The sequence below is a fragment of the Planktothrix sp. PCC 11201 genome (assembly GCF_900009135.1).
Classification (GTDB): domain Bacteria; phylum Cyanobacteriota; class Cyanobacteriia; order Cyanobacteriales; family Microcoleaceae; genus Planktothrix.
Map to the genome: position 1 here is coordinate 98,166 of NZ_LT797703.1, position 57,671 is coordinate 155,836.

Annotated in this window: 56 protein-coding genes and 1 tRNA gene (1 of these 57 only partly in view); 29 read left to right on the plus strand and 28 right to left on the minus strand. The window is 40.3% G+C overall.

Annotated features, from left to right (window positions below):
- Positions 1-27: 27 nt before the first annotated feature.
- Entirely contained in the window at positions 28-819 is a 792-nt protein-coding gene (locus PL11201_RS14720) for a cyclic nucleotide-binding domain-containing protein (RefSeq protein ID WP_079679700.1), read from the minus strand.
- 325 nt (positions 820-1,144) lie between these two features.
- Here PL11201_RS14720 and PL11201_RS14725 point away from each other — a divergent pair, with 325 nt between their 5' ends.
- The 7 genes from PL11201_RS14725 to PL11201_RS14755 all read left to right on the plus strand — a co-directional run bounded on the left by PL11201_RS14725 (position 1,145) and on the right by PL11201_RS14755 (position 6,506).
- A complete protein-coding gene (locus PL11201_RS14725) occupies positions 1,145-2,260 on the plus strand; it encodes a sulfate ABC transporter substrate-binding protein (protein WP_079679701.1) in 1,116 nt (371 codons plus the stop codon).
- A 49-nt stretch (positions 2,261-2,309) separates the two neighbouring features.
- Positions 2,310-2,636 (plus strand): NIL domain-containing protein, encoded by a 327-nt coding sequence (locus PL11201_RS14730; RefSeq protein ID WP_079679702.1) that lies wholly within the window; start codon positions 2,310-2,312, stop codon positions 2,634-2,636.
- A 43-nt stretch (positions 2,637-2,679) separates the two neighbouring features.
- Positions 2,680-3,552: a sulfate ABC transporter permease subunit CysT gene (cysT, locus tag PL11201_RS14735; RefSeq protein WP_079679703.1), complete on the plus strand. Its 873-nt coding sequence runs from the start codon at positions 2,680-2,682 to the stop codon at positions 3,550-3,552.
- A 30-nt stretch (positions 3,553-3,582) separates the two neighbouring features.
- Positions 3,583-4,419 (plus strand): sulfate ABC transporter permease subunit CysW, encoded by an 837-nt coding sequence (gene cysW, locus PL11201_RS14740; RefSeq protein ID WP_079679704.1) that lies wholly within the window; start codon positions 3,583-3,585, stop codon positions 4,417-4,419.
- 46 nt (positions 4,420-4,465) lie between these two features.
- Complete coding sequence (locus PL11201_RS14745) at positions 4,466-5,512, plus strand: sulfate/molybdate ABC transporter ATP-binding protein (RefSeq protein WP_079679705.1); 1,047 nt, start codon at positions 4,466-4,468, stop codon at positions 5,510-5,512.
- A 323-nt stretch (positions 5,513-5,835) separates the two neighbouring features.
- Positions 5,836-6,156: a hypothetical protein gene (locus PL11201_RS14750; protein WP_079679706.1), complete on the plus strand. Its 321-nt coding sequence runs from the start codon at positions 5,836-5,838 to the stop codon at positions 6,154-6,156.
- Positions 6,157-6,302: 146 nt separating this feature from the next.
- Positions 6,303-6,506 carry a hypothetical protein gene (locus tag PL11201_RS14755; RefSeq protein WP_079679707.1) on the plus strand — a complete coding sequence of 68 codons (204 nt, stop codon included), beginning with the start codon at positions 6,303-6,305 and terminating at the stop codon, positions 6,504-6,506.
- 647 nt (positions 6,507-7,153) lie between these two features.
- Here the strand turns inward: PL11201_RS14755 and PL11201_RS14760 are convergent.
- A complete protein-coding gene (locus PL11201_RS14760) occupies positions 7,154-7,837 on the minus strand; it encodes a matrixin family metalloprotease (RefSeq protein ID WP_079679708.1) in 684 nt (227 codons plus the stop codon).
- A 383-nt stretch (positions 7,838-8,220) separates the two neighbouring features.
- On the opposite strand from PL11201_RS14760, the gene PL11201_RS14765 reads away from it, so the two are divergent.
- The gene (locus tag PL11201_RS14765; protein WP_079679709.1) at positions 8,221-10,170 is read left to right on the plus strand and encodes a diguanylate cyclase domain-containing protein; all 1,950 of its coding nucleotides are present in this window, start codon (positions 8,221-8,223) and stop codon (positions 10,168-10,170) included.
- A 60-nt stretch (positions 10,171-10,230) separates the two neighbouring features.
- Here PL11201_RS14765 and PL11201_RS14770 read toward each other — a convergent pair whose 3' ends face one another.
- Entirely contained in the window at positions 10,231-10,833 is a 603-nt protein-coding gene (locus PL11201_RS14770) for a class II aldolase/adducin family protein (RefSeq protein WP_079679710.1), read from the minus strand.
- A 504-nt stretch (positions 10,834-11,337) separates the two neighbouring features.
- Between PL11201_RS14770 and PL11201_RS14775 the strand changes: the two genes are divergently transcribed.
- Complete coding sequence (locus tag PL11201_RS14775) at positions 11,338-12,546, plus strand: WecB/TagA/CpsF family glycosyltransferase (RefSeq protein ID WP_079679711.1); 1,209 nt, start codon at positions 11,338-11,340, stop codon at positions 12,544-12,546.
- On the plus strand, positions 12,527-12,709 hold the full coding sequence (locus tag PL11201_RS26080) for a hypothetical protein (protein ID WP_144017773.1): 183 nt from the start codon (positions 12,527-12,529) through the stop codon (positions 12,707-12,709). The genes PL11201_RS14775 and PL11201_RS26080 overlap by 20 nt, the downstream gene beginning before the upstream one ends.
- Here PL11201_RS26080 and cofH read toward each other — a convergent pair.
- Positions 12,689-13,837: a 7,8-didemethyl-8-hydroxy-5-deazariboflavin synthase subunit CofH gene (gene cofH / locus PL11201_RS14780; protein ID WP_079679712.1), complete on the minus strand. Its 1,149-nt coding sequence runs from the start codon at positions 13,835-13,837 to the stop codon at positions 12,689-12,691. The genes PL11201_RS26080 and cofH overlap by 21 nt on opposite strands.
- A gap of 131 nt (positions 13,838-13,968) precedes the next feature.
- Between cofH and PL11201_RS14785 the strand changes: the two genes are divergently transcribed.
- Positions 13,969-15,198, plus strand: coding sequence for a tetratricopeptide repeat protein (locus PL11201_RS14785; RefSeq protein ID WP_079679713.1), 1,230 nt, complete (start codon positions 13,969-13,971; stop codon positions 15,196-15,198).
- A 101-nt stretch (positions 15,199-15,299) separates the two neighbouring features.
- Here the strand turns inward: PL11201_RS14785 and tgt are convergent, their stop codons facing one another.
- Together tgt and PL11201_RS14795 are read right to left on the minus strand one after the other, a co-directional pair.
- A complete protein-coding gene (gene tgt, locus PL11201_RS14790) occupies positions 15,300-16,460 on the minus strand; it encodes a tRNA guanosine(34) transglycosylase Tgt (protein ID WP_079679714.1) in 1,161 nt (386 codons plus the stop codon).
- 26 nt (positions 16,461-16,486) lie between these two features.
- Positions 16,487-16,939 (minus strand): hypothetical protein, encoded by a 453-nt coding sequence (locus tag PL11201_RS14795; RefSeq protein WP_079679715.1) that lies wholly within the window; start codon positions 16,937-16,939, stop codon positions 16,487-16,489.
- Positions 16,940-17,322: 383 nt separating this feature from the next.
- Here PL11201_RS14795 and cobS point away from each other — a divergent pair, with 383 nt between their 5' ends.
- Positions 17,323-18,117: an adenosylcobinamide-GDP ribazoletransferase gene (cobS, locus tag PL11201_RS14800; protein ID WP_079679716.1), complete on the plus strand. Its 795-nt coding sequence runs from the start codon at positions 17,323-17,325 to the stop codon at positions 18,115-18,117.
- Positions 18,118-18,260: 143 nt separating this feature from the next.
- Here cobS and PL11201_RS14810 read toward each other — a convergent pair whose 3' ends face one another.
- Positions 18,261-19,484, minus strand: a complete 1,224-nt coding sequence (locus PL11201_RS14810) for a hypothetical protein (RefSeq protein ID WP_079679718.1) — start codon at positions 19,482-19,484, stop codon at positions 18,261-18,263.
- 231 nt (positions 19,485-19,715) lie between these two features.
- Between PL11201_RS14810 and PL11201_RS14815 the strand changes: the two genes are divergently transcribed.
- The gene (locus PL11201_RS14815) at positions 19,716-20,357 is read left to right on the plus strand and encodes a Uma2 family endonuclease (RefSeq protein ID WP_079679719.1); all 642 of its coding nucleotides are present in this window, start codon (positions 19,716-19,718) and stop codon (positions 20,355-20,357) included.
- 213 nt (positions 20,358-20,570) lie between these two features.
- On the opposite strand, the gene PL11201_RS14820 is transcribed toward PL11201_RS14815, so the two are convergent.
- Positions 20,571-22,223 carry a DUF6930 domain-containing protein gene (locus PL11201_RS14820; RefSeq protein ID WP_079679720.1) on the minus strand — a complete coding sequence of 551 codons (1,653 nt, stop codon included), beginning with the start codon at positions 22,221-22,223 and terminating at the stop codon, positions 20,571-20,573.
- 222 nt (positions 22,224-22,445) lie between these two features.
- Between PL11201_RS14820 and PL11201_RS14825 the strand changes: the two genes are divergently transcribed.
- Together PL11201_RS14825 and PL11201_RS14830 are read left to right on the plus strand one after the other, a co-directional pair.
- The gene (locus PL11201_RS14825; protein WP_079679721.1) at positions 22,446-22,619 is read left to right on the plus strand and encodes a type II toxin-antitoxin system PemK/MazF family toxin; all 174 of its coding nucleotides are present in this window, start codon (positions 22,446-22,448) and stop codon (positions 22,617-22,619) included.
- Positions 22,597-22,839, plus strand: coding sequence for an HNH endonuclease (locus PL11201_RS14830; protein WP_234996706.1), 243 nt, complete (start codon positions 22,597-22,599; stop codon positions 22,837-22,839). The genes PL11201_RS14825 and PL11201_RS14830 overlap by 23 nt, the downstream gene beginning before the upstream one ends.
- Positions 22,840-23,020: 181 nt before the next feature.
- Here the strand turns inward: PL11201_RS14830 and PL11201_RS14835 are convergent, their stop codons facing one another.
- From PL11201_RS14835 to PL11201_RS14855, 5 genes are all read right to left on the minus strand, one after another.
- Positions 23,021-23,305 carry a hypothetical protein gene (locus tag PL11201_RS14835; protein WP_079679722.1) on the minus strand — a complete coding sequence of 95 codons (285 nt, stop codon included), beginning with the start codon at positions 23,303-23,305 and terminating at the stop codon, positions 23,021-23,023.
- Between the two features lie 81 nt (positions 23,306-23,386).
- Entirely contained in the window at positions 23,387-24,376 is a 990-nt protein-coding gene (locus PL11201_RS14840) for an ABC transporter permease (RefSeq protein WP_079679723.1), read from the minus strand.
- A 58-nt stretch (positions 24,377-24,434) separates the two neighbouring features.
- The gene (locus tag PL11201_RS14845; RefSeq protein ID WP_079679724.1) at positions 24,435-24,950 is read right to left on the minus strand and encodes an adenine phosphoribosyltransferase; all 516 of its coding nucleotides are present in this window, start codon (positions 24,948-24,950) and stop codon (positions 24,435-24,437) included.
- Positions 24,951-25,020: 70 nt separating this feature from the next.
- Entirely contained in the window at positions 25,021-25,416 is a 396-nt protein-coding gene (locus PL11201_RS14850; protein ID WP_079679725.1) for a phosphomannose isomerase type II C-terminal cupin domain, read from the minus strand.
- A gap of 153 nt (positions 25,417-25,569) precedes the next feature.
- A complete protein-coding gene (locus PL11201_RS14855) occupies positions 25,570-26,250 on the minus strand; it encodes a DUF305 domain-containing protein (RefSeq protein WP_079679726.1) in 681 nt (226 codons plus the stop codon).
- A gap of 108 nt (positions 26,251-26,358) precedes the next feature.
- Here PL11201_RS14855 and PL11201_RS14860 point away from each other — a divergent pair, with 108 nt between their 5' ends.
- Positions 26,359-26,922, plus strand: coding sequence for an NUDIX hydrolase (locus PL11201_RS14860; RefSeq protein ID WP_079679727.1), 564 nt, complete (start codon positions 26,359-26,361; stop codon positions 26,920-26,922).
- On the opposite strand, the gene PL11201_RS14865 is transcribed toward PL11201_RS14860, so the two are convergent.
- Positions 26,906-27,400, minus strand: coding sequence for a diguanylate cyclase (locus tag PL11201_RS14865; RefSeq protein WP_079679728.1), 495 nt, complete (start codon positions 27,398-27,400; stop codon positions 26,906-26,908). The two genes, PL11201_RS14860 and PL11201_RS14865, sit on opposite strands and share 17 nt — an antisense overlap.
- A gap of 173 nt (positions 27,401-27,573) precedes the next feature.
- Here PL11201_RS14865 and PL11201_RS14870 point away from each other — a divergent pair, with 173 nt between their 5' ends.
- Positions 27,574-28,794, plus strand: coding sequence for an ISL3 family transposase (locus PL11201_RS14870; protein ID WP_144017774.1), 1,221 nt, complete (start codon positions 27,574-27,576; stop codon positions 28,792-28,794).
- Here PL11201_RS14870 and PL11201_RS14875 read toward each other — a convergent pair.
- The 6 genes from PL11201_RS14875 to PL11201_RS14905 all read right to left on the minus strand — a co-directional run bounded on the left by PL11201_RS14875 (position 28,791) and on the right by PL11201_RS14905 (position 36,046).
- Positions 28,791-29,204, minus strand: a complete 414-nt coding sequence (locus PL11201_RS14875; protein WP_079679730.1) for a hypothetical protein — start codon at positions 29,202-29,204, stop codon at positions 28,791-28,793. The genes PL11201_RS14870 and PL11201_RS14875 overlap by 4 nt on opposite strands.
- A gap of 101 nt (positions 29,205-29,305) precedes the next feature.
- Positions 29,306-30,154 carry a diguanylate cyclase gene (locus tag PL11201_RS14880; protein WP_079679731.1) on the minus strand — a complete coding sequence of 283 codons (849 nt, stop codon included), beginning with the start codon at positions 30,152-30,154 and terminating at the stop codon, positions 29,306-29,308.
- A gap of 74 nt (positions 30,155-30,228) precedes the next feature.
- Complete coding sequence (locus tag PL11201_RS14885) at positions 30,229-30,582, minus strand: slr1659 superfamily regulator (protein ID WP_079679732.1); 354 nt, start codon at positions 30,580-30,582, stop codon at positions 30,229-30,231.
- Between the two features lie 45 nt (positions 30,583-30,627).
- On the minus strand, positions 30,628-31,203 hold the full coding sequence (locus tag PL11201_RS14890; RefSeq protein ID WP_079679733.1) for a slr1658 family protein: 576 nt from the start codon (positions 31,201-31,203) through the stop codon (positions 30,628-30,630).
- 288 nt (positions 31,204-31,491) lie between these two features.
- Positions 31,492-34,014 carry an adenylate/guanylate cyclase domain-containing protein gene (locus PL11201_RS14895; protein WP_234996707.1) on the minus strand — a complete coding sequence of 841 codons (2,523 nt, stop codon included), beginning with the start codon at positions 34,012-34,014 and terminating at the stop codon, positions 31,492-31,494.
- Between the two features lie 448 nt (positions 34,015-34,462).
- The gene (locus PL11201_RS14905) at positions 34,463-36,046 is read right to left on the minus strand and encodes a B12-binding domain-containing radical SAM protein (RefSeq protein WP_079679735.1); all 1,584 of its coding nucleotides are present in this window, start codon (positions 36,044-36,046) and stop codon (positions 34,463-34,465) included.
- Positions 36,047-36,179: 133 nt separating this feature from the next.
- Here PL11201_RS14905 and PL11201_RS14910 point away from each other — a divergent pair, with 133 nt between their 5' ends.
- Positions 36,180-37,292 carry a glycosyl transferase gene (locus PL11201_RS14910; RefSeq protein WP_079679736.1) on the plus strand — a complete coding sequence of 371 codons (1,113 nt, stop codon included), beginning with the start codon at positions 36,180-36,182 and terminating at the stop codon, positions 37,290-37,292.
- A 51-nt stretch (positions 37,293-37,343) separates the two neighbouring features.
- Complete coding sequence (locus PL11201_RS14915; protein ID WP_079679737.1) at positions 37,344-37,760, plus strand: secondary thiamine-phosphate synthase enzyme YjbQ; 417 nt, start codon at positions 37,344-37,346, stop codon at positions 37,758-37,760.
- An 8-nt stretch (positions 37,761-37,768) separates the two neighbouring features.
- On the opposite strand, the gene PL11201_RS14920 is transcribed toward PL11201_RS14915, so the two are convergent.
- Positions 37,769-38,548 carry a hypothetical protein gene (locus PL11201_RS14920; RefSeq protein WP_079679738.1) on the minus strand — a complete coding sequence of 260 codons (780 nt, stop codon included), beginning with the start codon at positions 38,546-38,548 and terminating at the stop codon, positions 37,769-37,771.
- Between the two features lie 432 nt (positions 38,549-38,980).
- Between PL11201_RS14920 and PL11201_RS14925 the strand changes: the two genes are divergently transcribed.
- From PL11201_RS14925 to PL11201_RS14950, 6 genes are all read left to right on the plus strand, one after another.
- Positions 38,981-41,275 carry a ribonuclease R family protein gene (locus tag PL11201_RS14925; RefSeq protein ID WP_079679739.1) on the plus strand — a complete coding sequence of 765 codons (2,295 nt, stop codon included), beginning with the start codon at positions 38,981-38,983 and terminating at the stop codon, positions 41,273-41,275.
- A 118-nt stretch (positions 41,276-41,393) separates the two neighbouring features.
- The gene (locus tag PL11201_RS14930; RefSeq protein WP_079679740.1) at positions 41,394-42,077 is read left to right on the plus strand and encodes a LapA family protein; all 684 of its coding nucleotides are present in this window, start codon (positions 41,394-41,396) and stop codon (positions 42,075-42,077) included.
- Positions 42,078-42,335: 258 nt separating this feature from the next.
- A complete protein-coding gene (locus tag PL11201_RS14935) occupies positions 42,336-42,518 on the plus strand; it encodes a hypothetical protein (RefSeq protein WP_079679741.1) in 183 nt (60 codons plus the stop codon).
- Positions 42,519-42,547: 29 nt separating this feature from the next.
- Positions 42,548-43,174 carry a hypothetical protein gene (locus tag PL11201_RS14940; protein WP_200816778.1) on the plus strand — a complete coding sequence of 209 codons (627 nt, stop codon included), beginning with the start codon at positions 42,548-42,550 and terminating at the stop codon, positions 43,172-43,174.
- On the plus strand, positions 43,171-43,782 hold the full coding sequence (locus PL11201_RS14945; protein WP_079679742.1) for a PIN domain-containing protein: 612 nt from the start codon (positions 43,171-43,173) through the stop codon (positions 43,780-43,782). Before PL11201_RS14940 ends, PL11201_RS14945 begins: the two co-directional genes overlap by 4 nt.
- Positions 43,783-43,994: 212 nt before the next feature.
- Positions 43,995-44,516, plus strand: a complete 522-nt coding sequence (locus PL11201_RS14950; protein WP_079679743.1) for a hypothetical protein — start codon at positions 43,995-43,997, stop codon at positions 44,514-44,516.
- Positions 44,517-44,620: 104 nt separating this feature from the next.
- Here PL11201_RS14950 and PL11201_RS14955 read toward each other — a convergent pair whose 3' ends face one another.
- From PL11201_RS14955 to PL11201_RS14965, 3 genes are read right to left on the minus strand one after another with little or no spacing between them, the layout of a single operon-like run.
- Positions 44,621-44,962 (minus strand): helix-turn-helix transcriptional regulator, encoded by a 342-nt coding sequence (locus PL11201_RS14955; protein WP_234996708.1) that lies wholly within the window; start codon positions 44,960-44,962, stop codon positions 44,621-44,623.
- Between the two features lie 9 nt (positions 44,963-44,971).
- On the minus strand, positions 44,972-45,424 hold the full coding sequence (locus PL11201_RS14960) for a helix-turn-helix domain-containing protein (protein ID WP_079679744.1): 453 nt from the start codon (positions 45,422-45,424) through the stop codon (positions 44,972-44,974).
- Positions 45,424-45,657, minus strand: coding sequence for a type II toxin-antitoxin system RelE/ParE family toxin (locus PL11201_RS14965; RefSeq protein WP_079679745.1), 234 nt, complete (start codon positions 45,655-45,657; stop codon positions 45,424-45,426). Before PL11201_RS14965 ends, PL11201_RS14960 begins: the two co-directional genes overlap by 1 nt.
- Positions 45,658-45,782: 125 nt before the next feature.
- Here PL11201_RS14965 and uvrA point away from each other — a divergent pair, with 125 nt between their 5' ends.
- Complete coding sequence (gene uvrA, locus PL11201_RS14970) at positions 45,783-48,752, plus strand: excinuclease ABC subunit UvrA (protein ID WP_144017775.1); 2,970 nt, start codon at positions 45,783-45,785, stop codon at positions 48,750-48,752.
- Between the two features lie 141 nt (positions 48,753-48,893).
- On the opposite strand, the gene mrdA is transcribed toward uvrA, so the two are convergent.
- The gene (gene mrdA, locus PL11201_RS14975; protein ID WP_079679746.1) at positions 48,894-50,696 is read right to left on the minus strand and encodes a penicillin-binding protein 2; all 1,803 of its coding nucleotides are present in this window, start codon (positions 50,694-50,696) and stop codon (positions 48,894-48,896) included.
- Positions 50,697-50,800: 104 nt separating this feature from the next.
- Between mrdA and PL11201_RS14980 the strand changes: the two genes are divergently transcribed.
- Positions 50,801-53,191: a DNA phosphorothioation-associated putative methyltransferase gene (locus PL11201_RS14980; RefSeq protein WP_079679747.1), complete on the plus strand. Its 2,391-nt coding sequence runs from the start codon at positions 50,801-50,803 to the stop codon at positions 53,189-53,191.
- A gap of 82 nt (positions 53,192-53,273) precedes the next feature.
- Positions 53,274-54,071: a pentapeptide repeat-containing protein gene (locus PL11201_RS14985; RefSeq protein WP_079679748.1), complete on the plus strand. Its 798-nt coding sequence runs from the start codon at positions 53,274-53,276 to the stop codon at positions 54,069-54,071.
- 29 nt (positions 54,072-54,100) lie between these two features.
- Here PL11201_RS14985 and PL11201_RS14990 read toward each other — a convergent pair whose 3' ends face one another.
- Positions 54,101-56,638 (minus strand): phospholipid carrier-dependent glycosyltransferase, encoded by a 2,538-nt coding sequence (locus tag PL11201_RS14990; protein ID WP_079679796.1) that lies wholly within the window; start codon positions 56,636-56,638, stop codon positions 54,101-54,103.
- Between the two features lie 189 nt (positions 56,639-56,827).
- Here PL11201_RS14990 and PL11201_RS14995 point away from each other — a divergent pair.
- Positions 56,828-56,900 (plus strand) — tRNA-Phe (locus PL11201_RS14995).
- A 25-nt stretch (positions 56,901-56,925) separates the two neighbouring features.
- Here PL11201_RS14995 and PL11201_RS15000 read toward each other — a convergent pair.
- Both PL11201_RS15000 and PL11201_RS15005 read right to left on the minus strand, forming a co-directional pair.
- Positions 56,926-57,360 (minus strand): NUDIX domain-containing protein, encoded by a 435-nt coding sequence (locus PL11201_RS15000; protein ID WP_079679749.1) that lies wholly within the window; start codon positions 57,358-57,360, stop codon positions 56,926-56,928.
- A gap of 114 nt (positions 57,361-57,474) precedes the next feature.
- Positions 57,475-57,671: the 3' end of a shikimate kinase gene (locus tag PL11201_RS15005; RefSeq protein WP_234996709.1), read on the minus strand. It continues 355 nt past the right edge of the window; only the last 197 of its 552 coding nucleotides appear in the window; the start codon falls outside the window, past its right edge; its stop codon occupies positions 57,475-57,477.

Below are 57,671 nucleotides of genomic sequence, written 5' to 3' on the forward strand. Positions count from 1 at the left end.
GCCTCCCCTGCCTCCCCTGCTCCGTAACTACTTCAACGGCCACCACGAAACCTTATCCCGGGTGGCACTATAGGTTTCTTTAAGTCTTTCGGGGTCAATGACTCGAATCGTATCTTCTGAAGAATCATTGGATTTAGCCGCTTCAATTAATTTAACTTTCTGCATTCCCTTGAGAACTTGTTCAACGGTGCGGTGGTTTAACTGACAGGAACGGGCAATCACATCAATAGGCAAATCGAAGATATAAACTCCGTCGGACTGGGGTTGATTTCCCAGACTGCGTTCTTGATAGACCAATGCCCTGAATAGCGCCGCCACGGCTTGAGGAGGATAGGAACTACAATTGAGCAGATGATACTGAAATTTTTCCCGCAGTTCAAAGAATTTATCATAACGTTCCCGCACCACTGGGCTATCCTGATAAATTTCTTTCAGGGTATCCAGGGGAAGTTTAATCACATCGGTGGTTTTATAGGCTTCGACTAAACTAGGAAAGGCTCGACTCATCTGGCCAAAACCAAAGGGAAGATTTCTCATCCCGAAACATCCCCCCGGGTAGCTGATGGCGATAATCCGGTCTAGGGGTGTACTCCGAGTAATAATAGGCCCGCCATTAATAATAATATAGAGAACATCTAAAAAGATATTGGGACGAAAAGCCGTGTAGACAGGACGATTAGAATACAGTTTTTCTATAGTCAGGACTGGGGAAAGATACGGAGCCAGCCACTTAACTTCCAAGTCTCGGAATAGGTAGTTACTCTGAATCAAAAGTTTGGCTAACTCTGCTTCATCTGCTGAGGGCAATTGTGCTGGCATATTTTACTTCCCTAGTTTGACTCCACCGGATTGAATAGTTGTGGCTGGTCTAGGGGTGGCAATGCCGGACGTACATTTCCTAGAACACCATTTTTTGGGGCTGAACACCAGAGCACGATAGCATCGATTGGACTGCCTTTGATGGGGCTGTTGGGTCAACCTATATGTATTTTGACATGGTAAAGACATTGATTGATAAATTTAAGTTTTTAATTTTTGTAATGCAGATGTATTGAAATTCAAACTAACTTAGTATAGAATCCAAAGGCAGTCAAAAACAAAAGACTGTGTAAATAAATTCCAGACGGATTTCAGGAGTGTGATAATGCGAATCAGTTCACCGTTACCCCCAAAACGTTTCTCTGCTAAGTCTATTGGCTATGTCCTGACTGGACTTGCACTCAACTGCATGGTGGTAGCTTGCTCCTCACCCAACAATACCGCCAACAATCCCTCTCCTAACGCCACGAATAGTCCCGCGCCCCAAGCCGCCCAAACGGATAAACCGATTAAACTCACCCTCGTATCCTACGCAGTCACTAAAACTGCCTATGAGAACATCATTCCTAAGTTCGTAGAACAGTGGAAAGCCCAAACTGGACAAACTGTAGAGTTTGAACAAAGTTATGGGGGTTCAGGCTCCCAAACCCGTGCGGTTATCGATGGACTCGATGCCGATGTGGTGGCTTTAGCCCTAGCTGGAGATACCGCCAAAATAGAGAAGGCTGGACTCATCCAACCCGGTTGGGAACAGGAACTTCCCAATGAGTCAATTGTGCATAAATCCGTCGCGGCTTTGGTGCTTAGGGATGGCAATACCAACGTTAAGGGATGGTCGGATTTGACCCGGGATGATGTTCAAGTCATTACAGCCAACCCCAAAACCTCCGGTGGAGCTAAGTGGAATGTCCTGGCTTTGTGGGGTTCCGTCACCCAAGCCGGAGGCACTCCAGAAGAAGCTCAAACCTTTGTAGAAAGTGTCTTTCGTCGAGTTCCGGTGCTGCCAAAAGATGCCAGGGAAGCCAGTGATGTCTTCTACAAACAGGGTCAAGGCAATGTTTTAATTAATTATGAAAACGAGGTGATTTTAGCTGCTCAAAAAGGGGATAAACAACCCTATATTGTGCCGACGGATTATAACATTTCCATTGATAACCCCGTTGCGGTTGTCGATAAAAATGTGGACAAACATGGAACCCGTCAGGTGGCAGAAGCTTTTACCAAGTTCTTGTTTACACCGGAAGCTCAAAAAGAGTTTGCCAAAGTCGGATTTCGACCCGTTGAACCCACAGTAGAAGCCGAATTTGCTACCCAATTTCCTAAAGTTGAAAAACTGTTCACCATTAAGGATTTAGGAGGTTGGAAAGAGGTGGATACTCAGTTTTTTGCGGATGGAGCAATTTTTGATCAAATCCAAGCCAAAATTTCCCAATCTAAATAGAGATTGATTCAGTCCCTAAAATTCTAGTCATTGATTTGAGGAGATTAAAATGTCTTTAAATTCTCCGAATATTGATCAAGAAAATACAGATTTATCTGGATTAAATGCTAGAGAAAAATATCAATCTGATTCCCGAATTAGAGTCAGAATTCCCAAGGAATACCACCAAGAACCCGTGATTTCTCGCCTAGCTTCCGATTATGGTTTACAAGTGAACATTATTGGAGCAATTTTAGGTCAGAATGCCAGGGAAGATGGTTGGTTTGATTTACTCCTGAAAGGAACTCCCCAACAAATTGATAGCGCCCTGATTTATCTTTCCGATTTGGATGTTGAAATTTGGCGGGATTCCCAATCAGAAGTAGATGGTTGGTAAACAATCAATTCAATTCCTATTCCCCGTAGAGTATTAAACATTAATGGTGACCTCTGTAGACCCGTTTAAAACCCAGAAACCCGCTTTTAATAACCCTTTAAAGGAATTTTGGGGGCGGCTTTCTTTTCCTTGGGTTTTTACCTTTTCCTATCTGATTTTCATGTTAATTCTGCCCTTTGCAGCATTAATTACAAAATCCTTAACCATATCCCCCCAGGAATTTTGGAAAATTGCCTTTAGTCCTGTTGCCATGAGCGCTTATAACGTTACTTTTGTAACCGGTTTAGCCGCTGGGGCAATTAATGGAATCATGGGAACCTTAATCGCTTGGGTGTTAGTTCGTTATAGCTTTCCTGGGAAAAAATTAATCGATGCCGCCGTTGATTTACCCTTTGCCTTACCCACTTCGGTTGCTGGTTTAGTCTTAGCAACGGTTTATAGTGATAACGGTTGGATTGGACAATTTTTTGCCCCCTTTGGGATTAAAATTGCCTTCACCCGTTTAGGGGTTTTTGTTGCCATGTTGTTTATTTCCTTACCCTTTGTGGTACGAACTTTACAACCGGTTATGCAAGAAATGGAACGGGAAACGGAGGAAGCAGCTTGGTCATTGGGTGCATCGGAATTCCAAACTTTTGTCAGGGTTTTACTGCCGCCCTTAATGCCACCAATTTTAACCGGAATTGCCCTGGGATTTTCCCGGGCTGTAGGAGAATACGGTTCAGTAGTAATTATTTCTTCGAGTATTCCCTTTAAAGATTTAATTGCCCCAATTTTAGTATTTCAGCGCTTAGAACAATATGATTATGTAGGTGCGACGGTCGTGGGTACAGTCCTCTTAATTATCTCATTGTTCTTATTAGTATTAATCAATGCGTTGCAACAGTGGGGACGCCGTTATTCTCTGAAAAGTTAAGATTTTTAACTCTTTAATTGTTTACCTTTTATGGCATCTTCGCAACCAAATTCTGCTCAATCTCAGTCATTCCCTTGGGTTAAATGGCTGCTGATTGGCATTGCTTTACTCTATCTGGCTCTGGTTTTATTTATTCCAGCCGTAGCCGTTTTTTACGAAGCCTTTCATAAAGGCACCCAAGAGTTTATCACGGCTATAAATACCAGCGACTTTCAAAAAGCAATGCAACTAACTTTAATCATTGCTTTGATTGTTGTTCCGACCAATACGGTTTTTGGACTCTGCGCCGCTTGGGTGATTGCTAGAAATCAATTTAGAGGTCGTACCTTATTAATTAGTATTATTGACCTGCCCTTTGCTATTTCTCCCGTGGTAGCAGGGTTAATGATTGTGCTGTTATATGGTCGCAACGGTTGGTTTGGGCCAGCGTTAGAAAACCTGGATATTAAGGTGTTATTCTCCCTCCCAGGAATGGTGCTCGCCACACTATTTGTTTCTTTACCTTTTGTGGCTAGAGAAGTGATTCCAGTTTTAGAAGAATTAGGTTCAGAACAGGAAGAAGCCGCCCGCACTTTAGGGGCTCAGGATTTCCAAATTTTCTGGCGTGTTACCCTCCCGAATATTAAATGGGGTTTGCTCTATGGTGTTCTCTTAACTAATGCTAGAGCTATGGGTGAATTTGGAGCCGTAGCCGTTGTTTCGGGATTAATTGCAGGTCGGACTTTAACCTTACCAACTTTTGTGGAACAAGCTTACAAAAACTATCAAACCGAAGCCGCTTTTGGTGCTGCCACTATTTTAGCTTTATTGGCTTTAGTAACTTTAGTTCTCAAGGAGATATTAGAGAGAAAAACCAGTCATGGTTAAGACATTTTTGACCGATTCTAATTCCACTATTTTATTGTGAGGTACTATGGGTATTCTAGTTAACAACGTTTCTCAAGTATTCGGTAATTTTCAAGCTTTAGATAATATTAACTTGGAAATTAAAGATGGCACCTTAGTCGCCTTATTAGGGCCTTCTGGTTCAGGAAAGTCTACTTTATTAAGAGCGATCGCCGGATTAGAACCTCCTACTGGTGGACAAATTATTATTCATGGTCAGGATCAAACCCACTTAGATGTCCGACGTCGCAATATTGGATTTGTATTCCAACATTATGCCCTATTTAAACATCTCACTGTCCGTCAAAATATCGCCTTTGGTTTAGAAATTCGCAAACATCCTCGGCAAAAAATTAAAGCCAGAGTCGAAGAATTATTAGACTTAATTCAGTTAACTGGATTAGGAAATCGTTATCCCTCTCAACTTTCTGGTGGTCAACGTCAACGAGTGGCCTTAGCCCGGGCTTTAGCCGTGCAACCCCAGGTTTTATTACTCGATGAACCCTTTGGGGCCTTAGATGCCAAAGTTCGCTTAGAATTGCGCAGTTGGTTACGTCAATTGCATGATGAAGTTCACGTTACCAGCGTTTTTGTCACCCATGACCAAGAAGAAGCCATGGCGGTGGCGGATGAGATTGTGGTGATGAATAAAGGCAGAATTGAACAGGTGGGAAGCCCCTCAGAAATTTATGATCACCCGGCGACCCCCTTTGTTATGCAATTTATCGGTAGCGTGAATCTGTTACCCCGTCATACAACACTCTTTCAAGATTTTGATTTAGATTCTACTGCTGCTAATATTTTTGTTCGTCCCCATGATCTGGAATTACATACCAGTAATTATCAACAACTTAGTGCTGTTGCCCAGGTGAAACGGTTGACTCATTTGGGCTGGGATATTCAAGTGGATTTAACCCTAGCCGATGGCGGTGAAATTGTTGCCCATTTAAGTAAAGAACAGTTGAACAAACTGGAACTGCAAGCGGGTGATCAAGTTTTTGTCCAGCCCAAACGGGGATATAACGGCGATACCTGCGAAATTATATTGGAAGAACCCGCCGTAGCAGTCCACTAAAACCCCAAATCCCTTTAACCGCCTCCTATCCCTTCTCCATACCGGAGAGGGGTTTTTTATTCAGGAAAGGATAATCATTAACCGGAAATTTTACAAAAAATAACGATAACAGCAAAACCACTTGCTCAACTGTCACATCCGTTACATAATTAGATTCCGTCTTTCGGCGTATAGGTAGGGAAGATTTTGATAACGGGGAAAAAACTGGAACAATTTCTCCTGTAAAAATCGACTTTACTAGAGATACTGATCATATCAAGATCAATCGTATCCTACTTCCAAACATCCGATATAATCATCAAACTAAAGTAGAGGTTGACGACATGAAAATCATTCAAGGATATAACCCGTTACAGCCTGCTTCCCCACTAAAAATTCGCAAAGCTAGTGGTGTAACCATTGTTGAGAAATCAGGTGATCATCTCTATGTATTACCCGATGAAAACCATAATAAAGCTGTAACAGAGTTTAATAAAATTGGCTATTTTGATATTAATAATTGGGCAGAACAAGCAACAGATTTAGATGGATTCTACTTTATTAATGCTATTACCAAAACAGGAAACTATTTAGGTTCAGAATGGAATGACATTATTTTAGGACTTAAATTCAGAGGATTGGCGACTTACGTTTCTACTAATTAATCTCTGATTTAATCAGTTTAACTGGAGGATTTGTCCTTTAATTCTCAACAATTTACCCATCCCGATAATCATATTGGTACTCAATCATCCTGATCCCAAGTCAACGGGTCTGTATAGATTACAAATTGACCTGACCGGATGGAAGCATGAACAAGGCATTATCGGGAACATCTATTGATATCCAGGGTATCGTTAGCAAAATTTACGCCACAGGCAAAATTACCCGCGCCGACCAAAACGGGTTAATGGCTTTAGTTTTTTCTGACCAAGTTTTGGGGTTACGCGAATGCAAACAAATCAGTGAAATTATTAATCGTTTAAACAACGGATGGTTAAAAGTCATAGATTAAAGCGTTATTTATACTAACTAATTGAAATTGCTGTTATTAATTATTGCAAAATATTAAACTGTGTAAATTTTAGTAAATTTGGGGTTGGTGATCGCAAAAGTCATGCTAACTTAATAGGTATAGGACACCACTCAACAAAACGCAACTGTTGATAACAACCCCGCCGGATTAAATGCCTGTGTCCGTTCCGCTTTAATCCCATTGCAACGCCGTCAGTGGCACTGTGAACTACCCAACTGTTGATATTGTAGAGGGTCAAGAACTCGCCTGGAGCTTCCAAACGATAACGATTGAGTTGGCTTTGGGGTCAATATCAGAACAAAGGTCTGTATCGACTTTCCTAGTGCAATACTTCTGATTGGATAAAGTTGCAATCTGTTGTCCACCTTAGTTTAGTGTTTTGCTTTTTTCGTTAACTTATCTGAAATTTGCTTGAGTCAACTTAGTTTGTTTTATAACGATTAAGGTCTGGTTGTTCTGTACCAGACCTTAGTCATTGGGACTGGATTTTTGCGTTATAGCAGTCGCGCTTTTGATGGTATTTGATTAAGACTGATCCAGCAAATCTGACTGTTAATTCTTTCCTCCCTATTACCTATTACCTATTCATAATTCGTAATTCATAATTCGTAATTCGTAATTACCCACTACAATACAGGCCATCCCAAGCGAGTCGGTTGCTGATAAATCCGTTTTAAAGTATTAATATCTCTAGCAGAAATAGGCGGGGGTTCTCGAACTTGGGAAAAATACATGACATCTGTGGGTTCAGGACTATGACCCCAAATTCCTAAAGCATGACCAAATTCATGAAGGACGGCGGCTTGAATATATTTTCCGGTTTGGGTGGGACTTAACCAAATCGTAAAGCGGTGGGATAAATAGGGAAACCCTTGGGGGGTATATTTAACCGAAGTTTTGTAACGGGTTTCTGCGGAACTGGCGCGTTTTTTCTGGGGGTCTAGGGGAGGATTTTTTCTGATAATTTCAATATCAGCATTTTGCGGTTCTTCAACAAGATTTAAAGGCAAATAATTATCCCATTTAAAAATAGCAGATGTAATACTTTCTTTCCAGTTTTGATCGGAAACGGGATTTTCAATATAAACTTTGATCGGAAAGTTTGAAAAAACTAAATAACCAAAATTAGGGGCTTCAATTTTATCAAAATAATCACCTTGGTTATTTGAGTCTTGCCAATGTTCTAAACTTTCTGGTAAAGGGTGAGGTTGAAATGGAATTTTGTCATCGGTTGCAATAGTTGAGATTTGACTGATTAAAACTATAAAAAATGTTGTTAAAACCAGTCCTATTAAAGAATGACGCTTCATTTTAATCAGTAATTAAGTTGTGCCGCTTCTGTTACTGATAATCAATTATACACATTGCCATTATATCAGATTATATGTCTAAGTTTGTGTAATCTTGTCTAATTTTTTACTTTCTGTTAAAAACCCCAACTGACGATGGAGAGTGTTAGAATGCGGGCAATAACTGAGTTTCAAATTTTATGCCTGTCCACGGTATCATATTTTACAAAAATTCAACACCAAAAATGTGTTATAGATATGTTTAGAATCGCATCCCAATCAAGTTCCTAGATTCTTAGCCTCTCAACCCACTTGTATCAATTGAATCCCAATTTACCATCTTCTTGCTTGTGTGCTAATTCAAACCAAATATAATCGGTAGTTATTCCAGGTTACCTTAAGGTATGTCTCCATCTCCGAGTCTTCAGGAAAATCAACGATTAGAAGCACTTTATCATTACAACATCCTAGATACGGCTTCTGAAGCAGCATTTGACCGAATTACGCTTTTAGCCTCTCGGTTGCTCGGGGTTCCGATTTCCTTGGTCAGTTTAGTTGATCAAGATCGAATTTGGTTTAAATCCCGCCAGGGACTTGATTGTCCTCAAGTTGATCGAGAAGGCAGTTTCTGTGGTTTTGCCATGTATAATCAGGGCGTTTACTGCATCAATGACACCCTAATTGATCCCCAATGGTGTGATCATCCCTTAGTCACGGGAGAGTTTGGTCTGCGGTTTTATGCGGCGGCTCCTTTGTGTACGTCCGATGGACAACGCTTAGGAACCCTTTGTGTGATGGATCATCACCCCCATGAATTAAGTGAATTGGAAGTGCAAACCCTGCAATCTCTGGGGGAATTGGTGATAGAACAGTTGGATTTGCGTCTGGCGTCCCAACGGTTACAACAAACGGAAATCGCCCTGATGCAAAGTGAAACTCGTTTTCGGGCGTTAGTGGAACAGGCGGCGGATGGATTTCTGTTGCATGATTTTAATGGCCGGATTTTGGATGTGAATGAATTTGCTTGTCAGAGTTTGGGCTATAACAGAAAGGAACTTTTAAGTTTATCCCTTCAACAGATAGAAGTCGATCCGCTGCCGCTAATATTTTTTCAAAGTTTAGTCCAGGGTCAACCCATAACCCTACAACGAACTTACCGTCGCCAAGATCAAACCACTTTTCCGGTGGAAGTGCGCCTGGGGTTAATTCAAGTTGGGGAACAACAATTAATTCATACTTTGGCTCGGGATATTAGCGATCGCTTAGAAATTGAACAACAACTCAAACAGCAAGCGGAACGAGAACGACTGAATACCCGACTCACCCAACGCATACACGAATCCCTAGAATTAAGTCAAATTCTCAATACTACCGTTACAGAAGTTCGTCAGGCTCTACAGAATGAACGGGTGATTATTTTTCGTTTTGATAGCGATAAAGAGGGAGAAGTCTTAACAGAATCCTGTGCTCAGGGGTGTTTTTCTCTATTAGGTAATCGATATAAGGATTGTTGCATTAAGGAAACTTTGAGTCTGGAAAAGACCGATCAAGTTAAATCCGTTGCCGATATTTACACAGATAATTTAAGTTGTTGTGATCAAGAACTATTAATTAAACTTAAAATTCGAGCTTATTTAGTCACTCCGATTTTGCATGGACAAAAAATGTGGGGGTTGCTAGTCGCTCATCAATGTTCAAGTCCTCGAAAATGGCAGGTTTGGGAACAGGAATTATTAGTTTCTTTAGCTGCACAACTGGCGATCGCCATTCAACAATCAGAACTTTATCATCAGTTAAAAATTGTCAATCATGAATTAAAATATTTGGCAACTTTTGATAGTTTAACCGGAATTGCTAACCGCCGTTATTTTGATGAATATTTACAAATTCAGTGGTATCAATTATCTCAGGAACAAGCCCCCTTATCGGTGATTCTCTGCGATTTAGATTTCTTTAAACCCTATAACGATACCTATGGACATTTAGCAGGGGATCAGGCTTTGCGAGAGGTAGCTCAGGCTATTTGTAAAGCCATGAGATATCCTACGGATCTCGTCGCTCGATATGGGGGGGAAGAATTTGCCGTTATTTTACCCAAAACCGGGGTAGCAGAAGCTATTTTAATCGCCCAAAATATTCAAAAACAGATTGAAAAATTGCAGATTATTCACTCGGGTTCATCGGTGGGTTATTATATGACCTGTAGCTTAGGAATTGGCATGGTTATTCCCTCGCAAAATATGAATTCTAAACAATTAATCGAAATCGCGGATCAAGGACTCTATCAAGCTAAAGCTCAAGGACGTAATCAATATGTTGTGTCTTCATTATCCCCTTCTATGTCGTTAAATTAGGCTTGACATTGTTATCTGGTGTTCCGGTGCTCTCTTTTAAGCCTAAATTTTGGATACAACTCAAATAGGATTGCTATAGTTCATTAATATTTCTCCCGCTTCATCCAAATCTTTTCCCAAGGTTAAAAATCCATCTTCGTGTCCAGCCATCACTAATATTTTTTGCTGACTTAAATTTTCTTGATCAAACAATCTAAACATTTCCTTGGCCATTTCTGGGGTTCCATATTGAACTTGTTTAAGGGTAGTTGGAACTTGATATAATAGATTGTGCCAAAGTTGGGGGTGATGAACATGAATAATGGCATTAATCTGGGGTTGATAACTATAAATTGCGGCATGGGTTAGGGATTCAGAGGAGGCTTGAATTGGCCCGCAACAGGTGAGATGATTATGTTGAATATCAAAATCCGTCACAACGGTATAATGTTCGGGTTCCGATTGAGCTAAATGTCCGGTTTGACTCCCGGAAATAATAAATTGTAAAGTATGAGGAATACGGATACTGATGTTTCCAAATCCAATGCCATTGTCATAAACTCCAATTAATCCTAATTTATGAATGCGATTCCGCCATTGGATTAAAGATTTGATCGATTCAAGGGCAACTGCTTCCCCCAAAACCCATTCACAGGAATATTTGACGATGCCTTCATCAATCATTGTCCACCTTCGAAACCTTAACTGGCCTGATTATTTTACAGATAATTGTTAGCAGGAGTCAGAATACACTCAGCGATTTTAAGGTAAATATACCAGTAAGATGTGATTCTATAACAAAATTTTCAACCGGAGGGGATTTTTACCAAATCTTTACATAAATTCTCATGAATTTTTACAAAAAAAGTTAGCTGAAATGCCGGATTTTGTTGTAGAATTGATGTATTCATGACCGCTTTCCTCTACTTAATATAACTACCAAGTCGTAGCTCCTCATTGATCGATTAGCTACACTAATAGGTTAGTAACAGATAGAGCTAAGTCTCTGAATCGAAGAAACGGGTGGCAAAATCAAGAAAATCTAAAAGAAACACAAGTTAACAATTCAATCGTTTCACCATCAGGTCGTAGCCAATAGCGGAGTCGAGTGTCGTGGTATGATTTCGACTGGGCTATCGCTAAATTGAGCTAATCCCATTATTTTTTAGGACAGGACGGAAAAACCCTATGGATGACGAAATTAACATCCTCAATGTACGGATTCATAACATTACCATCATCGAGCTTCTGGAACGACTGGGTTCCGAGGGTGGTACTGTCGTTACGCCTAATGTTGATCACTTGATGAAGTTGCAAAAAGATCCAGAATTCTACGAGATCTATAAGGGTTCAACCTACCGAGTTTGTGATAGTAAAATCCTGATTTATGCTTCCAAATTTTTAGGTCAACCCATCAAAGAAAAAATTTCAGGGTCAGATTTATTTCCAGCATTCTACGACTACTATAAAGACAATAAAGAAATGACCATCTTTTTGATGGGAGCCGCCGAGGGAGTCGCTAAACGTGCTCAGGAAAAAATCAATGCCAAAGTCGGTAGAGAAATGATTGTAGAGTCCTATTCTCCTTCCTTTGGGTTTGAGAAAGATGAGGTAGAATGCCAACGGATTGTCACTCGCATTAACGAGTCTGGAGCTACCGTATTAGCCATTGGTGTCGGCGCCCCCAAACAAGAAAAATGGATTGCTAAATACCGAAATCAACTCAAAAACGTCAAAGTTTTTCTGGCGATTGGTGCAACAATTGACTTTGAAGCGGGAGAAAAAAAACGCTCTCCCAAATGGATGAGCGATCTAGGAATCGAATGGTTATACCGCCTATTTTCAGAACCCGGACGGATGTGGAAGCGGTATCTAGTTGAGGATTTTCCTTTTTTCTGGCTACTAATATTACAAAAGTTAAAACTGTATAACCCTCCGTTTTCCACCCGACAAGAATTTGTGAATTGGGAATCTCCCCGCTTAGGACAATTGCTTAGTAAAGCTGGTTTATTATCTGCTGAACAAGTAAAGAAGATTTTAGAATTACAAAAGAAACAACCGGAAAAACGCTTCGGTGCTTTCGTCGTAGAGTTAGGATGGCTGGAACAGGAAACTGTCGATTTCTTCGCCGACTTCTTGCCCGAATTAGGACTTTCTAAACATCGACATCCTTTAGGTTACTATCTCTATAAAGCTAAATTGTTAGACGAATCTCAAATAGACTCAATCCTAGAAGAACAAGGCCGATTGAACCTGCGATTTGGAGAAGTTGCAGTGATGAAGGGTTGGGTAAAACAGCAAACCCTTGATACGGTTTTAGATTACTTAACTGAAGAATTAAATGGTAGTTCCATCGAAGAATTAACTGAAGAATTAAATGGTAGTTCTGTCGCCTAAAAATCAAAGTTTCTGTTTTGTCCTTCCGACTCGTCAAGATGATTTAATCTTCATCCCGGCGAGTCTTTTCTATTACCCATTACCCATTACCCATTACCCATTACCCATTACCCATTACCCATTACCCATTACCCATTACCCATTACCCATTCGTAATTCGTAATTCGTAATTATAAAGCGTATCCCGTTGTTGATAGGGACGCCCCAGGGAGGCGATCGCATTTTTCAAGGTTTCGGGTTCCATGCAAGTGCCACCTTTAGCACCCGCCATGGTAGTAATGTGTTCCTCCATTAAAGTACCACCGATATCATTACAACCCCATCGCAAGGCTTCCTTCGCCCCTTCTAACCCTAATTTCACCCAACTGGGTTGATGATTAGAAATCCAATTTCCCAGAAAAATTCGAGCCACGGCTGTTAATAACAGGGTATCGGCTAAAATCGGTTGATCCCGTCCCACCCGTCGTCGCAAAGGGGCTGGAGCCATTTCTCCCACAAACGGTAAAATAATAAATTCCGTAATTCTAGCGGGATAATTCTGGGCCTTTTGTTGTAGCGATCGCAACTGATCTAAATGGTGCATTTGCTGTTGAGGTGTTTCAATATGACCCGATAACATGGTACTCGTGGTCGGAACCCCCAAACGGTGGGCTGTTTCCACAATTTCTAACCAAGTGGCGGTATTAATTTTTTCAGGACAAATAATATTTCGGACTGAATCTGCTAGAATTTCCGCAGCCGTTCCCGGCATCGAACCCACCCCCCCATCTTTCAAAGCTATAATCACATCCGCATAACTAAGATCATCTTCTCGGGCGATAAATTGGACTTCTTGGGGTGAAAAACCATGAAAATGTAGGTGAGGAAATTCCGTCTTAATGGCTTGGACTAAATTCAAATAATAGGGTAAGGATTTTCCTTGAATTTTTGCTTCTAAGTTCAACCCCCCCTGCATACAAATTTCCGTCGCCTCCCTTACAACTGCATCGGCTGTTTTTTCCAAAATTTGCTCAATTTCTAACCAAAAAGCTCCCTCCTGCCCCGCATCTCGACGAAAGGCACAAAAGCTGCAATGCTGTTCACAAATATTCGTAAAATTGATATTGCGATTAATAATATAAGTTACCGTTTCCCCAGCTTGTTGCGATCGCAAAGTGTCACTCACCACCCGAATATTCTCCAGAATAGCTGGATCAGTTTGTTCGAGCAAAATCACTCCCTTCTCCGGGGATAGGTCATCACCTGCTAAGGCACGGTTAAGAATGGTATCAACAGTTAAATTTAGGAGCATTTTGATCAATATTAAATAGAGGTGAACTTAATCGCGGGTGGGATAGGAGAAATCACCGAATATCAATTCTTTGTGTTTCCCCATTCCCTTATTTTTTCTCTCATATCCGGTGTTTATTCTTAAATATTGCCATGAATAATTCGTTATTGTTTCAAAACCGATTTTTTTTATTAAAATCCCTGGGTATTTTAACGGCTAGTGCGGGAGTCTTGCCAGTTTCCCTCGGCGTAGGAGTCGGTTTGTTGTTGCTCCATACACCCCCTTTCACTTTTATCGGGGGACAATCAATGATAGTTCTAGCTCAAACCCCAGTAAAACCTGATATTAATGCTTTATTTAAAAGCGGAATTGAACAATTTCGTCAAGGGTTATTTCCCGAAGCCTTAGCTACATTTAAAACGGTTTTAGAACAACAACAAAAACAAGGTAAACCCGAAGAAATTGCGGAAACTCTCACTTATATTGGAGAGGTTTATAGCAATTTAGGCAACGATACAGAAGCCTTAAAAGTCCTACAACAAGCTCTCACGTCCTATCGACAATTAAATCAACAAGCGGAAAACAAAAATCCAGAGTATCAAACAGGAATCAGTCGGAGTTTAAATTTAATCGGATTTTCCTATCGCAATCAAAACAAAGTCTCAGAAGCATTAAAACTTCATCAAGAAGCTTTACAAATTGCTCAGTCTATTAATGATCGACCAAATATTGCCGAAGCCTTACATAATTTAGCCTATGATTATAGCAGTTTAAAACAATATGATCAAGCCCTAAAATTCTATCAAGACGCCCGAAAAGTTCGGGAAGAAGTGGGGGATAAACGGGATCTCAGTCGCACATTAAATAATTTAGGGGCGTTATATTTAGTTCAAGGAGATACCCAAAAAGCCTTAGAAATCTATCAACAAGCCCTAGCCCTGCGGCGTCAAATTGGCGATCAAGCTGGAGTCGGGCGGCTATTAGGTAATATGGCGTTATTATATCGTCAATTAGGAGACGATACCCAGGCTTTAGTCTATTTAAAACAAGCGTCAGAATTCATGACTCGAATTGCGGATCATACTGGGGCGGCGAAAATTCATAATTTGATCGGAGAAATTCAGGAAAAATTAAAACAACCTGATCAGGCTTTAAGCTCCTATCAAAAAGCAATTGAACTTGCAAAATTAGCCAATGATCAAAATAATTTAAGCACCGCTTTGAATAATTTAGCAACGCTTTATTATGCTCAAGGGGAATATTCCCAAGCCCTCCAAACCTGGAAAGAAGTCTTAGCCATTCTGGAAAAAACCGGAAATCAAAAAGCAGCCCAGGAAACCCAACTCAGAATTGAGGAATTAGAGAAAAAACAGGGGGGTTAAACTTTGTGTCTTTGTGGTTAAATTAAACCTTGCCATTGTTAAGATACTAAAAATGTCAAAAATCAATGAAGAAGCCCTGAAGGGCTTACTACGGGGGAAGGTTAATGATCGGAACGTTTGTCAATTTCGTAGTCCTCTAAGGTGGCTTCGGCATCCGTTGAGGTGAGCCAAAATTTAAACTCATCCGCAAACCGATGATTTAAAATCGACTCTCGAATGCGTTGGGTAAACCGAATTAATTCGGTAACATTATGAATGGCAATTAGGGTATAACTCAAAACTTCCTTTGCCCGTACCAAATGACTCAGATAAGCTCGACTAAAATTTTGACAAGTATAACAGGGGCAAGTGGCATCTAAGGGGCGATAATCCTCCCGAAATTGAGCATTTTTTAAATTCCATCGTTCTCCTTGAACCAACGCCGCCCCGTGACGGCCCAAACGAGTGGGAATCACACAATCAAACACATCTACCCCAGCCGCGATCGCTTGGGCCATTTCTCGATAGGTTCCGATTCCCATGAGATAACGGGGTTTATTAAACGGTAAAATGGGGGTTGTCACCTGCACAATCTTTTCAATTAAGGCCGAAGGTTCCCCCACACTCACCCCACCAATGGCATATCCGGGGAGATCAAATTCCACTAAATCTCGCGCCGCCTGTTGTCGTAAATCCGCATGAACGCCCCCCTGAACAATCCCAAATAACGCTTGGTCAGGCCGTTTATGGGCTTTAATACAGCGTTCTAACCAGCGTTTTGTCCGTTCCGTGGCCTTGACAACCGCCTCCCGGGTCGCCGGATAGGGGGGACATTCATCAAAGGCCATAATCACATCGGCCCCTAATTCGTTTTGAATTTGGATCGAAAGTTCCGGGGTAAAGTTAATCAGGCGTCCATCATGGGGGGAACGAAAGGTAACACCTTCTTCGGTAATAGTATTAATTTTACTTAAACTAAAAACTTGAAACCCGCCGGAGTCCGTCAGCATGGGGCCATCCCAGCCCATAAACCGATGGAGTCCCCCCGCCCCGGCCACAATCTTTTCCCCGGGTTGTAAATGCAGGTGATAGGTATTAGATAACACCATCTGGGCGCCCGCATCCTTGAGATGTGCTGGAGTCAGAGTTTTGACATTGGCGAGGGTTCCCACGGGCATAAATCGCGGGGTTTCTACCCAACCATGGGGAGTATGAAATAAGCCAACACGGGCTTTAGTTTGACTACAGCACGCCTGAACTTCAAAGGAAAAAGGATGTGACATAAAACAATAGAAAACGGCTTAATTACTTAGAATGGGCAGTCTTCATCATCAAGGGGATTCTCCCAATTTGATGACAAAACTTGATCCATGACCGCATCAAGAGCCGCTGTATTAAAGTTACGATTAAATTGTTCTTGTAAGGGATTTGTTAAGGGAATTAATCGTAATAATCTCCCTCCTTCTTGAACTAGATCAAAATAAGTTTCTTGCTCAGGAGATTGTTTGAGTTCTAAGTAATCGAAACTATAAACATTCAAATACAACGAATGATTGGCAACTAAAGTCGCCTGTTGAGGATTGGCAAAAACTTCTAGGATGTATCCTTCTGCTTCGCTGTACACTTGTCCGTCTTGAATATTAAGATAACGGACGCGACCCAAATCAACAAGCAGTTTCTGCATATCCCGCTTGTTAACAATGATCCCCGTATCAATAATGCAAGGAGCAGACACCCTGTAGTCTAATTGATCATAACTCATGGAACAAAAGCCTCAGATGTAATCTGTGAATTACAGAATGGCGATGATTCTGTTGAATGAAATTTGTAGGTTTGAAATTTTCCCATCCCGAGGTCTTGAGGAATTGTAAATAAAGGCATCTGGCTATACAGGTAGAAGAGCGACCATACACCTGCTAATGGGTAAACCTTCAATCTCTTGTTCCTCTATTCCTTCTCTAATCTTTGATCGTTGAAATTAATCAAAAAGGATGGATTTGTTTTTGGATCGGCGATTTAACAACCCTGGAGTTGGTGAACTCTGGTGCCAGGTATTTTGACTTTCAGACAAAACCTGAGTTGTTATTTCAATTCTGGCATAACCTAGAAAATATTTATACATCTATGCCAATTTAATTTTTTACCATGCCAGAGGATTACTTTCGATCGCTCTCCCAATTCTGCCAACGACAGGGAGCCGCCTTAGCCGCCGCGATCGCATTTTATACCTGTTTTCCCATTCCCCTGTCTTGGACGCTGGAGTTTAGGGGCATCGCCCGTTTAGCTCCGGTGGTCGGGATATTGATTGGGGGGATTTTAGGATTAATGGATGGGGGATTATCTCTTTTAGGGTGTCCGGTCTGGACTCGCTCGGTTTTGGTGATTGTCACCGGAATTGCAATAACCGGAGGATTGCATTTAGACGGGGCGATGGATGCGGCCGATGGTTTAGCGGTGGCTGACCCGAATCGACGGTTAGAGGTGATGGCGGATAGTGTTACGGGAGCTTTTGGGGTAATGGCTGCGATCGCGATCGTTTTATTGAAGGTCGCGGCTTTACAGGATGTGACGGCTAACCGGGGATTAATTTTAATGGCCGTCGCGGGTTGGGGACGGTGGGGACAGTTGGTGGCGATCGCCCGTTATCCCTATTTGAAAGCCACGGGAAAGGGGGCTTTTCATAAAGATACCCCCTATTCCTCCTGGGATTTAATTCCCGGTGTGCTGATGCTGATGGCTTTAAGTGGGGTTTTAGTGATCCTCCATCCCCAACACTGGTTAGTGGCCGTGGGTCTAGCCTTGGGGGGAAGTGCGATCGCTATTTTAATTGGGGCTTGGTTTAACGCCCGTCTGGGAGGACACACCGGAGATACCTATGGGGCTGTGGTTGAATGGACAGAAGCCTTTTTATTGGTGTTAGTTGTGGCACTTCAGGGGTAGGGGAGGCAGGGGAGGCAGGGGGAGCAGGGGGAGCAGGGGAAGCAGGGGAGGCAGAGGGAGCAGGGGGAGCAGGGGAGGCAGGGGAGGCAGGGGAGGCAGGGGAAGCCAACTATTACCCATTACCCATTACCCATTACCCCTTCTCACTTGGCTTCAATCCAAATTTTAATCCCTTCAATTCTTAACCCTTGACCCTTGGTGCCGCAGTATTGGCCGTTGGTGCAGACGGGAACATCTCCTTTATTTTGGATATGGGCGGTATAAAAAACACTGTAGTTAGGGGCTTGGGGGCCGATTAGTTCAATCGCTAATCCTTCGATTTGTCGGTTTTTGCCCCGCTCTCCCACCAGTTCACCTTCGGGAGTTAGGGGTGTGTCCCCAAGGGCTGCGATATGAGCCATATAGCGCAGACTTAAACCTGCTATAGCGGGATCAATATTAATTTGAAAGGCTTCTAAACGTCTTCCCTGTCCCCGAGTTCCGGCATATTCCCTGGCGGCAAAAGTGCGATCGCCTAATCCTTGTAAATGGACTAAAATCTTTAAGTTAATATTAGAAAGACTGGCTTTTTCTTGAGTTTTACCTGCTAGGGGAGCATTGCCAAAGAAAATATTTTTACCATCAATTGTTGGAGGTAATTTCGTGACATCTATACTAGGAACAATAATTAATTCAGGAGTTCTTGATCCTTGAGGTTCATCTAAAATTACAATATCAGGAATGGCTGGTTTCGGAGCAGCAACAGCAGATGGGGCGACGGCTGGCATGGTAAAATTAATTTTTCCTCTGGAAATTGCCACACCCAAAGATTTACCAAAGGCGCTCGTAATTTGTTCTTCTAAAACTGCCCATTGATTATCGTCTAAACTCTCTTGTTTTTCGACTAAATTCACTAAGGCCACCAAGGGATGATTTCCTGTAGCTAAGGCTTCCGCCCCAGAATGGAGTTGATTTGTTTGTTGAGAAATCGCAGTTTGCAATTCCCGAGCCTGATTTTGAGCCGTTTGTAACGGGGGAAACTCTTTTTGTTCGTTGTGGGTTAGGGAGAGAACTCGCTCTAAAGTTTGTAAGGCCTGTTGGTGCGTTTTTTGATGAGCCGGAGCGGGTGTTAGATTTAGCAATAAAGTCTCTAACTCTTGTACGGAGGTGGCTTGACTAGCCGTTGGTTGTCCTTGGCTGAGTAGGGTTTGTTGAATCTTGCTAAAGTCTTGGGAGTAGGCTATCAGTTCATCTACTAAGGTTTTTGTCGGTGGAATTCCTGCGGTTTTGAGTTTCTGTGCAGTTTCGGCCAGACGGTTGCCTAAATCGGGATAGCGTTGGGATAGGGCACTCAGTTGTTGTTTTAAGATTTCGTGAGTCTGTTCCATAAATAATAATCCTCCTAGTTCACAAAAAAAAATGGGTTGAAAGCGCCTCGGTTATCCTTGGGCTTTTTGTTATTGATATTTATTGTATGATACCATCCAATTAAGTTTAATTCTGGTAAAATTTTATTATTATAAACTCCCTTAGCAGGGGAAAAAAATTATTTAACAGCACTTGGTAAGTTGTGTTTGAATTTGTTAAAATAAAAGCGATCGCTCATCAATGATACCGTTATGAGTCCTATTCAAACTCTACTCCCGACCGATACCTGGGTAACAGTAACTTGGGATGAATACTTAGCAGCATTAGATAATCCCATCTATTCTAATGCCAGAGGTTATTATTTTAATGGACGCATGAGGTTAGAAATGTCACCCCTAGGAAATCCCCATTCTCGTGATCATGCCACCGTTATTGCCGTGCTGTATCTATTTGCAGCATTGCGGAATATTGATTTAGATGCTCATGACAACTGCACCTACCGTAAAACCGGGTTTGACGAAGCCCAACCCGATGCTTCTTTTTATATTGCTGACAATGCAGAAATCATTCCTTGGGAAACCACAATTATTGATTTAGATCAGTTTCCCGCGCCTGATTTAGTCATCGAAGTTGCCTATTCTTCTTTAGCAGATGATCAAGGGGAAAAACGACTACTTTATGAATCTTTAGGGGTACAGGAATATTGGATTATTGATGTTCAAGCGGTTAAGGTAATTGCGTTTAAAGTTGAAAATCTAGGGAGTTATAGAATTAAAGAATCTCACGTTTTACCGGGGTTACAAATGGGGATATTAGAGGAAGCATTTCGTCGTAGTCGTCAAACCAATCATGGGAAAGTTAGTGCTTGGTTGTTATCAGAATTTCAAAGTTAATACAATATAGCAATCCCAAATAGGTTGTAACATTTCAATACTGATATGAAACAGTCAGAATTATTACCCCTGTTCCCAGATCCGGCGTTCCCTGTTCCCTTTTGATCAGGAATTTTAACACAACTCAAATAGGATTGCTATAGAGTTTGAGATAAAAGCTATACCCTGAACTATGGAATGATTCCCCCCTTTTTTTAGTTGAGGGGAAATCTTTTAAAATTCCGATGGAATTAACTGTAATCGCCCTAAATCTAAATCTTCAGAAGGAATAAAATGAACTTCTAATAAAGCCATCATATCCTTAAATTGGGGTTTACCTCGGGAAGCACCCGTTAATCCCATGGCAATAATTAAACCACACCAACCCTTAGTTTTTTTACAGCGTTGTTCCCATTTTTTTCGCGCTTCTTGATGCACCGGATCATCTTCAATAAACTCTCCAAATAAATGTAAATCTCCATCTTCTGTCTTCAAAATTCCCAAGTCATAATTAGAACCCGCCATCGGATCTTCACCTGGATTAAAACCAATTCCTTGCAGTCCTCCAGCATCCTGTAAACTGCGAATTAATATCTCAGCTTTCGGTTTAGTCGTTTGAATTACAACCACTGGTAAACCCTCTCCGAGTTCGGGAATTTCTGTTTCTGCGGCTTGGTGAAATTGGGTATTACTTCGCAAATATTTGGCCGTTTCCCAAGGGACAACTCCCAAACTCAAGAAAGATTTAGGCGGGACTAAATCGTCGCGTAACCGTGGAGCATCGACGTCCATATCCTCGTCATCATCATCATCATCATCCGCCACCATTGACGCCAACTCCGAGGCAATATCGGGTAAAGTTTCCACCTTCACCGAGACCTGTTTTTTTTCCCCATCGGGCAAATCGACCGGAATTCGATACCGACGGTTTAGACTGGGAAATTCATATCGGGCTAATTTTTGACGATGATCGCGTAAAAATCTATGTAAGGCCTCTAAAGCGATTAAAACAATCGCCGCTTCTTCATCATACAAAATTGAACGTAATCCTTCTAAGGGATGAAGATTGCCAAAATTGGGTTCAATTTCCGAGGGGGATAAATTAGTGATCGTGACAAAATCATCATCATCCTCGTCCTCATCCTCATCAAAACCATCGGTGCGATCAAAAGTAACAAATAAACAGTCCTGAGTTAAAAAGGCTTCCTCTAAATTTTCATAGGATTTATTGCGAACAATTCTTTCTCGAAACCGCTTTAACGAATCCAAAGAACGATATAACAATACCCCATAATCCATCCCCAATTTCCCCAAAGTGGAAACATATAAGGTATTAATGCCAAATAAGTTTAATTCAATCGAAATAATCTGATGATCCCCTAAATGTTCCCAAGGAGCATCTTGCCAAATTTGATAGGCTTTTTCCGTCACCACTTTCGCATATTGGGGGGGGAGTTGGGGCGGCCGACTCTGGGCTACTTCCTGCAACCCCCGAAAAATTTCATCAATCAGAGGTAAATCCGGGACATATTCAATGACAATATCTAAATTTTGCAGAACCCCTCGCAGAAAAAATTGAATTTCCCGATCTTTGACCACTATTTTTTGGGGACGGGCTACAGGCGCGGGACTTTGGGGATGTTCGATCGCCCTGAGTAGGGTGCGGACAATTGCCTCTGGCCCCATATCCGGTGCAACCATATCCATTGCTCGCACCATCCCCTGGGAACCATCTACCCAAATAATACATTCGCCCGCAGTTTCGGAGTCTGTATCGATACTAGGACTGGCATCGGTCGCCATTGGACGCCGATCTCCTTCCCACACACTGGGAATTTGGGGCAAATTTTTGAGCCTACGAACGGTTGAGTGATTCAGAGTTGCCATCAAATTAATCTTAATCTTGGGGTAGTTTCACCAGTTTCGATGGTGCGGCACAACGAATTGCTTAAACTCGCCATGGTGTCATGTAATGCTTTCTCTATCTTATCGAAAAAATGGGTTTAAAACCCCTAAGTTCTACTAAAGATGTTAAAAAAGCCTTGAAATCCTTGGAAAATTTACAATAGGAGGATAAAAAATGCGCTCCCAATATAGTATTTTAATTCAATGGTCAGAACCGGATCAAACCTAGAAATCGGTAAAACTCGCCCTTGTGTAATTGTCAGCAATGACGACATTGGTGTTCTTAGGTTAAAGGTTATTGTACCCATTACAGGATGGAATGATGTATTTGCAAAAGTTCCTTGGATGGTAAGAATTGAACCTACATCAGAAATCTAAAAAGAACAAACGCTCTCGTTATATTCCGGCTTCAATCAGAGTTTCTGTTTTAACTAGAGACAATTATAAATGTCGTTTTTGTGGTCGAAGCTCTACACAAATACAGCTAGAAGTTGATCATATTAAGCCTTTTTCACAAGGAGGAAGCCATGAGATGAATAACTTGCAGACGCTTTGTATTGACTGCAATCGAGGTAAAGGAGCCCGTCATTTAGACTAGATTAATTTAGAAACTAATATAGAAAATTGCTCAAAAAGTAGTGCAAGCGTCCTGAGTCGCTGGTACAGATAGAGGTTTTCTAGGGATAAAAACCCTAGCAAATATTTTGAAGCGGTTCTAATTGACCAAAGAGAAAATAGCGATCGCTATCAGTTTACTTTGTTTTGTTACCCGCTTAATTTTATTTAATTTGGATAAATTCAATCTGCGGTAAAAGGGGATCTTTAACCATCGCAATACCCGTAAATCCCCAGCGCTGTAAAATCGGTTTAATTTGATAACCCGTAACCGATTCTACCGCAAACCGATCTTTAACATCCGTAGCGTGTTTGTTTAAATAACTCAAAGCATCAAAATTTTCTGAAAATAATAACAAATAAGTCGATGGACTATCGGGGTCAGGATGGGCAGTCACATACCGTCCATCAGCTTTCGAGCGCAGAATATAATAAACTTCAGAGAGCATTTAAACCGTCTCCTTAAAATTGCAAATTAGGCTTACCCCAATTTATTTTGATTCTATTACCTCTATTTTAACTCTAAAATTTCATCGTAAATCTTCTAATTTAATTCGGGGGTCAACGGCTTTTAAGAGTAAATCCGCTAATAAATTACCAATAATTAACATCACCGCCCCCATCATTAAACTCGCCATAACTAAATATAAATCCTGTTGTTGTACCGCTTGTAAAATTAATTTACCCAATCCCGGCCAGTTAAAAAAGGTTTCGGCAATAAAAGCTCCCCCTAATAAACTGGCAAATTCAAAGCCCAATAATGTAATTAAAGGGTTAATCGCATTCCGCAGGGCGTGAATATAAATCACCCGATTTTCTGGCAGTCCTTTCGCCCTCGCTGTTTGAATATAATCCTGACGTAAAACATCTAAAAGTTGCCCCCGCATTAATCGTTGTAACCCGGCAAAACTGGTAATACTTAATGCTAAGGTCGGTAAAATACTATGCCAAGCAATATCGGCTATTTTTCCCAGGGGTGATAAATCGGGAAAATTAATACTGGTCATGCCGCCAACGGGAAATAAAGGGGAGGTTTTTTGAGCGAAAAATAATAATAATAAAGCCGTGATAAAACTGGGAAAACCCTGTCCGGTGTAACTAATCACTTGCAAAAATCGGTCAGTAAAACGATTCTGATTCACCGCCCCAATTATCCCTAATGGAATCCCGATGACCCAGGTTAAAATTAACGATGAAAACGCTAATAATAAGGTAGCAGGAACTCGTTCTATCAGTAGGGAAGTCACAGAACGTTGATTGGCAAAACTAAAGCCAAAATTTCCCCTAGTGATAATTTGGGTTAACCAATACCAATATTGTTCTAGGGGAGATTGATCTAGGTGAAATTGCTGTCGCAATTGTTCCAAGGTTTCGGGGGAAATTTGAGGATTATTGGAGAGGTTATCTAAATAGTCTCCGGGGGCAAGTTGAGTAATGGTAAAACATAAAGCCGATGCTAAAAGTAGAGTTAAAAGTGCCTGTAATAAGCGCTTACCAATATAGACTAATGTTTCACTCATAATCTTAATTTTACCCCTTGATAACTAACAAATTTCTCCCGGAAAAACTCTAAAACTATTAATCATATTGTAACAAACTAATTACCGGAACATCGGGCAATTGTTCCCGTCCTTTTAAACCGTTAAGTTCAACCACAAAACAAAATCCTGCCACCGTAGCCCCGGCTTGTTGAACTAATTCTGCCGTGGCTTTGGCTGTGCCTCCAGTGGCAATTAAATCATCAACAATTAAGACTTTATGCCCCGATGAAATGGCATCTTGGTGCATCTCTAAACAATCTGTCCCATATTCTAATTCATATTCTGCCCGATAGACGGCTGCGGGTAATTTTTTGGGCTTACGAATCGGAATAAAACCTACTTCTAATTGATAAGCTAAGGGCATTCCAAATAAAAACCCCCTGGACTCCATCCCGAGAATATAGTCAGGAGACAAAGGACGACATTTTTCTGTTAAACAATCAATGGTATATCGAAGTCCCTGGGGGTCTTGTAACAGGGTAGTAATATCTCGAAATAAAATTCCAGGCTTAGGAAAATCGGGAATATTGCGAATGAGAGACTTTAAATCCATGAGTATTTTAGTAAAGGCGAAGATCGATTGACTCAGGGCAATTGTCTCTCATTTTGTGCCTTCTGTCGAGTTATTTTTTAGTCTGGCTTTTGACATCTTCTTCGGGAAAACGAGTAATATCATCATCCCCTAAATATTCGCCATTTTGGACTTCAATCATGACTAACGGAATTACCCCAGGATTTTCTAGGCGGTGGGGGGTATTCATGGGAACATAGGTGGACTGTTTGGGAAGTAGTAAAATTTCCTCTCCGCCACAGATCACTTTAGCGGTTCCTGCCACAACAATCCAGTGTTCACTGCGATGATAGTGCATTTGGGTACTGATATGATAACCCGGATTTACCACAATTCGATTAATCCGATAGCGCTCACCTTCCTCGAGTAAGCTAACCTGACCCCAAGGCGGTGTCCGAGTTGTCGATTCTGTATTCAAGATCGGTTGTGAGGTTTTATCCTTGCTCATAATGGTTGATGGGTAATTGATTGGTTATTAATTTTAAAGTCTCTAAGGTCAATATAGATATTAGATATTATACCTCAATTTACCAAATCTTTAATTGCCATCATCCCTAAATCCCCAAGATTTAAAGGATGACGGTTAAGGGAAAATTTATGATTAATTAGATCCTGGTTTTAACCATTGTTTCATCAGCTTAATTTCTGCTGCTTGGGAAGTTAAAATAGCTTGGGAAAGTTGCTGAATTTCAGGTCGTTTTGACTTCAATTGAGCATCTTTTGCCATAGTTAATGCCCCTTCATGGTGAGGAATCATCGCCTGAACAAATCGTTGATCAAAACCTGCATCAGCAGCACCTAAATCAGCCATCATCATCATTGATTCCATCTGTTCAGCAGACATGGACATACTGTGACCCATAGCCGCATGATACATGACAGCACCCTTCGCTTGGGGATACCATGTTTTCCGCCATTCCTGCATCTGAGCAATTTCTTTTTTCTGGGCTTTAATAATTTCTTCTGCTAATTTTTTAAGTTCAGGATTATTAGATTTTTGCAGTACCTGTTCAGCCATTTTAATCGCGCCTTGATGATGGGGAATCATCCCATCAATAAAGCGTAAATCATACTCGGCATCAGCCGGCCCTAAATCCATCATCATGCTATGATTTCCTGGCATCATCCCGTTATTTTGGGTCAGAACTGTTTCCGAACTAACGGGAGTTGCTGATTCAGAAACCATGGATTTAGAATCGGATTTAACCATTGTACAAGCTCCCAAAATCAAGGTAATAGGAAGCCCGAGGATGGGTAATAAAAAACGAGCATTGAATTTCATGGTTTTGATGTCAAAGTTAGCAAGAAAAGGATCGGTAAGTTAAGATTAAATTCAAGCCAAGGATTTAATACTTAAATCCTTGGCTTTAGTATAACATAAAAAGATGAAATGAGCAAAAATGATTACCCCTCTAATCCTTGGCGAGTGGTTCAAAAGTTACTAGAAATACCGTCTCCTTGGGTTACGATTATTGCAGAACAATTAGAAAATCATCAAGGCGAAATTTTAGACTATTGGCGGGTTGAAAAAGCCGATTCTGTTGTAATTTTAACAATTCAAAATCAGCATTTCCTGTTCCCTAGACCGATGTATCGTCCAGGGGTAGGAAAAACCACCTTGGATTTCCCAGGGGGAAGGGTTTCCCCAGAAAAAACTCCTTTAGAAACGGTTCCAATTATTCTGCAAAAGGAGTTGGGAATTAAACCCTGTGATCTTGATAAAATTACTCCTCTAAATCATGAGGGTTGGCTGATTAATAGTTCATTTTCTAATCAAAAATTGTATGGGTTTGTAGCGGAACTGTTGCCCAATATTTTAGTAGATCAGAACTATTTGGGCGCGACCTATCCTACGAATATTTTAGGCATTGAAGATTTACTCCAGGATTTGGTTTGTTTTCAGTGTCGCGGGATTTTATTAGAGTGGAAATATCAATTTAAAATAGGTGAATAGCATTAGGATCAATAACAACAACCTGATCGCGTCCCTGGGCTTTAGCTTGATATAATGCCCGGTCTGCAAATTGTAATAAATCATCACAGGATTGAGTATGTTCAGGAAACCCCGCGACCCCAATTGATATAGTCACTCCTGTTAAGAAATTATAGGAATACTCATACTGTAAGTTTTTAATCTTTTGACGGATTTCCTCCGCAATAATTTCAGCAACTTCAATATTTGTATTGGGTAAAATAAATACTAATTCTTCCCCCCCATAACGATAAGCTAGATCGGAAGTTCGCATCACACTTTGTACCGCTTGAGAGACTAATTTTAAAACAATATCTCCAGCTTTATGACCGAAATTGTCGTTAAATTGCTTGAAATAATCAATATCTGCAATTAAAATGCTTAAACACTCTTGTGTTTTTTGGGCTGAGTTAAAGACCTGGGGTAATACGAGATCTAAATATCTCCGGTTCTTCAGTATCTAGTATGCTAAAATTATAGTTAATAAGATCAAGAAAGAAGAAAAATATATCCAACAATAGCTGAAAATCTTTTTCCAGTTGAGAGTTGAGCGATATGTACTGTTAAGTGAAATCAGAAAAAGAGTAAATTTAGAGTAAATGGGTAACAATGGCTTCAAACAGGGAAATTAAAATGCTCACAGAACTTCTGGGGCTAGAAGGAGTAAAAGTGGGAGCACGCCATCAGCATAAAGGGATTGGAATAATTTTAGAGATAGAGACAATCCATCAGGAAAGTATCTGTCCTCGTTGTGGGGAAAAAAGCCATAGATTACATCAAAATCATCGATATCTAATTAAAGATTTACCTTGGGGAGAATCTCCAGTATTTTTGGAAATAAATAGACGACAGTTCAAATGTAAGAAATGTAAAAAGCCGTTTAGTGAGGATTTAGATTTTGTCGGAAAAAGAAGGACTTATACAAAAAGATTGGCTGATAGAATCCTACAAGAAGTTTTAGAAAAGGATATAAACAGTGTCGCCCAAAAAGGGCTGGTCACAACAGAAGAAATAGAAAGGATGTTAAAAGACGCATCATCAGAATTAGCAGAGTTTAAACCCAGCCATTTAAAAAGGCTAGGAATTGATGAAATAGCATTGATTAAAGGAAAAGGAAATTATTGTGCAGTTTTAATAGATTTAGAGAAAGCGGAATTAATTGCTATCCTCGAAAAAAGAACACAAGAAGAAATCAAAAAAGTGTTGATGGGGTGGGGAAGAGAAGTGTTAGAAAAGATAGAAGAAGTCAGTATAGATCTGTGGAAAGGATACAAAAGCTTAGTCTTAGAAATCATGCCAAATGCTCAAGTGGTAGCGGATAGATTTCATGTAATGGTACAAATCAATCAGGAGTTAGATGGGCAAAGAAAACAAGAAAGGCTGAAGGAAGAAAATTTACTAAAAACAGCAAAGTCCGAATCAGAAAAAGCCAATTCCGAAAAAATTTTAGCAGGATTGAAGAAGAGTAAATACGCTCTCTTGAAGAATGAAAAAGATTTGAATGAACAACAAAGCCAGAAACTAGCCGAAGTGAAAGAGGTTTCTCCTACCCTAAAAAGTATGCACGAATTCAAAGAAAAAATCCGTCAAATTTTTGAGGAAAAAAATGATTGGTTAGGGGGATTATGGCAATTGGGGATGTGGTTAGATGAAGCTAGAAAGTATTTCCCGAAAAGTCAAAAGACAATGATTCGATGGCTAGATGAAATTATTGCCTACTTTGATCATAGAACAACCAGTGGGGTAGTTGAGGGAATTAATAACAAGCTGAAACTGATTAAACGTTCGGCTTATGGATTCAGAAATTTTAAAAACTTTCAATCAAGATGTTTACTGAATTGGCATTTTAACTAAATCTTTAGCATACTAGATACTGAAGAACCATATCTCCGATTAAATAATCCTGTGAGGGGATCATGAATACTGTCATAATGTAGGGATTCCTCGACAATATTACTATGTTCGATGGTTGTTTCTAGGATTAACTCTAAGTCATTTTTTTCCTGAGTTAATAAAGCGACTAAGGATTGTAAATGTTCTTGAGAGGCTTGGAATTTAAGTTGGGTTAAATAGCGTTGTTGGATTTCAGCTTTGAGTTTTTCATGGGATTCATGTAACTGAGCTTCAACTAAATCTCCATGATCAATGATAATTTCTAATAGGATTTCCAGATCAGCTTTTTCCTGTTTAAGAATGTCAATATCCTGGCGAAGTTGGCTGATATAGTCTAACAGTTGCTTTTGAGAAAGATGCTCATTTTCCATTAACTTATATTTACCTTAAAGGATGAGATCAGATTCAGAATGCTATTGATTTAATAGTAACTCAAAAATTAATTGATAATGTTGAAAAAAAAAACAATCTCCTAACGCAAAAGTTCATGGGCTGTAACGACACAGTTTCGTCCATTAGCCTTAGCTTGATATAAAGCTAGATCAGCCGATTGAGTAATTCCAAGACTCGATAATCCATGTTCAGGAAAACTGGCAACCCCTAAAGAAATCGTCACTTTTTGTAAAAATTGATGCGGTTTGTCTAGGCTTAATTTTTCAATTCCTAAGCGCAGTTGTTCTGCTAAATTTTTAGCTTCTTCCAATGAAGTCCTAGGTAAAATCAAGATTAGCTCCTCACCCCCATAACGACAAGCAATATCCGATTGACGAATATTGTAAATTAAAAATTTACTAATTTCTACTAAAACCACATCTCCAGCCTGATGTCCCCATTGGTCATTAAAATTTTTAAAATGATCAATATCACCCATAATAATACTTAGATTTTGCTGATGTTTCTTTGCGTGTTTCAGGTGACGTTCTAAGGATTTTTCTTGATAACGCCGATTAAACAAACCCGTCAAAGGGTCTCGAATACTCAGGTTGTGGGTATACTCCTCGATAAAATCTCCATGAACTGTTGTAGTTTCTAGGATTATTTTCAGATCATAATTAGCTTGAGTGACGGTTTTTAGTAAGGCTTTCAGTTGAATTTCTGATGCTTTTAATTTAGCTTCAGCCACTTTTCGCTCTCGGATTTCTAATTGAAGTTGTAGATTGGATTCGTGTAATTGATCTTCAACTAAATCTGCATGAAATATTGTTGTTTCCAGCAAAATTTCTAAATCAAACTTTTCCCGTTTTAACTGTTCTAGTTTTCGGCAAAGTTTTTCGGTTTCCAATAATAGTTCGGTATTCGATTTTGGGAGAGGATTCTGCATCTTTGTACTGTTTATATATTCTATAAATATCCAGTTTAGATTTAAAATTCCATCCTAAATAGGGATAAAGTTTACTATTCAATCTTTAGCTCTAAAGAGGGCATAAGTTTTTGTAAATTCCTCAGAGATTTTCCTTGCCAGGGAATTTTTGTAGAGGCTAAAACTGTTAAGCTAGTCTCTTTTTTCTGGCGAACTTTAATTACAAATTTAGATAGCATATTAATACCAGAACTATTTAAAAACTCTAATTCTTGGAGATTAACAGTAATCAGGCATGGGTTTTCTTCCAAAATTTCATTGAGCAATTTAATCACAGGGTTAGTGTCTTCTAGTCCACTTAAACGTAAGGAGCCTGATAAAGTTACTGTAGTTGTGTTACTCTCATACATGACTTCATAGTCTTCGGCTTTAATTGCTTTGGTTACCATTGTTATAATCCTAATATTTTACTGTTGATCAATCAATTTTAAATGTTAAATGAAAAGCTGAACCATGGTTGTGACAGTCATAACTTTAGGTTCTGTTTGAAGATCCTCAAATTTCCAGCCCAATCGGGCTAGGTAATCATTGATCATGGTCAAATAGCCTAAACCAGAACTATTCTCACTGTCCAAACTTTTTTCTATTTGCTCAATATAAAATTCTTGAGAGTCAGAATGAATCAGTTTTTCAATAAAGAGTTGGAAGGATTCAAATTTTTCCTGGTTAATACTATTGACCACAACAAAGATTAATCGATCAGTTTTTAAATACAGTTGGATGCTGATCGGATAATTGACATTATAATCACTAAACTTCATCGCATTTTCTAATAATTCATTGGCGATAAAGCTCACGGCACTTTTGATTTCATTTTGTAAATTTGCCGTCGTGGGATCATCTTCACTTTTAGGAAAAAAGGTCGTGACATAATCAGCCATAAAATTAGCGGATAATCCATTATTGCGCCAACGGTGTTTCAGGGGAATCGAACTCGGAGAGAAACCAATGACGAGAAATTCATTGCTTGTTGGAGGAACTTCAACAAAGTCACCAAAAATTTGTGTCATAAATCCTTTGAGTGAGGATACATAAAAAGTTATTTGGGCTACTGTGCTTTTTTTACAAAAAATAACTCAGGGGAGAAACAGTAAAAAATCGGGAAAAGGCACTAAAAAATGGGAAACTGGAGTATTTTTAGGCTACTGGAGTAGAGGATAAAATTTAACTCAATCAGAGCCAAAAACTTTTTGTTAACTGCTCCATGATCGCCTGATTCTAAAAACTCCAGTAGCTCATTATATCATGTTAGGGTAAAAATATTTACTCATGCAATAAAAATCTAATTGGGACTCTTTTTAATTACTTGATAAGGATTGAATCACACGCTGTAAGTAAATTTGAGCCACTTGATCCGAGGGATTTTCTTGCAGACAGGCTTCAAAGCACTGAGCAGATTCGGGAAAGGCTTCCAGATGATATAGGGTTAAGGCTTGCTCAAACAAGGTTTTTGTTTCTACTTTTTTTCGATAGAGCAAGGGCGGATCGGCATCAAAAACTTCAAAAACTGAGACCATTTCTGATTTCCCTTTCACCCTAACTCTATCAATCACTCGGAAGGAGTAAATATTAGGATCTTCAAGGGATAAAAAAGTATGTTCACTAATTAATAAGGGAATGCCATACCTTTTACTTAATTCCTCTAAGCGAGATCCTAAATTAACCGCATCACTAATCACGGTACTATCCATTCTGTGTTGTCCACCTACAATTCCTAACATTAAATCCCCGGTATTAATTCCGATCCCAATGTTAATTGGAGGGCGATCGGGACGTTGACGAGTGAGGTTATATTCTGCTAATCTTTGTAACATAGAAATTCCTGCTTTCACCGCATCATCAGCACTTCCTCCAAATAAAGCCATAATTGCATCGCCGATATACTTATCAATAAAGCCTCGATTTTCAGTAATAGCAGGTTCCATGCGAGACAAATAAGCATTAATAAATTTAAAGTTATCTTCGGGTGTCATCCGTTCAGACATTTGGGTAAAACTGCGAATATCTGAGAACAAAATCGACATTTGTTTCTGCACCGCATCCCCAGATTTTACATCCACTAAACTTTCATATCCTAAAAAAGCCAAAAACTGATTCGGAACAAATCGCCCTGCCGCATCTGTCAATTGTTCCTCTTGATCTAAAGCCAATTCTAAATTACAATTAATCTCAAACATTTCCTCAATAAACTGTTGACGTTCTTCCTCGGCTTTTCGGCGTTCAGTAACATCTTGAAACACACCAATGGCATAGGCTATTTCTCTAAATTCATCATAAATTGGGGTTCCCCACATTTGCAACGGAATTGTCTTATCTAAGTATTGAAAGTCTAATGTATCAATGCAGCAAAACCCCTCATTTAAGGCTCTAAAAATGGGTAGATTCTCTAAAAGGTAAGGTGTTTTTGTGGTTGATGATGAATTTGAATAAACGTTCAATTGTAACGGAGGATTAGAAAATAAAACCTCAACTCCCAACAACTCTTGAGCCACTTTATTGCTATAATATAAATTTCCCAGGGCATCCACAACTACAACACCTAAAGGAATTGCTTCTAAAAATTGATAGAGTCGTCGATTTTGGGTCTTTAGTTCTGACATTAAATCCAAATTTTCAGTTTTTAGCCTTTCATTGAGCAGACTAATTTCTTGATAGGCTTGAGTTAATTGATTTTCCTGAACTTCACTCACTTTCCTTTCGGCTTTTAGCTGATTTAAACTATTTTTTAATTCGATTTCTTTTTGCTGAAGGAGAGAAATCTTTTCTTCTAAACCCGTATATAGAAGGCGTAATTGTTGAGTCATTTGGTTAAATGAAATTGCCAATTGTCCGACTTCATCATCAGTAACCACTGGAGCCACTAACGTCAAATCTCCATCGGAGACTTGAGTTGCCATTTTAGTAATATTGACAATTGGGCGAGTAATTTTTAGGGCTAAAATATAAACTCCCACTGCTAAAATAAAAGCCGAAGTTAATCCCATTAATAAAATAATCCAAGCCAATCTTTTAGCCGGTTGATTAGCTTCTGATTGGTGCATTTCCACTAATAATCCTAATTGCTGTCTATCCAGCCAACGATAGACTGCAATCACTGGAATCCCGGCATGGTTGATATAAGTTTTATAGCCATTTTTTCCCGATAAAGCATCTCTAATCCCTGGACTATTGACTTTTTCTGGAAAGTCATACCGATCAAATTGTTTGGCGGTAAAAAATATCTGAGATCGATCAAATAAATAGGTTTCTCCCGTGGTTTTTAAACCCGTTTTATCAAAAATAATTTCTTCCATTCTTTTCATATTAAGGTGTAATACTAACACCCCAAATACATCCTGATTAGATCCCTTAATCGGTGTCGAGATCGTTAAAGTTGGTTTATTTGTAATAGATGAAACATCAAGATTTTGCACAAAAGTCTTATAAATACCCGCTTGAAAATATTTTTCCTGATCCCGATATTTACCTTCCGATTGGGGATTAGTAGAAAAAACAATTTGTCCCCCAGTTGCCCTCAAAATCTGAACTTCCTGAAAGTCCGGTTTGGTAGCTAATACCGAAGCCATATATTGCCGAATTTGAGTATGAGAATCCTGCCATGCTTGGGAACTCGGATCATCAGTCACTAAAATTTTGGTAGCTGTTTTAATATCGGGTAACTGTGCTAAGGAAAAAGTCGCATTTTTTTGGTTTTCCACCCATAAATTCAAAGCTCTTTCCTTCAGGGTAGCCGTGACTTCCAACTGCTCAAAGATGAGTTGCTGCATGGAGGTTTTAGCACATTGAAATGCGACCGCCGCCACCCCAAGGACAGTGACCATAGATAGCAGTAAAAAATAGATCACAAGCCTGGACATCAGGCTTTTTGTCCAGAATTTCATTCAATTTGCCCTTGATCACTGGTCACAACTTAAGTTTCTCAGGTACAACACAAAACTCACACACACCTGGTGGTCGATGAAGCCAGGAAAGACTTTGCTACTGACTTGGTGGCTCCTTGTTCCCTCAAGACTTACCTTAGAGCTTCTGCACCCTTTTTGCTCAATAATTCGGCACGTTTCCTGAATTAATAGTATATTCAATCTCTGAATTATAAAAACCTCCCGTGTAATTTGGAAGATTGAGTTGAGACCCAACTTAACGGCTGACTCAATTTCAGTGATTCCCAAACGGGACTTACCCATCACTTCCATAGAAAGTAGGGGTAATGCGTGAATTACCCCTACTTATGAGCTTAAATCCCCAAATTTGCCCAAGTTCTGAATCCTTTTAGACCTGTAGGGGTGAGGAGGTGAGGATCTTGACTTCAGGGGTTGCTAAGGGGTGAAGATTAATCTGTTGCTCAATCCGTTCTTTAGCCAAGGCGCGATATTCCCAGAAATGTTCCCCAGCCGCACATAGCCCCAGATACAGATTCAGCAGTTGGGGTTTTTTCCGCAGGATGATCCAAAGTTGACGCCAAAACTGTCCCCGAAGCTCAGGTCGGCGTATTCCCTGATGCCAAATGACCTGGGCGACTAATCTTAACCCTTTACCCAGGGGAAACTGCATGGTTTGTTTTTTAGTTGGGGAGCAGTTAATTTTTAAGCATTGTTGCAAACAGCGTCGCAGATAATTCTCTGGCTCGTATAACGTCCAAAACCCTTCTACATATTCCCGGGCGATATCAGCCATGGGGCGAGTGGGGATAAAATTCATCAGGGTATTTTGGTCGCCGGTGGGGTGACCATTTTCCTCCATTAAGCGTTTTTCTTGTTTCAGCCGATCCCAAAGGGCTGTATTGGGGAGAGCTTGAAGGATACCCAGCATCGGTTGAGGAATACTGGTTTCTTCAATGAAAGCCTGAATCCGATCGCCGGCTCCCGCCTTCTCTCCATCAAAACCCAGGATAAACCCGGCATAAATCAGTAGCCCCGCCTGGTTAATTTTACGACAGGCTTCGGATAGGGGACTACGGGTATTTTGCTGTTTGCGGGTGAATTTGAGGCTATCTTGGTCAGGAGTTTCAATTCCCAGGAAAACCGCATAAAAACCCGCTTCTCCCATCAGTTGTAGGAGTTCATCATCTTCGGCTAAATTGACCGAGGCTTCGGTAATAAAGGTGAAGGGATGGTTGTGTTGCTCCATCCAGGGAATCAATTCCCGCAGAAAGGATTTAACGTTCTTCTGATTGCCAATAAAGTTGTCATCTACAATAAACAGAGAACCGCGCCAACCCAAATCATAGAGGGTTTGTAACTCCTTTAGGGCTTGGGACGGCTCTTTGGTGCGGGGTTTGCGGCCATAAAGGGAAATAATGTCACAGAATTCGCAGTTGAAGGGACAGCCCCGGGAAAACTGCATCGCCATCATCAAGTAACTCTCCCGGTGCAGCAGGTCAAAACGGGGGATGGGACTGTAGCTAACATCGGGCTTTTCCGTCGAGCGAAAGATCCCCTGGGTTTGGCCTCGACTCAGAGCTTCTAGGAATAAGGGAATGGTCATTTCCCCTTCATCGAGAATCAGGAAATCAGCCCCGGCGTCGAGGGCATCCTGGGGGACGGAGGTGGGGTAGGGGCCACCGACAGCTACGGTTTTACCCAGACGCACCGCTTTTTGAATTAAGCCTTGAAAGTCAGGTTTTTGCACTAGCATGGCAGAAAGAATCACCAGATCGCACCAGTCCCAGTCGGCTTGGGTTTCATAGGCGACATTGCGATCGCGAAATCTCATCTCCCAGTCTTGCGGTAATAGGGCTGCAACTGTAATAATACCTAACGGTGGAATCACTGCTTTGAGACCAGCAATTTCCATGAAGCGATCATAAGACCAGAAAGATTGAGGAAATTGAGGATAGATCAGCAATACTTTCATGGATTTTTAGTTTCTAATTTTAGTGACTTTAGGTGAAATCGGCTTAATTTTTATCTATCTTAAGTATGATTATTTGATCAAATCACCAAAATTGAATTTCTGTTAATCTAATCCAAACTAAATTTTTTCCATAATGTCAAGACCTACTGTATATTTAGCGATTACCAATCATGGCTTTGGTCATGCGGTTAGAACCTCTGCGGTTGCCAATGAAATTCAAAGGCGTTTTCCTGATGTGTTATTAATTTTAGTCACAACAGCCCCCCGATGGTTATTAGAATCTTATTTGGATGGGGATTTTATTATCCGTCCCCGAGGCTTTGATGTGGGGGTAGTACAGTCCGATAGTTTGACCATGGATAAGGCAGCAACCCTGGAACAATGGCAAAAAATCCGTCAACAGCAACGGGCGATTATTGCCGGGGAAGTGAGTTTTATTAAACAAAATAAAGTTGATTTAATCTTAGCTGATATTTCTCCCCTGGCTACGGAAATTGCTAAAGCTGCGGGGATTCCCTGTTGGATGATGGGGAATTTTGGCTGGGATTTTATCTATCGAGATTGGGGGGAAGAATTTATGGAGTTAGCAGATTGGATTTGCGGTTGTTTTAGTCGGTGCGATCGCCTGTTTCGGTTTCCTCTCCATGAACCGATGACGGCTTTTCCCCATCAAATTGATGTGGGTTTAACCGGGGGAAATCCTCGGTTTGATTTAGACTATCTGCGGGAAAAGTTAGGAATTAAAACCCCACCGGAAAAAACCATATTATTAACTTTTGGCGGTTTGGGATTATCAGCAATTCCCCACCATAATATTGAACGGTTATCGGATTATACGTTTATTACCTTTGATCAGCATTTACCCCCCTTTCCCAATTTAATTCAAGTCAGTAATTCTCAGAAATTACCGGATCACAAATCCCGTCCCTTCCATGTGCGTCCGGTGGATTTAATGCCTCTTTGTAGTCAGGTAATTTCTAAACCCGGTTATAGTACCTTTGCGGAGGCATTAAGATTAGATATTCCTGTAGTTTCTTTAACTAGAGATGGATTTGCCGAAGCTCCCGTTTTATTAGAATGGTTACAAAATTATGGGACTCACCAGATTATTACAACGACGGAATTTTTTCAACAGGATTGGAATTTTCTGAACCAACCTTTGATCAAACCCCGTTTATCTCAAACCTTAGATAAAAATGGGAATGAAGCGATCGCTCAATCTGTGATTGACTATCTTATGGGTTGACTTTAATATTTAAGGATCATTAAGCCCTGAAGGGCTTACTACGAATTAACTATGGCGCATTATCAAGAAATTTTGGAAGTACAAACCAGTGGAAAATCCTTTTCTACAATTACGGCTTATGTACAGGAAGTAGTTAAAAATTCTGGGATAAAAACAGGAATTTGCCATCTATTTTTACGTCATACTTCCGCCAGTTTAATTATCCAAGAAAATGCCGATCCCGATGTTCTCAGGGATTTAGAGAACTTTTTATCTAAGTTAGTTCCCGAAGGCAATTATTATATCCATGATGCCGAAGGGCCCGATGATATGCCCGCCCATATTCGCACTATTCTGACCCATACTTCTGAACAAATTCCGATTTCCCAGGGACGGTTACTATTAGGAACCTGGCAAGGAATTTATCTCTGGGAACATCGACGTCATCGTCATACCAGGGAATTAGTCGTCCATATTATGGGAGAATAAAACCGATTTTAGGGGGATTCGGTCGGTGTGGAAAGGGACTCTAAATAGTGCAGAAAATCCAATAATTCATTATCGGTTAAATGCTGGCGAGACCGCTTCCCGTAGGTTTTTTGTAAATGGGCGCGACCCTGTTCCTGCGTCCACCGTAGCCGTTTTAATTCAATATCCGTTTTAGCAATATCCGAGGAAAAATCCGTTGTTTCCAAAGAACGACCAGAACCCGCCGAGGCTTGACTAAATTCGGGTTCATCGGGATAGGTGGGGACACCTTCGGGACTTGCAGGAACCGGAGGCAAGGAAGCACTACGTCCTTTAGAACCCTTGGATTTGCTCTCCGTCTCATTGTCCGGGGTCTTGTCGGTTTTAGGCTGAATATAGGTGGCTGATAACCAATCATCGGAGGTGAGAGACCCGGAGGGAATTCCCCCGGAATCTTCATCGGGGATAGAAGATGGGGCGAAGGGGGGCGGACTCTCAAGGGTGGGAGGGACTGCGGGAACAGAAACAGCAGTGGAAACCTCCGGTTTGAGTTCCGGGGGTGTCGGTTTTAAAAGTTCCCTAGGGATAGAAGGTTGGGGTCGGGTGGTATCGAGATCTAGGGATTGAATCGCCCGTTTTTTGGCTTGATCTTCTGCTAACTCCACGGTATCAGCGGCGGCTAATCCCGTTGTTAGGATCACCCCGTCTATTTCGACCACCGCCCGCACCACATATTTTCCCAGATAAATGGTGAGTAGCTCAGAAATTAAACTTCCCGTCGGATAACGTGATCGCAATTGAGCCAACATAATCAATAATTCCTAAACAAACTACGATATACTTAAAGATTAGTCATTCACGAAGCTAAACGTCACAAATTCTATACCCTATCTCACAAGCACCAAGGGAATCAACATTGGGTGCTATTCCACAAGCTCGAAGTTAGCATTGCCCAAGGGAATAGATACTAGGGTATCCTCTGGTTTGCCTTTAGCCGACCTATCTAACGGAAGGCTTCTGTGCATCCGTGGATTGTAACACTGTCCTTATGGGGTTGGTAAAATCAGCCCGTGAGAAGTTCCCCCCAGGTGTTTTAAAGATGGGGTTTTGGGGGTTGGGTGTTGAGTGTCCGATGTGTGGAAAGCAGAAATCACTTCTTTGCTCAACCTTCACCCATTTAACACTAAATACCCATCCCTAATACCCGAAACCTGATTCTGACAAAGAGGATTAATCGCTACATGGAATTTTCAATCGCTACACTGTTAGCCTATTTTTCCGATGATAAATTAGTCACCCCCAAGGCTTTAGAGAAAAAACTCGCCCCCGACGAGGAAAGTCTCCGAAGGTTTCAAATTGCTTTGGATGCTTTGGAACGAATTGGCATTCTGGAAAAAGATAAAGGTCGTTATCGCCGGGTTCCCGAGGAAGGAATTGTGGAGGCGAAACTACGATGTTCGAGTAAAGGCTTCTGTTTTGCTATTCAAGATGCTGAAGGAGCCGAAGATGTTTATATTCGCGAAAGTCATCTGAGTACCGCTTGGAATGGCGATCGGGTTCTCGTTAGAATCATTAAAGAAGGTAGTCGTCGCCGTTCCCCTGAAGGAGAAGTTTATGTGATTTTAGAACGGGCTAATCCTTCAGTTTTAGCTCGAATTAAACAATCAAAAACCGGGTATCGGGCAGTTCCTTTAGATGATCGGTTGTTATTTGAATTAGATTTAATTAATGACCCTTCTGAACTAGCCGAGGCGGTGGATCATTTAGTTCATGTCGAAGTCCTGCGTTATCCCATTGGTGTCCATCGTCCCCTCGGTCACGTTGTCCAAATTCTCGGTTCCGATGCTGAAGATGCCGATGATTTAGATATTGTTTGTTGTAAACACGATTTACCCCGCAAATGGCCCGCCGGAGCTTTACGCGAAGCCGAGGCAATTGACCGTACCTTGAAAAAAAGCGATTTAAAAAATCGGGCTGATATTCGCAATGTCTTAACCATGAGTTTTGAACCGGATTTAGGTAATCCTGAATTTTCGGTTTTAGAAGATGAAGAACGGGCCAAGCGTCGCCCCTGCATCGATCATGCTTTTAGTATTGAACAAACTAAATCCGATCTTTGGCAATTAGGAATTCATTTAGCCGATGCTGCCCACTATATTCTCCCCGATAGTGATCTTGACCGAGAAGCCCGCAAACGGGGAACGGCGATTTATTTAGCGGATAAATTGATTCCGATTTATCCAGAAACAATTTCTTGCGATCGCTTGGCCCTAGTTCCCGACGAAGAACGATTGGCAATATCGATTATGATCACCTTAGATATGGCCGGACGGGTCATAGAATACGAGATCCAACCCAGTGTGATCCGGGTAGATCATCAACTCACCTTTGACCAAACCCAAGCCGTTCTCGATGGTGAACCCTCCCCCTTTGCTAATGTCCTAGAAAACCTACTGGAACTCAGTCGGGCGGTACGCCAAATTCGCCTAGAAAGGGGCAGTTTTGAACTCAATTTACCCGATACCCATTGCCACTTTAATGATGAAGGAGAACTAGGGCCAATTGTCCTATCTTCTTTGTCTCCAGCCCGGTCGATGATTTCTGAGTTGGTGGTATTGGCTAATCAAATTGTTGGCAGTCATTTAAACACCTTGGGTGTTCCAGCTATTTACCGCGTCCAACCGCCTCCAGAAGCTTCTGATGTCTCGGAGTTAGCCAAATTAGCAACCCATTTGGGGACGGAATTATTTTTGGAGGAAGATGAGGAGGTAGAACCGGGTACATTTCAACAATTTACTGAAGAATTGGCAAACAGCAGGGCGGAAAGGGTTTTGAGTTATTTATTGGAGGAAACTCTCAAACCGGCGGTTTATAGCACCACCGCTAAACTTCATTTTGGCTTGGCCCTTCCCTGTTATACCCATTGCACCTCCCCCCTGTCTCGCTATTGCGATTTACAGATTTTGCGGGTACTCAAAAGCGTGTTTGAGGAAGGACGCGATCGCCGTTCCACCCGCGCTAAGGAACGGGTGGATTTGGGTCATTCTTCCTGTCATGGGAAAATTACCTGGAATGTGCTCCCCCCGGAAATTCAGCATGAGTTGGAAAGTCAGTTTAACCAGTTAGTGATTCATCTGAGTGAACGGGAAAGCGTGGCGGTGGATGCGGAGGAGGACTTAGAGGGACTCAAGAAAACCGGGTTCATGAAGGAACGCACGGGCCAAAACTTCATTGGGTTGATTACTGGGGTTCAGTCCTATGGATTCTTTGTGGAAATTGAGGTGAAGTCCCCCGGCGGTACGGTTTTACGGGTGGAAGGACTGGTTCATGTTTCCTCCCTCAAGGATGACTGGTATGAATACCGTTCTCGTCAACAAACTTTAGTCGGTCGCAAAAATCGCAACCAATACCGTCTCGGGGATAATGTCGAAGTCCAGGTGAAAAGTGTAGACTACTATCGTCAACAAATTGATTTAGTTGCAGTCGGTGGTGGTAGTGAAGCCTCAGAGGATAACGACGAACCCTATTTTTCCTAAATCTTAACGCGGATTTAAGAGGATTTCACGGATTTCACGGATTTTCATCTGTGTTAATCTGCGTAATCCTCTTGAATTCGTGATCCTCATTCGTAATTCTTAATTCTTAATTCCTAAAATGTCTATTACACAATTAATTAGTTTACTGGTGCTTGTGGGAGGTTTAGCGATCTTTACGATCCAAAATCTATCCCCTTCTCTATCTTTAATTTTTTTAGGTAATCAACTGCCAACTTTGCCCCTTTCAATTTGGATTTTAATAGCGATCGCAATGGGAATATTAACCTATTCCATCATTTATAATTTATTTCAAGTTACCCCTCAGAGGGTTACACCTTTTTCTCCCTCTAAAACGGCTTCTGAGCCTGCTGCTAAAGCCCCCTTAGACCCTGTTAATCCTTCTTCTTGGGGTTATACTCCCGAACCCGTCGAACCAACTCCAGAATCGGTTTATACCGCCTATGGTTCCGTTAGTCCTGTTAGTTCTTCCGAACCGGAACCCCGTCGGAGTGGTTTTGCAGATGATGATGATTGGGAAACGGAAGTTAAACCTTTTAACCCCACTTGGGAAGGAGATGATGGGAGAGGAAATTCTCCAGAAAAACAACCCCTAACTGCATCGGATTCATCTTATTCTTATTCCTACGAGGATCGAGATTCTAGTAGTACCGGAGTCGGGAAAGTGGAAACGGTTTATGATGCTGATTATCGAATTATTACCCCGCCTCCGAAAACGAAAATTCAAGCTGATACTGAACCCAAAAATCAGAATTCTAATGACGAAGAAGAAGATTGGGTTTGACACTCTCAGGTTTGGGGTAAAAAATCGAATAAAAGTATGCTTATTAAAGAGATAGCATGGCGGTTAAAGAACAACGGGAATAGGAAAAATTAAACCATGAATAAATTACTTCAGCAAGTAATAGAAGAATTAGAAAAACTCCCAGAGGAGGAACAAAATGCGATCTCATCCTGATATTAATTGTTGAAGTTAAGCAGCGATCGCTCTAATTTCTTGCTATAATACGCTGTAAAGGTTAACAACACTCAAAAAATATTTATGTCAATTGTTGTAACACTGACTCCCGAACTGGAAGCAAAACTACGAGAAAAAGCCACCAAGCAAGGACAGGATATCAATTATGTTGTCACTGAACTTCTCAATCAAATCTTAACATGGGAAGCGGATGATACTGAAAAAGCAATTGAGGGAATTAAACGAGGGTTAGAAGATAGGGATTAAGCAACACAGAGAATAGGATAAATTAAACCATGAATAAATTACTTCAGCAAGTAATAGAAGAACTAGAAAAACTCCCAGAGGAGGAACAAAAGGCGATCGCATCTCGTTTGTTAGTAGAACTTCAGGTCAAAAATACTAAAGACAATCCTCAAATTACTACCTTTGAGCGAGATCAATCTGCATCACAAGTTTTTCAGTCTCGTTGGGAGGTAGATTTATCAGTTTATAATCGGGATAACCAACTGATATTAATTGTTGAAGTTAAGCGTAGATCCAAGCCTTCACTAGATTGGGTTATAGAATTAAGCCAGAAGATTTTTGAGAGTCAAAATTTTCCCAGATGTCCTTATCTGATGTTAGTTTTCACTGATTCAATCTATTTATGGTCTAATCTCAACCATCAAAAACAAATCGCAGAACCTTCTTATATTATTGATGCAACTCCTATTTTTCAACCTTACTTTGAACAAGTCGGAGTTACGGCGAATAAAATTAGTGGTCAAAGCTTTGAAATGATTGTGGCTTCTTGGTTAAGAGAAATTATTCATTCTTCAATCTTTCCTAATGTGAGTGATCAATCTCAACAATGGTTAGTTGATTCAGGACTAGGGAAAGCGATAGCAGGAGGTTACTTTCAATATGAGGATATTGCGTGAAGATCTACGTTGAGACTAATTTTTTCCTAGAATTAGTTTTTGAACAAGAACAGTTTCAAAGCTGTGAAGAAATTCTGTTACTTTGTGAAGGAGGACGTGCAGAACTGATCATTCCTGCCTATAGTTTAGCTGAACCTCATGAAAAATTAATTCGTCAAGATAGAAACCGTAAAGCTTTACAGCAACATCTGGATCGGGAATTTAAACAGCTTGAACGGACAGCTTCATACCAAAATTTGATTCAGAATAATATTAGAGAACTTTTCCGGTTATTAGTTGATATTGATGTTCAAGAAAAAAGACGATTTGCAGAATATAGAAATCGATTATTGAGTCATGCAGATATTATTCCACTGACTGCGGATATTATCTCTGAAGCCACAACCCATGAAGATTGTTATGGTTTGATGCCTCAAGATGCCTTAGTTTATACTTCAATTCTATTTCATCTCAATCTACATAAACCTGCGATCGCTTGTTTTTTAAATCGAAATTCACGAGATTTTGATACCCCCGAAATTAAAGCAGAATTAAATCGCTTGAATTGCAGAATGATATCACAATTTAATCAAGGATTAAGTTTTATTCAATCTCAACTATTATCTTAATAAAAAGGAATGTGTAGAAGAACAAATTAAATGTGAAGAAGATTTAAGGAACTTACTTTATAAAATTAGTTATTTCCCTCATGTTGGGATGGGGGAACCTGTTTATTTGGCTGGGTTATCTCAACTTGTAACATATCTTTAATGATCAAAATAATTATTCTGATATTGAAATTATAATTGGTGGAAGATATAAAACAAAAATAGCTTTTTTATTGATTAGAAAAGAAAAAATATTAATATATATTTTTGCTCACAGCTTAATACAAATGAAAAATAATTATCAAGGTATTGGACTTGATGATAATTTTGATTGTGTTTTAGGGGAAGTAGAAAAAATAATTATCGCTAAAAATGGAATAAAAATTATATTAAAGTCAAAACAAGAACATAGCTTTTATTTATTTGATACTGCGAAAGAAATTGATCATGAAATACAAAATAAGCTAAAGACTATATTAAAAAAACGGATTTCTATTTCGGAAGTATCTATAATACCTGCCGATAAGTATGAAGTAACCCAAAACGCAATGGTAATCTTTGTAATTGCAATGATTTTACTATTTATTCTAAATTTCTGTTCTAATGTATTTAGTGATTCCTCGAATTATCAGGATACAAATAGAGATAGAGAGGCAGATGTAAATGAATGTGCTGCTGAAACAGGGATGGGTAGTACAGTAAATCCAGGAGATATTGAACGACTGGATTCATGTTTAAAAAGAAAGGGATATTGATATTGATACCAATTTATAACAATTCTAAGTCCATAACACTGCATTTAATTGATCTTACAAATGCTTAAATGCGATCGCTATCTCAATCTACAGGTTATTGTTAACTATCCTATACTAGAAATTAAATCTCCGATCTCTTGAGGGGTAGCACCTGTAGCTAAAATAGCCTTAATTAACAACTCAATAGAAACCGAACCATCCCCATTTTCTGCTTTAGCAATAAGCGGTTGACTAGAATGAATTTTTTCAGCTAACTCTGATTGTGTCATCAAATTTTGACGACGTTCTTTTAACTTACGACTTAATACTAATTTAATTTCAACTAATAACACTTCTTCGGGCGTTAGTTCTAAAAACTCAGCCACAGTTCCTACTTTCCAGCCTTTAGCTTCTAAGCGTTTCTTTTTTTCTTCATCCATTGCACTATTAATCTTGATCTCGGTCATATAGTGAGTTCAACCTATAGGTAATTTTATTCTGTTTAGGGGTATTTTATTTATATCTTGATGATTGTTTTCTAATTCTTCAGAAACATCTAATACTGTTGATAGTGATGCTTCAAATTCTTCTGGTGTCATTCTCAACAACGCTGGAATAACTGCTACTTTTTTACCCTTAAGTAAAATCGTTACCTCGAAATCTGCACCCAAAGCATCTAAATAAGCTAAAACCGATTCAAAAGCATGATCATTATTAGCACTTTCTAACTTAGAAACCCAACTTTGACCTACTCCCATTTTTTCAGCTAATTCCGCTTGGGTTAAACCTGATTTTTTTCGCAAATTTCGCATCACTTGAGTTAAGGTTAATCTAAATAATTCCTGTCTTTCGATGAGTTGCATTTCTGGGGTATCAGGAATAATTTGCTCAAGGAAAGCCAGAACATCTTGAATATTTGTTTCTGTCATTAATTTCCCTCCTGTTGTTGAATGATGCAATCGCGTCGTCTAACCGCAATACTAATTTCTGCTTTAGGTGTTTTGCGACTTTTCTTTTTAAACCCATGTAATAGGACAAAACGCCTTCCAACAAAAGCACAAAGAAAAATTCGCGGATTATTGGGTGTATTATCTAATCGTAATTCATACAAATTTGTTTCCGTTACGATTTTATCTAAAATATCAGATCTTTTATTCCAAATTTGTCATATTTTATGCTAACACAATTTCACCAAATCTTCAATTATTGAACATAACCTAAAATTCCCGTATTCAGTAAATCTACGATAACGCTAAGATAATTAAGGACTGTACCACTCGAAATGTAGTGAACTCAAAATTGCTCTCTGACCCCCTACCCTATCCCAACAACACCCCCAACACCATCCGCATTCGGGGGGCGAAACAACATAACTTGAAAAATGTTGATTTGGAATTACCCCGCGATCGCCTCATCGTTTTTACCGGGGTTTCCGGCTCTGGGAAATCGTCCCTGGCCTTTGATACCATCTTCGCCGAAGGTCAGCGCCGCTATGTGGAGTCCCTGAGCGCCTACGCCCGCCAATTCCTCGGACAACTGGATAAACCCGACGTCGATGCGATCGATGGCTTGAGTCCCGCCATTTCCATTGACCAAAAATCCACCTCCCATAACCCCCGGTCTACCGTTGGGACGGTGACGGAAATTTATGATTATTTACGGTTGCTGTTTGGTCGGGCGGGACAGCCCCATTGTCCGATGTGCGATCGCAATATTGCCCCCCAGACCATCGATGAGATGTGCGATCGGATCATGGAACTCCCAGACCGCACCAAATTCATGATCCTGGCTCCGGTTGTTAGGGGAAAAAAAGGAACCCACCGCAAGCTATTATCGAGTTTAGCCTCCCAGGGATTTGTGCGGGTTAGGGTGAACAATGAGGTTTTGGAACTCTCAGAAAATATTGAATTAGATAAAAACCATACCCACACTATTGAAATTGTTATTGACCGCTTAATTAAAAAACCAGGACTACAAGAACGTCTGGCGGATTCCTTAACCACCTGTTTAAAACAATCGAATGGAATTGCAATTATAAAACTCTTAGATGATAATTCTGAAGATAAAAAAGATCCAGAATATCGCGATCCGTTAGAGTCCGATCACTTTGAACCCTCCTCAATTAAAGAAGTAGAATCTTCACAATTAGTCTTTTCTGAAAACTTCGCTTGTCCCGAACACGGGGCGGTGATGGAAGAACTTTCTCCTCGGTTATTTTCCTTTAATTCTCCCTTTGGGGCTTGTCCGAATTGTCATGGTTTAGGACATCTTAAAACCTTTTCCCCGGAGTTAGTAATTCCCGACTTAACTCAACCCGTTTATACGGCCATTGCCCCTTGGTCAGATAAGGATAATTCCTATTATTTATCCATCTTACATAGTGTGGGTCAAGCCTTTGGTTTTGAGATTACAACCCATTGGAATCAACTCACAAAAGAACAACAACATATTATCCTTTATGGTTCAGAGGAACCTATTTTAATTGAAACAGATTCTCGCTATCGAGAAAATAAAGGATATTATCGACCCTACGCCGGGGTACTGCCTTTATTACAACGTCAATATCAAGACAGTGCTTCCGAATTACAAAAACAAAAATTAGAACAATATTTAATTGATCAACCCTGCGAAGTTTGTCTGGGAAAAAGACTCAAACCCGAAGCCCTAGCGGTGCGAGTGGGACAATATCAAATCGATGAACTAACAGGAGTTTCAATTCAGGATTGTTTAAACCGAATTAATCAGTTAAACCTAACCGAAAGACAAGCCAAAATAGCGGAATTAGTCCTGCGGGAAATTAAAGCTAGATTGCAATTTTTACTAGATGTGGGATTAGACTATTTAACCCTAGCTAGAACCGCATCCACCCTATCAGGAGGAGAAGCCCAACGGATTCGGTTAGCGACCCAAATTGGAGCGGGTTTAACGGGGGTTTTATATGTCTTAGATGAACCCAGTATTGGATTACATCAACGGGATAATACAAAACTCTTAAATACCCTGATCAAATTACGGGATTTAGGAAATACTTTAATTGTGGTTGAACATGATGAAGAAACTATTCGGGCGGCGGATCATTTAGTAGATATTGGGCCGGGGGCGGGAGTACATGGCGGTGAAATTGTCGCCCAGGGAAATATAGAGGTTTTATTAAATTCTGAAACCTCCTTAACGGGGGCTTATTTATCAGGAAGAAAGCAAATCGAAACCCCTACTGAAAGAAGAAAAGGCAATGGAAAAACCATTAAATTAATTAACGCTACCCGCAATAACTTAAACAAAATTACCGTGGAAATTCCGTTAGGAAAACTGGTGAGTATTACGGGGGTTTCCGGTTCGGGAAAATCAACTTTAATGAATGAATTACTGTATCCGGCTTTACAACATCATTTCACACGGAAAGTCCCTTTTCCCAAGGATTTAAAACAAATAGAAGGGTTAGACGCATTAGATAAAGTAATTGTAATTGATCAATCTCCCATTGGTCGAACACCCAGATCTAACCCCGCAACTTATACCGGAGTTTTTGATATTATTCGAGAGGTTTTTACCGAAACTATTGAAGCTAAAGCCAGAGGTTATAAAGCCGGACAATTTTCGTTTAATGTGAAAGGAGGGCGGTGTGAAGCCTGCGGCGGACAGGGTGTTAATGTGATTGAAATGAACTTTTTGCCCGATGTTTATGTGCAGTGTGAAGTGTGCAAAGGAGCCCGATATAATCGAGAAACTTTACAGGTGAAATATAAAGGATATTCGATTGCAGATGTGTTAAATATGCCCGTAGAAACCGCGTTAGAAGTGTTTCAAAATATCCCCCGGGCGGCGAGTCGTTTACAAACTTTAGCGGATGTGGGTTTGGGCTATATTCGTTTAGGACAACCCGCGCCAACCTTATCAGGAGGGGAGGCCCAACGGGTTAAATTAGCATCAGAATTATCCAAAAGAGCCACGGGAAAAACGTTATATTTAATTGATGAACCGACAACGGGTTTATCGTTTTATGACGTGCATCAATTATTAAATGTATTGCAACGTTTGGTGGATAAAGGCAATTCTATTTTAGTGATTGAACATAATTTAGATGTGATTCGTTGTGCAGATTGGGTAATTGATTTAGGGCCAGAGGGAGGAGATAAAGGAGGAGAATTAATTGCCGAAGGAACCCCGGAAGATATTGCTAAAAACACTAAATCTTATACGGGAATTTATTTAAAACAAGTGTTAAAACAACATATAGCAATCCTAAATAGGTTGTAATATTTTATTGTAGGGGTTGGGTCTTCCAACCCAGGCTTAAAGAGGGTTGGAAGACCCAACCCCTACGGGTTTCACAAATCATTATTGAAGCCTTTTATAAAATGATTGGTAGTCGGATATTAATACCCCATAAAAAAATCCCTATTTCCTATTGCTATGTTTGCTAAAATAGGTTTTAAAAATATCTTGAGCAATTGGAGCCGCAGAAACCGCCCCATATCCCCCGGCTTCGACGATAACGGCGATCGCAATTTCCGGTTTATTCGCAGGCCCAAACCCCACATACATCGCATTATCAGGCTGTCCAGGGATTTCCACGGTTCCGGTTTTTCCTCCCGTTAAAGGAATTGAACCATCATTTAAACTCCGTCCAGTTCCTTTTTTTACAACATCAATTAACCCAGCCCGAATCAGATTTAAAGTAGATGCAGAAATCTTAGTTTTAATCGGTTTTGTTTGAATTGTATTAGTTTGAGATATTAATAAATGGGGTTGAACTCGCCAACCACTATTAGCCACGGTAGAAACCATCACAGCTAATTCTAACGGGGTAACTAAGACTAAACCCTGACCAATTGCCATGGTCACCGTATCCCCAATATACCAAGGTTCGCCATATAATTTTTCTTTCTCTTGAGGAGTAGGAATTTGCCCATGATTGGCGCCATCTAACCCCAATAAATCCAAATTAATTGTCCCGGCAATTCCTAATTCTTTGCCCCATTTGGCAATATTTTCTGCTCCCGTTTTCACCCCAACTTGATAGAAAAAGGTATTACTACTAAAAGCTAAAGCTTCTTTAAATCCAATTACACCATAACCCTTTCCATGTTCATTAAAGGAAATCCCCCCAATTTTAATTGATGCAGCAGTCGGGATTTTAGAAGTAATGGAAAAATTCCCCGATTCAATTCCCGCCGCAGTGGTCACAATCTTAAATGTACTCCCTGGGGGATATCCCTGTAAAGCTCGATTTAATAACGGTTGTTCAGCACTTTGTAGCTTTTTCCAGTCCTGATTTGTTACCTGATTTGTAAATAAATTAGGATCAAAAGTTGGGCCACTAGCTAAGGCTAAAATCGCTCCGGTTTTGACATCTAAAACCACCACCGCCCCCCGACGATTTGCCAAGGCTTTTTCGGCAGTTTTTTGTAAGGCTAAATCTAATGTTAGCTGAACTGATTGACCCGGTTTAGGAGATTGCAACCCTAACTCTTGAATTTCCTGACCTTTGGCATCGACTTCCAGTAATCGATTCCCCCAAATGCCTTTAATTTGGGAATTTACTAATTTTTCAACTCCCATTTTTCCAGCCATCATTCCCATCGGATCATGAGGATTTGCTTTTAATTCTTCTGATGTCGCCTCCCCAATATAACCTAAAATATGAGCCGCTAATTTTCCATTGGGATAATGACGCCGAGATTCTGCTCGCACTTCAACACCGCGTAAATTTTCGACTTTTTCCGCTAAACCAATAAACATTTTAGCCGAAAGATTCGGACTAACTCTCACCGGAATTCGAGATCGATATCCGGTTTTTTCTAATTTTTGCAGAATCTCAGCAGCGGGAACATTTAAAATAGCATGGAGTTGTTCTACTGTAATTTTCCATTGTTCAGGAGACTGTTCCTGGGGCCATAAATATACGGAGCGCGAGAGTTGACTTCCCGCTAATAAATCCCCGTTTCGATCTAAAATTTGCCCCCGTTTAGCCGGGACAGGAATCAGGCGTAAACGGTTATTTTCCGCCCGAATACGATGATATTCTCCTTCAATTAATTGTAACTGTACCAGTTTAATTCCTAAACCTCCAAAAAAACACCCAATTAACAATAATAAAATTACCCCTTTATGAGTCCTACGACGTTGGATTATTGAATTTTGTTGGGCTGGGATTGTCAGATATGGAGATTTAGACGGAAACAGAGATTCGTTAGCCATAGTTAAGAAATTCTTAGATTAAACTTTATTATTCTTAATTCTTAATTCCGGTTTCTTGCCTTAAAATCAGAACAAACTGCCACGTTTTCATGGGGGTCAGATGAATGAGTAGTAGTCATCATCTTGTTTTTCCTCCCCGGACTTACTCTGGGGAATCCCTTACCACCTCTGAGGTTTTAACTCAACTGAATTCTCCTAACCGGGATTTTGCTGTTGGGAATGATTTGCTGATGTTTTTGGCTATACAAGCTCTACAAAGACAAGTTCCCCCCCGTCTCAAAGCTTTTGATGATTTTGCTCCCGAAATTCAACGGGAAATCTCCAACTATTTTGGCAGTTATCAACAGACTTGTATTTTGATCAATCAATTATTAATAACCGTTGAAAATCTGAATATTATCACTCAATATTGCCAGCAAAGTCCCCTAGGGAAAAAACTACCCAACGCTTTATATATTCATCGTTCAGCCTTAAATGAGTTAAATATTGTATTAAGACTATACGAACAATTAAGTCGTTTTTATTTACCATCATTAAAACCCTTTACTCTAATTAAATTTCATACCAATCAATCATTGATTTCTTATTTATTTTATCCTGATTTTGATCAAGATCCCCATCCTGCCTTAACAGCTAGTTTTCAAGTGAATGTTAAAACCGGACAGGTAAATATTATGGATTATTCTAATAGTGATAATCCTCCGATTCTGCATCGAAAAGAAACCTTTATTACGCCTAATTATCCCAATTATCAAAAGTTTAAACAACTCACCAAAACCGAAGAAAGATTAGGATTATTAGAAATACCTAAACTTTCATCCCTTCAGGAATTTATTCACTCAGAAACTCGTTTATACCGAACCATTGGAACTCGCAAAGGTTGGCAACAACACCTACATAAACATGGGGTAGAAATCCATGATCATCGGGTGATGAAACTTTCAGAAATTACCAATAATTTAACCGAATTTAATTCGGAAAATGCCTTACATTTTTCACCCAAAATTGAACGTCATCGCGCCGCCATTCCCCGTAAACATTTATCCCGTCCGGTGCGTTTAGCCCTAGAAGCGGAAGTGTTTCAAGAACATAGCACTTTTTTTGATTATGGTTGTGGATATGGGGGGGATATTCAACGATTAACAGAACAGGGGTATACAGGGAGCGGATGGGATCCTTATTATTCTCCCCAAACTCCCCAAATAGAATCCGATATTGTGAATTTGGGGTATGTGATTAATGTGATTGAATGTCAAAACGAACGACGGGAAGCCTTAATTCAAGCCTGGAATTTAGCTCAAAAAGTCCTAATTGTTGCAGCCCAAGTATTAGTAGATGCTCAAGAAAAAGGGATTATGGTGTATGGGGATGGGGTGATTACCAGTCGCAATACCTTTCAAAAATATTATCAACAGGAAGAACTCAAAGTTTATATTGATCAAGTCTTAAATGTTGATGCAATTCCCTTAGATTTAGGGATTTATATTGTGTTTCGGGATGAGAGCGAAGCCGAAAAATTTCGAGCCTCTCGCTTCCGATCTCGGTTAACTTCTCCCCGAATTCGTTTAACTTTGAAACGGTTTGAAGATTATCAAGAATTACTTCAACCGTTAATTGAATTTATCAGCGATCGCGGTCGTTTACCCGTGGAAACCGAACTTCCAGAAGCCGAACAACTGCAACAGGAATTTGGCAGTTTGAAACGAGCTTTTCAAATTATTTTACAAGTTACAAATCCCGAAGAATGGGACGTAATTGCCCATAAACGCCGTCAGGATTTACTGGTTTATATTGCCTTAAGTCGATTTAGTCGCCGTCCGAAACTGTTTCAACTTTCAGAAGCAATGAAAAATGATATAAAAGGTTTATTCGGTAGTTATAGAAAATCTTGTGATTTAGCAGATTTAATGTTATATACTCTGGGTGATCCTAAAATCATTGCCAACCATTGCCAAAACAGTGAAGTGGGTCAAAAACGAGCCAATTCCCTCTGGATTCATATTTGCGCACTGGAAAAACTATCTCCATTACTGCGACTCTATGAAGGATGTGCTAGTCAAACCCTGGGTCGTCCTGAAGGGGCAAACTTAATTAAGTTTCATATCAAAACTCCCAAAATTTCCTATTTATTTTCCCCCGATTTTGATCTCGAAACCCATCCGACCCTGAGTAACTGTATGCAAATTGACCTGCGGGATCTTCATGTCAGCTATCAAACCTATGATGGCCCCAACCCCCCAATTTTGCATCGCAAACACACCTTGGTCACCCCAGACTATCCCCACCATCAACAGTTGGTAAAACTCTCTGACCAAGAGGAAAAATGGGGACTGTTCGATAACTTTGGATTGATTCAAACGCGCCTGGGTTGGTTAAAATGTTTAGAAGATCATTGTGCTCAAATCAGGGGTTATCGTGTCTACTGGCGTACAGATGCCGATCCTTATCGGGTGAAATTATTACGTTCTGCTCGTCGGAATCGTAATAAATTATAGATTTTACCCCCGATATCTTTGTTCATCAATAGCCAATTTATTGTCGAGTCAGGCTAACAAGAATTAGATTAAACATTAAACAATGGATATTAAACAATTACTAGAAAAATACACCCACGGGGAAAGGGATTTTCGAGGCGCTATTTTAATTGGGATTCAACTCAATGGCGTTGATTTAAGTAGTGTCGATTTAAGTGGAGCAAATCTGATTAATGCCGACTTGCAAGAAGCGGATTTAAGCGAAGCCGATTTGACCGGAGTCAACCTAATTAATGCTAACTTAAGTGGTGCTGATTTAAGTGGTTCGGATCTAAGCCGTGCCTATCTGAATGGAGCTAAATTAGTTGGTGCTTATCTCAACCGCACCCATTTAATTAATACCTATTTAAGTGGAGCCAATTTAATTTATACTAAACTAATTGGGGCAAATTTAACCGGGGCTAATCTCACTAATGTTAAATTAATTAATGCGAATTTGACTCGAGCAGTTTTGACCAATGCTAATCTCACCGGAGTTAATTTAATTGGGGCTGATCTCAAAAGTGCTAACCTTTTAGGGGCTGATCTCAGGGGAGCAAATTTAAGTGGAACCTTAATTGATGAAACTACCCAACTGAGTGACAAATGGCGACTGGTTCAAGAAATTGTCACCCAAGGGGGAATAGAACGGGATTTACGTTATGCAGATTTGAAAGAAACTAACTTAATTGGAGCCAATTTAACCCGGGCTAATTTAAGTCATGCAGATTTAAGCGGTTCTAATTTAAGTGGAATTTATCTCACCGATACTATTATCGAAAACGCTAAATTTGTCGGTGTGGTGGGACTTTCTCCTGAAGCTAAACTCAACCTCAAACAACGCGGGGCTATCTTAGATTAGGAATTAATTTACTCCTGAGCAATCTCTACCTAACTTTTAATTTTATTCAAGACTTGTAAATTCTGCCAAGCTTGAATAAAGTTCCCCTGTAGGAGTTGAGAAACCCCGACTAAAACCTTAAATTCAGGTTGATTGGGGTTTAACTCTAAAGCTGGTTTTAGGGCCTGTTCTGCTAATTTTGCTTGTAAATTATACAGATAAACAAACCCTAAATAGGCGTGAGCATTGGGATTTTTACTATCAAGTTGAGTTACTATTTTTAAGGCTGCGATCGCACCTTCAGCATCCTGTTGTAAAACATTAGCCAAAGCCAAATTATAAGCAAAATCTAATCGATTAGGCTCCTGTTTTAAGCGATATTCTAAGGCTTTTTCCGCTTGAATTGTATAGTCTTGAGTCGGATCATATTGATTAATTCTTCCCACCTGAGCAAAAATCGGATCTAACCCCTTAATTCCTGCGGGTAAATTAACGGTTAATAGTCTTAACTGCGTCACTAAATCTAACTCGGGGGCGGCGACGGGAGGCGTTTTAGGATCAATTTTTAAGGTAATATTAGGGGTGTTAATTTTATAGTTTTTCCCCGTTTCTCGGTTCAAATAAGTGGCTTCTAATTGATAATTTCCTGGAATCAAATCAACCGGAGGAAACATCGCCATTCGTTCCGTGACTTGATAACTTTGATTCGGTGCATCCCCATATAATTGTCCTGTTCCTATCCCATGATCATGAATCCAAGATGATAAACCTTTGGGGTTAGAAGGAGTTAACTTCCAATTTAAAATCACAATTCCCTGCTGCAAATCCTGTAACGATCCTCGCCATTGATAAGTAACAGGAACCGGAAGACCAGGAGGGGCTTGAGTCGGAATTAAAACCCGTTCTAACTCTATTTTGGGAATCGATTCTTTTATAGGTAAAACTTCTACAAAGGGAATAATTCTTTCATATAAATTCAAAAAACTATTATCGGGTAATAGCCATTGTTGATTCAGCTTAAATTCGGGACTGGTTTCTAAGGTTTGCATCGTCATTTGTTGAGCATCCTGTACCCGATTTACTGAACCCTGTTGTCCGGTTTTAGTCACAAACCAAGACATTGATCGCACATCTTGTAAAACATGATTTTTATTCGTTCCCACCTGTCTCCCGTGAACCTGAGAACCTTGTAATGAACCATAATAGTTTAAGTTATGTTGATTAATTTCTGGCGTTGAAGGTAATACTCCTAAATTGCTTTTTAAATAGGGTTGTGATGCAATCATAGCAGTAATTACTTGTTCATGGGGCCAAGGGTTTCCTAAATAAACATGATGTTCATTTCCCGGGTTGAAAGTTCTAATTACCTGTCTAACCGGATAACTGCCAATTGGCCATAAATTAAACATCATTAATATTATCCCTAAACCCAAGGTTCCCCACCGAATTTGGCGCCCCCAACCTTGAGGAAATAAGGTTAAAAAATAGGCTAAAACAATCGCTAAAACCGGGAGTAAGGGTAAACTATAGCGGAAATCTTTGTTAGGGTTTAGGGAGCAGAGGAGATATCCCCCAAACCAAAATATTGCTAACCATTTTAAGGATATCCAGTTTAATTCTAACTTTGAGAAATGTTCAAAGGGATGATGCTGTTGATTCCAAGACAAAGAATAGTGTTTAATAATATAGAATAAAAGACCAATAATCGGAATAATTAATAGGGGGAAAGAAACATGGGCGGGCAGTAATTTAAAATAATATGTCCAAGCATCTAAACTGGTTAAAGCCGGATCACCTTCGGCGATCGCCGAATCAAGCGTCGCTCGTTTTCCCGATGTTAACATTAATAACCAATTGGTTCTCGCCCAAGGAAAAATAATCGCTATTGATAATAATAATCCTACGAATAATTGTAAAAATCGCTGCCATTGGCGTTTTTTTAAAACTCCTACCGTCACCAACAATAGGGGAGTAAATAGGAAAAAAAGAGCCGTTTGTTTGGTTAAAAGAGCCAGCCCAAAGGTGAACCCAAATAGAATAGCCCACCGCCAAGAATAAGTTGGTTTTTTATCGGAATTATCAAGACCAGAAAACCACCATAAAGTCAAGCTATAGAAACTTAATGTCACCATAGCTGTTAACGGATAATCGAGCAAAAATTGTAACCGATGGTGATAAAGTCCGGGTAAAATTGCACAGATAGCCGTTGCCCAAAATCCTACGGAACGGTTAAATAATAGGGTTCCTAAACCATAAACTGAAGCGAATAAAATAGCACTAAATAATAGATGAACTGCATTAGTTTGATCCGATCCAGTTCCTAATAAATTCTGAAAGGGAATAGTTAATAAATAGGTCAAGGGGGGAATTTTAGGGGACATCATCCACATCTGAGTCCACCAGTCCCCGGAAAACCATTGGGGGTGTTGCCAAACTTGCCAATAATTTAAAGCCTCATTCAGATAATCCGCCTGATCCCAAGCGGGAACAGACCAATCCATCCTAAACCAGAGGCGATCGCTCACCGCCACCACCAACCAAATTAAGCCAACCCCAATGAGCTCTGCGGGGGGTTTGTTGTGCTTCATCGTTGTGCTTCCTAATAAGATTTGTGAACCCAAACCAGAGGGCTGAATCTCCAAAGTCAATTAATCAGAGGGTTTGAAGACCAAACCCCTAGAATAAAATACTATGATCGATGCCGATCAGAAAAAATTTCTTCGCCGGGGGGTTGCCAAACTCAATTCTATTTGCTAGATTAGTGAAAGTGAAAACAAGCCGGGATAGCTCAGTTGGTAGAGCAGAGGACTGAAAATCCTCGTGTCGGGAGTTCAAGTCTCCCTCCTGGCATCCTGAAAAATTAGACCGTTACTGATCAACTCAGTGGCGGTCTAATTTTGTAATGGCGATAACGCCAATAGTCTTTGAGAATCCGATCATGGTCAAAACAGAGGTTTTGGGGGATTCTCCAGGGTTCAAAAAGTTCTAAATGTTTCGCATCATCCGCCGCCTGGGGTTCGCCAATTGCTGTGGCTAAAAAAACAACGCTAAGGGTATGTTGACGCGGATCTCGACTCGGATCGGAATACACATAAAATTGTTCAATTAACTCGATATCTAATCCCGTTTCTTCTTTTGCTTCCCGAATGGCGGCGGTTTCAACGGATTCTCCATAATCCACAAATCCCCCAGGAATTGCCCATCCAAAGGGCGGATTTTTGCGTTCAATTAATACAATGGGTCTAGCCGGGCGATCGCTTAATTCAATAATAATATCAACGGTGGGAGCAGGATTGCGATAATCAGTCATCAGTTATCAGTTATCAGTTATCAGTTGTAGGGGCGGGTTCATCGAGATGCGCGGTGATTCACTCATATCTAAAAGAATCCGCCCGTACCAGTTATCAGTTTAAGATTTTACAGTTTAATTTAAACCATGGGATTGAGGTTTTAAAATAGTGGGAATTTTTTCTAAGATTTGGATAACAACCTGTTGCGGGATACCGCCAGCATTAATTGTAATTTCGAGATCGGCTTGATTGTACAGGGATTGACGTTGTTTTAACAGGGTTTGTAATTGTTGTAACGGGTCGGGATGTTGTAATAAGGGTCGAGTCTGAT

What these genes read in the sequence shown, in the direction of transcription:
- PL11201_RS14930 (WP_079679740.1), top strand. Translation starts at nt 41,394, where the DNA reads ATGTCTATTACACAATTAATTAGTTTACTGGTGCTTGTGGGAGGTTTA.
- PL11201_RS14835 (WP_079679722.1), bottom strand. Translation starts at nt 23,305, where the DNA reads ATGCTCTCTGAAGTTTATTATATTCTGCGCTCGAAAGCTGATGGACGG.
- PL11201_RS14985 (WP_079679748.1), top strand. Translation starts at nt 53,274, where the DNA reads ATGGATATTAAACAATTACTAGAAAAATACACCCACGGGGAAAGGGAT.
- cobS (WP_079679716.1), top strand. Translation starts at nt 17,323, where the DNA reads ATGCCAGAGGATTACTTTCGATCGCTCTCCCAATTCTGCCAACGACAG.
- PL11201_RS14895 (WP_234996707.1), bottom strand. Translation starts at nt 34,014, where the DNA reads ATGGTCACTGTCCTTGGGGTGGCGGCGGTCGCATTTCAATGTGCTAAA.
- PL11201_RS14870 (WP_144017774.1), top strand. Translation starts at nt 27,574, where the DNA reads ATGCTCACAGAACTTCTGGGGCTAGAAGGAGTAAAAGTGGGAGCACGC.
- PL11201_RS14745 (WP_079679705.1), top strand. Translation starts at nt 4,466, where the DNA reads ATGGGTATTCTAGTTAACAACGTTTCTCAAGTATTCGGTAATTTTCAA.
- PL11201_RS14760 (WP_079679708.1), bottom strand. Translation starts at nt 7,837, where the DNA reads ATGAAGCGTCATTCTTTAATAGGACTGGTTTTAACAACATTTTTTATA.
- cysW (WP_079679704.1), top strand. Translation starts at nt 3,583, where the DNA reads ATGGCATCTTCGCAACCAAATTCTGCTCAATCTCAGTCATTCCCTTGG.
- PL11201_RS14905 (WP_079679735.1), bottom strand. Translation starts at nt 36,046, where the DNA reads ATGAAAGTATTGCTGATCTATCCTCAATTTCCTCAATCTTTCTGGTCT.
- PL11201_RS14820 (WP_079679720.1), bottom strand. Translation starts at nt 22,223, where the DNA reads ATGGCAACTCTGAATCACTCAACCGTTCGTAGGCTCAAAAATTTGCCC.
- PL11201_RS14755 (WP_079679707.1), top strand. Translation starts at nt 6,303, where the DNA reads ATGAACAAGGCATTATCGGGAACATCTATTGATATCCAGGGTATCGTT.
- PL11201_RS14875 (WP_079679730.1), bottom strand. Translation starts at nt 29,204, where the DNA reads ATGGAAAATGAGCATCTTTCTCAAAAGCAACTGTTAGACTATATCAGC.
- PL11201_RS14825 (WP_079679721.1), top strand. Translation starts at nt 22,446, where the DNA reads ATGGTCAGAACCGGATCAAACCTAGAAATCGGTAAAACTCGCCCTTGT.
- tgt (WP_079679714.1), bottom strand. Translation starts at nt 16,460, where the DNA reads ATGTCACATCCTTTTTCCTTTGAAGTTCAGGCGTGCTGTAGTCAAACT.
- PL11201_RS14765 (WP_079679709.1), top strand. Translation starts at nt 8,221, where the DNA reads ATGTCTCCATCTCCGAGTCTTCAGGAAAATCAACGATTAGAAGCACTT.
- PL11201_RS14910 (WP_079679736.1), top strand. Translation starts at nt 36,180, where the DNA reads ATGTCAAGACCTACTGTATATTTAGCGATTACCAATCATGGCTTTGGT.
- PL11201_RS14920 (WP_079679738.1), bottom strand. Translation starts at nt 38,548, where the DNA reads ATGTTGGCTCAATTGCGATCACGTTATCCGACGGGAAGTTTAATTTCT.
- PL11201_RS14960 (WP_079679744.1), bottom strand. Translation starts at nt 45,424, where the DNA reads ATGACAGAAACAAATATTCAAGATGTTCTGGCTTTCCTTGAGCAAATT.
- PL11201_RS14880 (WP_079679731.1), bottom strand. Translation starts at nt 30,154, where the DNA reads ATGCAGAATCCTCTCCCAAAATCGAATACCGAACTATTATTGGAAACC.
- PL11201_RS14980 (WP_079679747.1), top strand. Translation starts at nt 50,801, where the DNA reads ATGAGTAGTAGTCATCATCTTGTTTTTCCTCCCCGGACTTACTCTGGG.
- PL11201_RS14955 (WP_234996708.1), bottom strand. Translation starts at nt 44,962, where the DNA reads ATGACCGAGATCAAGATTAATAGTGCAATGGATGAAGAAAAAAAGAAA.
- PL11201_RS14775 (WP_079679711.1), top strand. Translation starts at nt 11,338, where the DNA reads ATGGATGACGAAATTAACATCCTCAATGTACGGATTCATAACATTACC.
- PL11201_RS14845 (WP_079679724.1), bottom strand. Translation starts at nt 24,950, where the DNA reads ATGGATTTAAAGTCTCTCATTCGCAATATTCCCGATTTTCCTAAGCCT.
- PL11201_RS14770 (WP_079679710.1), bottom strand. Translation starts at nt 10,833, where the DNA reads ATGATTGATGAAGGCATCGTCAAATATTCCTGTGAATGGGTTTTGGGG.
- mrdA (WP_079679746.1), bottom strand. Translation starts at nt 50,696, where the DNA reads ATGGCTAACGAATCTCTGTTTCCGTCTAAATCTCCATATCTGACAATC.
- PL11201_RS14890 (WP_079679733.1), bottom strand. Translation starts at nt 31,203, where the DNA reads ATGACACAAATTTTTGGTGACTTTGTTGAAGTTCCTCCAACAAGCAAT.
- PL11201_RS14720 (WP_079679700.1), bottom strand. Translation starts at nt 819, where the DNA reads ATGCCAGCACAATTGCCCTCAGCAGATGAAGCAGAGTTAGCCAAACTT.
- PL11201_RS14935 (WP_079679741.1), top strand. Translation starts at nt 42,336, where the DNA reads ATGTCAATTGTTGTAACACTGACTCCCGAACTGGAAGCAAAACTACGA.
- PL11201_RS14990 (WP_079679796.1), bottom strand. Translation starts at nt 56,638, where the DNA reads ATGAAGCACAACAAACCCCCCGCAGAGCTCATTGGGGTTGGCTTAATT.
- PL11201_RS14915 (WP_079679737.1), top strand. Translation starts at nt 37,344, where the DNA reads ATGGCGCATTATCAAGAAATTTTGGAAGTACAAACCAGTGGAAAATCC.
- cofH (WP_079679712.1), bottom strand. Translation starts at nt 13,837, where the DNA reads ATGCTCCTAAATTTAACTGTTGATACCATTCTTAACCGTGCCTTAGCA.
- PL11201_RS14730 (WP_079679702.1), top strand. Translation starts at nt 2,310, where the DNA reads ATGTCTTTAAATTCTCCGAATATTGATCAAGAAAATACAGATTTATCT.
- PL11201_RS14855 (WP_079679726.1), bottom strand. Translation starts at nt 26,250, where the DNA reads ATGAAATTCAATGCTCGTTTTTTATTACCCATCCTCGGGCTTCCTATT.
- PL11201_RS15000 (WP_079679749.1), bottom strand. Translation starts at nt 57,360, where the DNA reads ATGACTGATTATCGCAATCCTGCTCCCACCGTTGATATTATTATTGAA.
- PL11201_RS14725 (WP_079679701.1), top strand. Translation starts at nt 1,145, where the DNA reads ATGCGAATCAGTTCACCGTTACCCCCAAAACGTTTCTCTGCTAAGTCT.
- PL11201_RS14850 (WP_079679725.1), bottom strand. Translation starts at nt 25,416, where the DNA reads ATGAGCAAGGATAAAACCTCACAACCGATCTTGAATACAGAATCGACA.
- PL11201_RS14925 (WP_079679739.1), top strand. Translation starts at nt 38,981, where the DNA reads ATGGAATTTTCAATCGCTACACTGTTAGCCTATTTTTCCGATGATAAA.
- PL11201_RS14750 (WP_079679706.1), top strand. Translation starts at nt 5,836, where the DNA reads ATGAAAATCATTCAAGGATATAACCCGTTACAGCCTGCTTCCCCACTA.
- PL11201_RS14785 (WP_079679713.1), top strand. Translation starts at nt 13,969, where the DNA reads ATGAATAATTCGTTATTGTTTCAAAACCGATTTTTTTTATTAAAATCC.
- PL11201_RS14810 (WP_079679718.1), bottom strand. Translation starts at nt 19,484, where the DNA reads ATGGAACAGACTCACGAAATCTTAAAACAACAACTGAGTGCCCTATCC.
- PL11201_RS14940 (WP_200816778.1), top strand. Translation starts at nt 42,548, where the DNA reads ATGAATAAATTACTTCAGCAAGTAATAGAAGAACTAGAAAAACTCCCA.
- PL11201_RS14795 (WP_079679715.1), bottom strand. Translation starts at nt 16,939, where the DNA reads ATGAGTTATGATCAATTAGACTACAGGGTGTCTGCTCCTTGCATTATT.
- PL11201_RS14815 (WP_079679719.1), top strand. Translation starts at nt 19,716, where the DNA reads ATGAGTCCTATTCAAACTCTACTCCCGACCGATACCTGGGTAACAGTA.
- PL11201_RS26080 (WP_144017773.1), top strand. Translation starts at nt 12,527, where the DNA reads ATGGTAGTTCTGTCGCCTAAAAATCAAAGTTTCTGTTTTGTCCTTCCG.
- cysT (WP_079679703.1), top strand. Translation starts at nt 2,680, where the DNA reads ATGGTGACCTCTGTAGACCCGTTTAAAACCCAGAAACCCGCTTTTAAT.
- PL11201_RS14885 (WP_079679732.1), bottom strand. Translation starts at nt 30,582, where the DNA reads ATGGTAACCAAAGCAATTAAAGCCGAAGACTATGAAGTCATGTATGAG.
- PL11201_RS14860 (WP_079679727.1), top strand. Translation starts at nt 26,359, where the DNA reads ATGAGCAAAAATGATTACCCCTCTAATCCTTGGCGAGTGGTTCAAAAG.
- PL11201_RS14840 (WP_079679723.1), bottom strand. Translation starts at nt 24,376, where the DNA reads ATGAGTGAAACATTAGTCTATATTGGTAAGCGCTTATTACAGGCACTT.